Annotated in this window: 57 protein-coding genes and 2 tRNA genes (2 of these 59 running past the window's edge); 28 read left to right on the top strand and 31 right to left on the bottom strand. The window is 63.6% G+C overall.

Annotation, left to right across the window (positions count from 1 at the left end; genetic code table 11):
• The 3 genes from OPC11_RS05690 to OPC11_RS05680 form a co-directional block, all read right to left on the bottom strand.
• Positions 1–508: the 5' portion of a uracil-DNA glycosylase gene (locus OPC11_RS05690; RefSeq protein WP_264781281.1), read on the bottom strand. Its footprint begins 80 nt before the window's first position; only the first 508 of its 588 coding nucleotides appear in the window; the start codon lies at positions 506–508; its stop codon lies off the left edge, out of view.
• Between the two features lie 130 nt (positions 509–638).
• Positions 639–1,202: a DUF99 family protein gene (locus OPC11_RS05685; RefSeq protein ID WP_264781280.1), complete on the bottom strand. Its 564-nt coding sequence runs from the start codon at positions 1,200–1,202 to the stop codon at positions 639–641.
• A gap of 1 nt (position 1,203) precedes the next feature.
• Positions 1,204–1,383, bottom strand: a complete 180-nt coding sequence (locus OPC11_RS05680) for a DUF5786 family protein (RefSeq protein ID WP_007976574.1) — start codon at positions 1,381–1,383, stop codon at positions 1,204–1,206.
• Positions 1,384–1,464: 81 nt separating this feature from the next.
• Here OPC11_RS05680 and OPC11_RS05675 point away from each other — a divergent pair, with 81 nt between their 5' ends.
• Both OPC11_RS05675 and OPC11_RS05670 read left to right on the top strand, forming a co-directional pair.
• Positions 1,465–2,130 (top strand): MBL fold metallo-hydrolase, encoded by a 666-nt coding sequence (locus OPC11_RS05675; RefSeq protein ID WP_264781279.1) that lies wholly within the window; start codon positions 1,465–1,467, stop codon positions 2,128–2,130.
• A 95-nt stretch (positions 2,131–2,225) separates the two neighbouring features.
• A complete protein-coding gene (locus tag OPC11_RS05670) occupies positions 2,226–2,771 on the top strand; it encodes a GNAT family protein (RefSeq protein ID WP_264781278.1) in 546 nt (181 codons plus the stop codon).
• Between the two features lie 60 nt (positions 2,772–2,831).
• Here the strand turns inward: OPC11_RS05670 and OPC11_RS05665 are convergent, their stop codons facing one another.
• Together OPC11_RS05665 and OPC11_RS05660 are read right to left on the bottom strand one after the other, a co-directional pair.
• Positions 2,832–2,981, bottom strand: coding sequence for a 50S ribosomal protein L40e (locus tag OPC11_RS05665; RefSeq protein ID WP_007976579.1), 150 nt, complete (start codon positions 2,979–2,981; stop codon positions 2,832–2,834).
• A gap of 51 nt (positions 2,982–3,032) precedes the next feature.
• Positions 3,033–3,536, bottom strand: coding sequence for a DUF367 family protein (locus OPC11_RS05660; protein ID WP_007976580.1), 504 nt, complete (start codon positions 3,534–3,536; stop codon positions 3,033–3,035).
• A 264-nt stretch (positions 3,537–3,800) separates the two neighbouring features.
• Here OPC11_RS05660 and OPC11_RS05655 point away from each other — a divergent pair, with 264 nt between their 5' ends.
• The 4 genes from OPC11_RS05655 to OPC11_RS05640 all read left to right on the top strand — a co-directional run bounded on the left by OPC11_RS05655 (position 3,801) and on the right by OPC11_RS05640 (position 6,848).
• A complete protein-coding gene (locus OPC11_RS05655; RefSeq protein WP_264781277.1) occupies positions 3,801–4,127 on the top strand; it encodes a nuclear transport factor 2 family protein in 327 nt (108 codons plus the stop codon).
• A gap of 123 nt (positions 4,128–4,250) precedes the next feature.
• Positions 4,251–4,811, top strand: a complete 561-nt coding sequence (locus OPC11_RS05650) for a hypothetical protein (RefSeq protein WP_264781276.1) — start codon at positions 4,251–4,253, stop codon at positions 4,809–4,811.
• The gene (locus OPC11_RS05645; RefSeq protein WP_264781275.1) at positions 4,808–6,379 is read left to right on the top strand and encodes a sodium/proline symporter; all 1,572 of its coding nucleotides are present in this window, start codon (positions 4,808–4,810) and stop codon (positions 6,377–6,379) included. Before OPC11_RS05650 ends, OPC11_RS05645 begins: the two co-directional genes overlap by 4 nt.
• Before the next feature lie 7 nt (positions 6,380–6,386).
• Positions 6,387–6,848 (top strand): hypothetical protein, encoded by a 462-nt coding sequence (locus OPC11_RS05640; protein ID WP_264781274.1) that lies wholly within the window; start codon positions 6,387–6,389, stop codon positions 6,846–6,848.
• 42 nt (positions 6,849–6,890) lie between these two features.
• Here OPC11_RS05640 and OPC11_RS05635 read toward each other — a convergent pair whose 3' ends face one another.
• From OPC11_RS05635 to serS, 3 genes are all read right to left on the bottom strand, one after another.
• Positions 6,891–7,616, bottom strand: coding sequence for a helix-turn-helix domain-containing protein (locus OPC11_RS05635; protein WP_264781273.1), 726 nt, complete (start codon positions 7,614–7,616; stop codon positions 6,891–6,893).
• Positions 7,617–7,768: 152 nt separating this feature from the next.
• Positions 7,769–9,187, bottom strand: coding sequence for an FAD-dependent oxidoreductase (locus tag OPC11_RS05630; RefSeq protein ID WP_264781272.1), 1,419 nt, complete (start codon positions 9,185–9,187; stop codon positions 7,769–7,771).
• Between the two features lie 75 nt (positions 9,188–9,262).
• Positions 9,263–10,618 (bottom strand): serine--tRNA ligase, encoded by a 1,356-nt coding sequence (gene serS / locus OPC11_RS05625; protein ID WP_264781271.1) that lies wholly within the window; start codon positions 10,616–10,618, stop codon positions 9,263–9,265.
• A gap of 381 nt (positions 10,619–10,999) precedes the next feature.
• Between serS and OPC11_RS05620 the strand changes: the two genes are divergently transcribed.
• From OPC11_RS05620 to OPC11_RS05610, 3 genes are all read left to right on the top strand, one after another.
• Positions 11,000–11,917: an MBL fold metallo-hydrolase gene (locus OPC11_RS05620; RefSeq protein WP_264781270.1), complete on the top strand. Its 918-nt coding sequence runs from the start codon at positions 11,000–11,002 to the stop codon at positions 11,915–11,917.
• A gap of 83 nt (positions 11,918–12,000) precedes the next feature.
• A complete protein-coding gene (locus tag OPC11_RS05615) occupies positions 12,001–13,935 on the top strand; it encodes a long-chain fatty acid--CoA ligase (RefSeq protein ID WP_264781269.1) in 1,935 nt (644 codons plus the stop codon).
• Between the two features lie 174 nt (positions 13,936–14,109).
• Positions 14,110–16,002: a cation:proton antiporter gene (locus OPC11_RS05610; RefSeq protein ID WP_264781268.1), complete on the top strand. Its 1,893-nt coding sequence runs from the start codon at positions 14,110–14,112 to the stop codon at positions 16,000–16,002.
• On the opposite strand, the gene OPC11_RS05605 is transcribed toward OPC11_RS05610, so the two are convergent.
• Positions 15,968–16,531 carry a hypothetical protein gene (locus OPC11_RS05605; RefSeq protein WP_264781267.1) on the bottom strand — a complete coding sequence of 188 codons (564 nt, stop codon included), beginning with the start codon at positions 16,529–16,531 and terminating at the stop codon, positions 15,968–15,970. The two genes, OPC11_RS05610 and OPC11_RS05605, sit on opposite strands and share 35 nt — an antisense overlap.
• A gap of 171 nt (positions 16,532–16,702) precedes the next feature.
• On the opposite strand from OPC11_RS05605, the gene OPC11_RS05600 reads away from it, so the two are divergent.
• Entirely contained in the window at positions 16,703–18,373 is a 1,671-nt protein-coding gene (locus OPC11_RS05600; RefSeq protein WP_264781266.1) for an aldehyde ferredoxin oxidoreductase C-terminal domain-containing protein, read from the top strand.
• Here OPC11_RS05600 and OPC11_RS05595 read toward each other — a convergent pair.
• Together OPC11_RS05595 and OPC11_RS05590 are read right to left on the bottom strand one after the other, a co-directional pair.
• A complete protein-coding gene (locus OPC11_RS05595; RefSeq protein ID WP_264781265.1) occupies positions 18,307–20,004 on the bottom strand; it encodes a hypothetical protein in 1,698 nt (565 codons plus the stop codon). The genes OPC11_RS05600 and OPC11_RS05595 overlap by 67 nt on opposite strands.
• A 257-nt stretch (positions 20,005–20,261) precedes the next feature.
• Complete coding sequence (locus OPC11_RS05590; RefSeq protein WP_264781264.1) at positions 20,262–21,404, bottom strand: thiolase family protein; 1,143 nt, start codon at positions 21,402–21,404, stop codon at positions 20,262–20,264.
• Between the two features lie 142 nt (positions 21,405–21,546).
• On the opposite strand from OPC11_RS05590, the gene OPC11_RS05585 reads away from it, so the two are divergent.
• The 3 genes from OPC11_RS05585 (at position 21,547) to OPC11_RS05575 (ending at position 25,683) form a co-directional block, all read left to right on the top strand.
• Complete coding sequence (locus OPC11_RS05585; RefSeq protein ID WP_264781263.1) at positions 21,547–23,373, top strand: flippase activity-associated protein Agl23; 1,827 nt, start codon at positions 21,547–21,549, stop codon at positions 23,371–23,373.
• Between the two features lie 88 nt (positions 23,374–23,461).
• Positions 23,462–24,790: an ATP-binding protein gene (locus OPC11_RS05580; RefSeq protein WP_264781262.1), complete on the top strand. Its 1,329-nt coding sequence runs from the start codon at positions 23,462–23,464 to the stop codon at positions 24,788–24,790.
• 74 nt (positions 24,791–24,864) lie between these two features.
• Positions 24,865–25,683 (top strand): MBL fold metallo-hydrolase, encoded by an 819-nt coding sequence (locus OPC11_RS05575; protein ID WP_264781261.1) that lies wholly within the window; start codon positions 24,865–24,867, stop codon positions 25,681–25,683.
• On the opposite strand, the gene OPC11_RS05570 is transcribed toward OPC11_RS05575, so the two are convergent.
• The 4 genes from OPC11_RS05570 to OPC11_RS05555 form a co-directional block, all read right to left on the bottom strand.
• On the bottom strand, positions 25,680–27,050 hold the full coding sequence (locus tag OPC11_RS05570; protein WP_264781260.1) for an arylsulfotransferase family protein: 1,371 nt from the start codon (positions 27,048–27,050) through the stop codon (positions 25,680–25,682). The two genes, OPC11_RS05575 and OPC11_RS05570, sit on opposite strands and share 4 nt — an antisense overlap.
• 68 nt (positions 27,051–27,118) lie before the next feature.
• Positions 27,119–28,180 carry a DUF5787 family protein gene (locus OPC11_RS05565; RefSeq protein ID WP_264781259.1) on the bottom strand — a complete coding sequence of 354 codons (1,062 nt, stop codon included), beginning with the start codon at positions 28,178–28,180 and terminating at the stop codon, positions 27,119–27,121.
• A 418-nt stretch (positions 28,181–28,598) separates the two neighbouring features.
• Positions 28,599–28,865: a hypothetical protein gene (locus tag OPC11_RS05560; RefSeq protein ID WP_264781258.1), complete on the bottom strand. Its 267-nt coding sequence runs from the start codon at positions 28,863–28,865 to the stop codon at positions 28,599–28,601.
• Positions 28,866–28,969: 104 nt separating this feature from the next.
• A complete protein-coding gene (locus tag OPC11_RS05555) occupies positions 28,970–29,893 on the bottom strand; it encodes a winged helix-turn-helix domain-containing protein (protein WP_007976627.1) in 924 nt (307 codons plus the stop codon).
• 146 nt (positions 29,894–30,039) lie between these two features.
• Between OPC11_RS05555 and OPC11_RS05550 the strand changes: the two genes are divergently transcribed.
• From OPC11_RS05550 to OPC11_RS05500, 11 genes are all read left to right on the top strand, one after another.
• Positions 30,040–31,278: a translation initiation factor IF-2 subunit gamma gene (locus OPC11_RS05550; protein ID WP_007976628.1), complete on the top strand. Its 1,239-nt coding sequence runs from the start codon at positions 30,040–30,042 to the stop codon at positions 31,276–31,278.
• Positions 31,278–31,655: a DUF188 domain-containing protein gene (locus OPC11_RS05545; RefSeq protein WP_007976629.1), complete on the top strand. Its 378-nt coding sequence runs from the start codon at positions 31,278–31,280 to the stop codon at positions 31,653–31,655. The genes OPC11_RS05550 and OPC11_RS05545 overlap by 1 nt, the downstream gene beginning before the upstream one ends.
• A 1-nt stretch (position 31,656) precedes the next feature.
• Positions 31,657–32,229, top strand: a complete 573-nt coding sequence (locus tag OPC11_RS05540; RefSeq protein ID WP_007976630.1) for a DNA-directed RNA polymerase — start codon at positions 31,657–31,659, stop codon at positions 32,227–32,229.
• A 2-nt stretch (positions 32,230–32,231) separates the two neighbouring features.
• Positions 32,232–32,429 carry a transcription elongation factor subunit Spt4 gene (gene spt4 / locus OPC11_RS05535; RefSeq protein ID WP_007976631.1) on the top strand — a complete coding sequence of 66 codons (198 nt, stop codon included), beginning with the start codon at positions 32,232–32,234 and terminating at the stop codon, positions 32,427–32,429.
• A gap of 4 nt (positions 32,430–32,433) precedes the next feature.
• The gene (locus tag OPC11_RS05530; RefSeq protein ID WP_264781257.1) at positions 32,434–32,985 is read left to right on the top strand and encodes a GTP-dependent dephospho-CoA kinase family protein; all 552 of its coding nucleotides are present in this window, start codon (positions 32,434–32,436) and stop codon (positions 32,983–32,985) included.
• A 48-nt stretch (positions 32,986–33,033) separates the two neighbouring features.
• A complete protein-coding gene (locus OPC11_RS05525) occupies positions 33,034–33,690 on the top strand; it encodes a hypothetical protein (protein WP_264781256.1) in 657 nt (218 codons plus the stop codon).
• A 77-nt stretch (positions 33,691–33,767) separates the two neighbouring features.
• Positions 33,768–34,091 carry a 30S ribosomal protein S24e gene (locus OPC11_RS05520; protein ID WP_007976637.1) on the top strand — a complete coding sequence of 108 codons (324 nt, stop codon included), beginning with the start codon at positions 33,768–33,770 and terminating at the stop codon, positions 34,089–34,091.
• Positions 34,091–34,225, top strand: a complete 135-nt coding sequence (locus tag OPC11_RS05515; protein ID WP_007976639.1) for a 30S ribosomal protein S27ae — start codon at positions 34,091–34,093, stop codon at positions 34,223–34,225. The genes OPC11_RS05520 and OPC11_RS05515 overlap by 1 nt, the downstream gene beginning before the upstream one ends.
• A complete protein-coding gene (locus OPC11_RS05510; protein ID WP_264781255.1) occupies positions 34,226–35,842 on the top strand; it encodes a bifunctional N(6)-L-threonylcarbamoyladenine synthase/serine/threonine protein kinase in 1,617 nt (538 codons plus the stop codon). It abuts the gene before it with no gap.
• 181 nt (positions 35,843–36,023) lie between these two features.
• Positions 36,024–36,296, top strand: a complete 273-nt coding sequence (locus tag OPC11_RS05505; protein ID WP_264781254.1) for a DUF5808 domain-containing protein — start codon at positions 36,024–36,026, stop codon at positions 36,294–36,296.
• 39 nt (positions 36,297–36,335) lie between these two features.
• Positions 36,336–36,872: an XTP/dITP diphosphatase gene (locus tag OPC11_RS05500; protein WP_007976645.1), complete on the top strand. Its 537-nt coding sequence runs from the start codon at positions 36,336–36,338 to the stop codon at positions 36,870–36,872.
• Positions 36,873–36,901: 29 nt separating this feature from the next.
• On the opposite strand, the gene OPC11_RS05495 is transcribed toward OPC11_RS05500, so the two are convergent.
• Positions 36,902–37,372, bottom strand: coding sequence for a hypothetical protein (locus OPC11_RS05495; protein ID WP_007976648.1), 471 nt, complete (start codon positions 37,370–37,372; stop codon positions 36,902–36,904).
• 245 nt (positions 37,373–37,617) lie between these two features.
• Between OPC11_RS05495 and OPC11_RS05490 the strand changes: the two genes are divergently transcribed.
• Entirely contained in the window at positions 37,618–39,537 is a 1,920-nt protein-coding gene (locus tag OPC11_RS05490; RefSeq protein WP_264781253.1) for a PGF-CTERM sorting domain-containing protein, read from the top strand.
• Between the two features lie 22 nt (positions 39,538–39,559).
• Here OPC11_RS05490 and OPC11_RS05485 read toward each other — a convergent pair whose 3' ends face one another.
• The 6 genes from OPC11_RS05485 to OPC11_RS05460 form a co-directional block, all read right to left on the bottom strand.
• A complete protein-coding gene (locus OPC11_RS05485; protein WP_264781252.1) occupies positions 39,560–40,060 on the bottom strand; it encodes a hypothetical protein in 501 nt (166 codons plus the stop codon).
• Between the two features lie 93 nt (positions 40,061–40,153).
• Positions 40,154–41,980 carry an LEA type 2 family protein gene (locus tag OPC11_RS05480; RefSeq protein ID WP_264781251.1) on the bottom strand — a complete coding sequence of 609 codons (1,827 nt, stop codon included), beginning with the start codon at positions 41,978–41,980 and terminating at the stop codon, positions 40,154–40,156.
• 213 nt (positions 41,981–42,193) lie between these two features.
• Entirely contained in the window at positions 42,194–43,060 is an 867-nt protein-coding gene (locus OPC11_RS05475) for a dihydrodipicolinate synthase family protein (protein WP_264781250.1), read from the bottom strand.
• Positions 43,061–43,704: 644 nt separating this feature from the next.
• On the bottom strand, positions 43,705–44,364 hold the full coding sequence (locus OPC11_RS05470; protein ID WP_264781249.1) for a TrkA family potassium uptake protein: 660 nt from the start codon (positions 44,362–44,364) through the stop codon (positions 43,705–43,707).
• Between the two features lie 103 nt (positions 44,365–44,467).
• A tRNA-Thr gene (locus tag OPC11_RS05465) sits at positions 44,468–44,539 on the bottom strand.
• A gap of 51 nt (positions 44,540–44,590) precedes the next feature.
• Entirely contained in the window at positions 44,591–45,232 is a 642-nt protein-coding gene (locus OPC11_RS05460; RefSeq protein WP_264781248.1) for a hypothetical protein, read from the bottom strand.
• Between the two features lie 59 nt (positions 45,233–45,291).
• Here OPC11_RS05460 and OPC11_RS05455 point away from each other — a divergent pair, with 59 nt between their 5' ends.
• The gene (locus OPC11_RS05455; protein WP_264781247.1) at positions 45,292–45,990 is read left to right on the top strand and encodes an enoyl-CoA hydratase/isomerase family protein; all 699 of its coding nucleotides are present in this window, start codon (positions 45,292–45,294) and stop codon (positions 45,988–45,990) included.
• 24 nt (positions 45,991–46,014) lie between these two features.
• On the opposite strand, the gene OPC11_RS05450 is transcribed toward OPC11_RS05455, so the two are convergent.
• Positions 46,015–46,809 carry an NAD+ synthase gene (locus OPC11_RS05450; RefSeq protein ID WP_264781246.1) on the bottom strand — a complete coding sequence of 265 codons (795 nt, stop codon included), beginning with the start codon at positions 46,807–46,809 and terminating at the stop codon, positions 46,015–46,017.
• Between the two features lie 206 nt (positions 46,810–47,015).
• Here OPC11_RS05450 and OPC11_RS05445 point away from each other — a divergent pair.
• Positions 47,016–47,086: transfer RNA gene (locus OPC11_RS05445), tRNA-Gly, on the top strand.
• A 58-nt stretch (positions 47,087–47,144) separates the two neighbouring features.
• On the opposite strand, the gene OPC11_RS05440 is transcribed toward OPC11_RS05445, so the two are convergent.
• The 6 genes from OPC11_RS05440 to OPC11_RS05415 all read right to left on the bottom strand — a co-directional run bounded on the left by OPC11_RS05440 (position 47,145) and on the right by OPC11_RS05415 (position 53,474).
• On the bottom strand, positions 47,145–48,302 hold the full coding sequence (locus OPC11_RS05440) for a GAF domain-containing sensor histidine kinase (protein WP_264781245.1): 1,158 nt from the start codon (positions 48,300–48,302) through the stop codon (positions 47,145–47,147).
• Positions 48,303–48,507: 205 nt separating this feature from the next.
• The gene (locus OPC11_RS05435) at positions 48,508–49,227 is read right to left on the bottom strand and encodes a hypothetical protein (RefSeq protein WP_264781244.1); all 720 of its coding nucleotides are present in this window, start codon (positions 49,225–49,227) and stop codon (positions 48,508–48,510) included.
• A gap of 35 nt (positions 49,228–49,262) precedes the next feature.
• Positions 49,263–49,556 carry a zinc ribbon domain-containing protein gene (locus tag OPC11_RS05430; RefSeq protein WP_232423759.1) on the bottom strand — a complete coding sequence of 98 codons (294 nt, stop codon included), beginning with the start codon at positions 49,554–49,556 and terminating at the stop codon, positions 49,263–49,265.
• 73 nt (positions 49,557–49,629) lie between these two features.
• Complete coding sequence (locus OPC11_RS05425; protein ID WP_264781243.1) at positions 49,630–50,709, bottom strand: PQQ-dependent sugar dehydrogenase; 1,080 nt, start codon at positions 50,707–50,709, stop codon at positions 49,630–49,632.
• Between the two features lie 39 nt (positions 50,710–50,748).
• Positions 50,749–51,648 carry an acyltransferase gene (locus OPC11_RS05420; RefSeq protein WP_007976691.1) on the bottom strand — a complete coding sequence of 300 codons (900 nt, stop codon included), beginning with the start codon at positions 51,646–51,648 and terminating at the stop codon, positions 50,749–50,751.
• A 305-nt stretch (positions 51,649–51,953) separates the two neighbouring features.
• A complete protein-coding gene (locus tag OPC11_RS05415) occupies positions 51,954–53,474 on the bottom strand; it encodes a heme-binding protein (protein ID WP_264781242.1) in 1,521 nt (506 codons plus the stop codon).
• A 133-nt stretch (positions 53,475–53,607) separates the two neighbouring features.
• Between OPC11_RS05415 and OPC11_RS05410 the strand changes: the two genes are divergently transcribed.
• Positions 53,608–54,123: a PadR family transcriptional regulator gene (locus OPC11_RS05410; RefSeq protein ID WP_007976695.1), complete on the top strand. Its 516-nt coding sequence runs from the start codon at positions 53,608–53,610 to the stop codon at positions 54,121–54,123.
• Between the two features lie 87 nt (positions 54,124–54,210).
• Here OPC11_RS05410 and OPC11_RS05405 read toward each other — a convergent pair whose 3' ends face one another.
• Together OPC11_RS05405 and OPC11_RS05400 are read right to left on the bottom strand one after the other, a co-directional pair.
• Positions 54,211–54,372 (bottom strand): hypothetical protein, encoded by a 162-nt coding sequence (locus OPC11_RS05405; RefSeq protein WP_264781241.1) that lies wholly within the window; start codon positions 54,370–54,372, stop codon positions 54,211–54,213.
• Positions 54,373–54,523: 151 nt separating this feature from the next.
• Positions 54,524–55,508, bottom strand: partial view of a site-2 protease family protein gene (locus OPC11_RS05400; protein WP_264781240.1) — the 3' portion only. It continues 827 nt past the right edge of the window; 985 of the gene's 1,812 nt are visible here — the last part of the coding sequence; the start codon falls outside the window, past its right edge; its stop codon occupies positions 54,524–54,526.

Genomic DNA, 55,508 nt, shown 5'->3' with positions numbered 1-55,508 from the left:
ACTCCTGACTCCGGTCGTAGAGCGTGGCGGCGGGGTGCAGGCAGACGAGCACGTCGCGTTTCATCCCGCCGAGTTCGACGGCTTCTATCGACCCGGCTTCGTTCGTCACTGCCACGTCTCGGTCGAGGACGTGCTGGCTCGGAACCTTTCCGAGCGTGACGATGACGTCGGGGTCCACGAGTTCGATTTCCCGTTCCAGATACTCCCGGCAGTTGTCGAGTTCCTCCGTCGTCGGGTCGCGGTTCTCCGGCGGGCGACAGCGAACGCAGTTGGTGATTCGAACGTCCGCCCGCGACAGTCCCCTGTCGCGGAGTTTTTCGTCCAGCACCGACCCGCTCCGACCGACGAACGGTTCGCCCTGTTCGTCTTCCCGCGCGCCCGGTGCTTCCCCGATGAATAACACGTCCGCGTCCTCCGGACCGACGCCGTTGACGATTTGACTTCGGCACTCGACTAGTGCCGGACAGCGCGTACAGTCGGTGACGTCCAGTCCCTCCATCGTACCCATGGTCGCCCGAACGGGTGGGACGTATTAAGTATCCTCGGCCTACGCCGCGACAATCGAACGGAGAGAATCGACGACGGCTCCGACCTTGTATGACCGCTCGCCCGAGCGGTCCGTTCCGCCGCACTGCTCTTCAGCGGTCCGTTCCACCGCGCCACTCGTCCGCGGCGCGGGCGGCCAACCGCGCGACGCGGAGCGGTTCGGGTCGGCCGCCCTCGGGCGTAAACGCCCGGACGACATCGCGGGCCTCTCCCTCTGGAAGGCCGACCTGTCGGACGAAGACCGTCTGGTCGTTGACCGAGAGTTCGCGCCGCGGCGGTTGCCCCCGATAGCGTTCGCGCCGCCGGTCGAGCGCATCGCCGGAGAACTCGGCTTCGAGCGATTCGAGCAGGCCGTCGCTCTTCTCGAAGGTGACGGCGATGACCGGTCGGTCGGTCGCTTCGTGAAGGCGGTGCATGTCCACCACGTTGTACCACGCGAGGGCGATGCCGCCGACGAGGACGTAGCGTACGTCTTCGCGGTTCAGTCGCTCCACGAGGTCGATAATCCCGTCGGTCACGTCCGTTCCGCCGACCGTACAGTCTCCAAAAACAAAACCGTCCGTCACCCTGCTCGCGCGGGTGACCACGCCAGCGAGCGTGCTGGTGTCGCGGCGGTAAGATTCCGCGACACCGAGCGCTCGAACACCCGACTTCACGCTACTCTTCGTCTTTGATTTCGCTGAGTCGGTCCAACAGCTCGTCGTTCGATGCCCCAATCTCGAAATCTACGCTGCCTTCGTGGTCGTGCTCCGACGTTTCGACACCGCTGTCGTCGTCCAAGTCCGCGCTATACTCCCGATTTTCTTGTTCTGATTCGTCGTAGCTCCCGAAGCCCATACGATAGTTAGTATGCACTTCGAGCACTAAAAACGCTCGCCGCCCATCAGAATTTTGGTAGATGGGGCAAAACGACCCGATATGCAAGTCGTCACCGTCACCGCCGACGCCGAGACGTTCACCTGCAACGCGTATCTCGTGCTCGGCGAGCGCACCGTCCTCGTCGACGCCGGGGCGATGGATGGCGTCGTGGACGTCATTCGCGAACACACCGACACGCTTGATGCGGTCGTCCTCACTCACCAGCACGGCGACCACGTCGAACAACTCGACGCCGTGTTGGACGAATTCGACGCGGAACTCGCCGCCTACGCCCCGCACCCTCGCCGCGATACGCCCCTCTCCGACGGCGATACGGTTCGTATCGGCGACGAGGAGTTCGAGGCCGTGCACACGCCCGGCCACGCGGACGACCACCTCGCGTTCGTCAGCGATTCGACCATCTTCAGCGGCGACGTCGTGGTCCACGACGACGGCGCGTTCGACGACGGCAGTTTCGGACGAACCGACATGCCGGGGCAGTCCCGCGAGGAACTCATCGAGAGCATCCGCGACCTCCTCGACCGCATGCCGGATTCGGTCGAACACATGTACGCCGGACACGGCGACGAGTTCCACGGGGACGGTCCCGAGAACCACGCTTCCGGGAGCCAGTCGGAACGGCAGCACCGTTCTGGCGACGTGCGCGACGTCATCGAAACCGCACTGGAGCGGGCGGAGAAACGCGAACCGAAGTATCCCGAGTGAGCGAGACGCTCCGTGTCGCCGGATAGGAGACGCAACGTGTCGTATGATGGCACGTATCGAACACGCTTTTCTCCCCGGTCGTGCCTCTCCCTTTCATGCCCGGACCCGTCTTTCTGTACGGCGACCGAATCGAACTCAGGACGGTCGAAGCGGAGGATTTGGACTTCCTGCAGGAGACCATCAACGACCCGAACGTCCGCCGGTTCCTCGGCAGTCGCTCGCCCATCAACGGCGAACAGGAACGAGAGTGGTACGAGGAGCGCGCCTCGGACACCGACACCGACCACGTGCACCTGCTCATCTGCCGCGACGGCGAAGCGATGGGGACCATCGGGCTTCACCCGCACGACTCGACGGGCGTGAACGCCGAAATCGGTATCTCGCTCGCCGAGGAGTTCTGGGGCGAGGGCTACGGCACGGAGGCCAGTCGGCTCATCACCGACTTCGGGTTCCGCGAGCGCCGCCACCACCGAATCTTCGCCCGCGTATTCGAAGGCAACGTCGGCTCCGCCCGCATCTGGGAAAAGCTCGGTTTCCGCCACGAGGCGACACACGTCGAAGCCGAGTTCCTCGACGGCGAATACGTAAACGTCGAGCGCTACGCCGTCCTCGAAGACGAATGGTTCGGGGAAGACGAATAGCGGGACGCGGAGAAACGCGCGGCTCTCGGTTGCGATTCGAACGAAAAATCGGCGACCCGATTATGCGCTGCGCGGTTCCTTGCTCTTCGGACGAAGCTTGCTGTAGCCGCACTTGCGGCACTTCTCCGCTCGCTGCGGGTTGCGCGCGTTACAGCGCATGCAAATCATCTTTTCGAGCGTTCGTTTCTCTGCTGCGTCGAAACTGGCCATACCGTGCGTTTTCTTCCGCGCGCGTTTAAACGTTTTTGAGTCGCCCCGCCGTTACTCCTCGCCAGCGTCCAGATACTCCTGTTGTACCGCCACGACGTCGGTCGAATCGGCACAGTCGGCGTAGCGGCGGAGCGGTTCCGCGTTCAGTTCGAGGAACGTCTCCCCCCAGCGGAACTTCGAGAGTATCTCTTCCGCTTGGTCGCGCTCCCCGAGGATACAGAGTCCCGCCGCGAACGCCTCCACGGTGTTCAACCGAAACGGCTTGCCGTAGTTGACGGGGTTCGCGGCGACGAGGAACGGCAACGCTCGGTGGACGCCGGGCATCTCGAACAGCGCCCGTTCCGCGCTCTCCCACGAACAATCGAGGGCGACGAGGGTGTCGGTTTCGGCGCGGTCGGCGGGCGACAGCGCCTGCTCCGCGTGCGGATTGAGGACGATGCCGTACGGCGTCGCTCGGGTCGTGCGGTGGAGTTCGGCGAGGTCGAACCGCGCGAGCTTCCGCGCCGTACACTTCTTCGGGTCGTCGTCACCCTCGTACCGGACGTGGAGGTTCACTGCCGAACGCTTGGCGTGGCTCGGTAAAAAGTGGCGCGAAGAAGGCCCCGCCGGGGGTGCGGTGCTGTGCGGAGCGGAGCCGTATGGAAACAGTTCCTCTGTCGTACTGGCGTACCGGATTCCACCGGCGAATGTACGAGTTCGCGGGGACAACATAGCCGTTTATATGACCGCTATTGTGGCCTCAAATTCATCCCGCGGACTATCGAGAACTCAATAGCTCCTGCCGAGGGGATAAAGAGGGTCGTCCGCGTTGTCCCGCGTATGGACTCCGAAGCGGTCGTTCGGGCGTACTACGATTCCATCGACGCACACGACTACGAGACGTTCGCCGGGTTGTTCACCCCGGACGTGGTACACGAGCGACCCGACCGGACCATCGAGGGACGCGACACCCTCGTCTCGTTCATGCGCGACGACCGCCCGAACAAGGAGACGAGTCACGAACTCTCGCGGGTCGAGGAGAACGAGGAATCGACCGTCGCCGAGGGTCACCTGCTCGACGCCGACGGCGAGGAGATGTTCGCCTTCGAGGACGACTTCACCGTCGTGGACGGCCGAATCGCACGGATTCGGACGCGGACGCGGTAGCCGTCCCCGCCGTTTCGAGATCCGAAGAAATCATCTTCCGCGACCGGCGAAAAATCAGCGCTCGAACATTCTTTACATATCAACCCGCCGTTTTTCGACATTTGGTACCTTGGTGCACAGTTGATGGCATCTTCACGAACGTCGGCGAACCGAGGCACGCGGAACAAAGTCATGGGCACGATAGCCGTACTGGCCGTCGCACTGTTGCTCGCCGCGGCGACCGGGGCGTATCGGCTGTTTTCGTACTGCGCCGCGCTGTTCATCGTGGCGAACTTCGCGGCCGCGGCCGTCGAACGGAACGACGGCGAACTGAATCTCGCCCCCTACACGTGGTTGTTGGTCGAACTGGCCGCGGTTTTCGTGGCCGGGTTCAGCATAATCTGGCTGCAGTGGCATCCCGGCGTGACCGACTACACGTACGTCCTCGGCCTGCCGGTTTCCACGTTGGCGTACTTCGTCTTCCTCTGGTTGCTCCCGATACTCGGCGCGGTCTACTACGCCCTCGTCTTCCCGGACATCGGCAGCGACGACGTTGTTGACGACCTCATGGACGACGTGCGGCGGGTACAGGGACGCAAACAGCTTCCGCTGTCCGTCGCCAGAACGGAACCCGACGGCGGCGAATCCGGTGGTGCTGACCCCGGCGGCAAGTCGCCGCAAACGGACGGAGGTGACCGACCATGAGTCCCGTTCCGTTCGCCCCCCTACAGGAAATTCCGGTGACGGATAGCCCGTACGTCCTGCTGTTCGGTGGTGCCTATCTGCTGATCGTGTTGGCAATCGGCGTCTGGGGCTACATGCAGACCGAGAGCACCGCGGACTTCCTCATCACCGGCAAGAGCATCGGCACATGGGTGCTCGCGCTGACGGCGTTCTCGGTCATCCAGTCCGGGTTCGGCTTCGTCGGCGGTCCCGAACTCGTCTACTCGTTCGGAACGACGGCGCTGTGGATTTTCTTCACCGCGCCGCTCGGGTTCGTCATCACGTGGGTGCTGTTGGCGAAGCGGATGCGCCTGCTCGCCGACATCCGCGACGTGATGACGCTCGCCGACGGAATGTACGTCAGATACGAGAGCGCGTGGGTTCGCGGCCTCACCGCCGTCGCCGTCATCGTCGGCGTGATGGCCTATCTGGCGACGAACCTCGCCGCGCTCCAGTACGTCATGCGGGCGATCTTCGGCCTGCCGGTGATGTGGGGCCTGCTCATCGGCGCGCTCATCCTCCTGCTCTACAGCATGCTCGGCGGTATGATAGCGGGCGTCTGGACGGACTTCGTGCAGGCGATTACGATGATAGTCGGTTCCCTGTTCGTCTTCGCCTTCGCGCTGTCGTTCGGCGGCGGCATGGGGTCGATTTCGCGCAACCTCGCCACCGCCGACCCGGCGTTCGTCTCGCCGTTCGGCGCGATGGGTGCGCCCGCGGCGACCATCTTCACGGCGCTCGGCTGGTGGATTCTGTTCTCCGTCGGCGCGGCGGGACAGCCACACCTCATCACCAAGTTCTACATGAGCCGCAACCTCAAAATCCTGCGCTGGGGCGCGCCAATCGCGGCGGCGACGTACGCGATTTCCAGCCTCCTCGCCTTCTCGACCGGACTGTCGATGCGCGCCATGGTCGAGGCGGGCCAGACCGCGGCCCCGAAGAGCGCGTCCGTCGTCGGTCCCGTCTTCGTCCTCGAACACACGCCCGGCGTCGTGGCCGGACTCATCCTCGCGGCCCTGCTCGCGGCCATCATGAGCACGAGCGACTCGTTCCTGAACATCGGCGCGGCGGCGGTGTCCCGCGATATCCCCCGCGCGCTCGGCCGACCCATCGAGGACGACAAGACCGAACTTCGCGTGACGCAGGCCGCGCTGGCGGGCCTGACCATCGCCTCGACGCTCATCGTCTTCTACTCGCAGACGCTCGTCGGCATCCTCGGAACCATCGGCTGGGGATTCTTCGCGGCGGCGTTCTTCGCCATCGCGGCTCTCGGCCTGAACTGGAAGGGTGCGACGAAGGAGGGCGCTATCGCCGCGCTCCTCGGCGGGTTGGGCGTCAACCTGTTCTACAGCGCGGTGCCGCGAATCGCGGAGACCGCGGGATTCGCCGGACTCAGCGAGGCCGTCTCGGGCCTGTACCCGTTCCCCGGTTCGTTCCCGGTCGGGACGGTGGCGCTCCTCGTCGCAATCGCACTCTTCATCGGCGTCTCGCTGGTGACGCAGGAGCGACAGACGGTTCCGGAGGACATCGCCATCCTCTTGGAGGGATAGAATGAGCATGACCGAGACACGAGACGGCGAGGACGAAACGCGAATCGCCCACCTCTCCGGGTGGTTCCGCCAGCGCCCCACGTCGATGGAGTACTGGGACCTCCTCGTCACGGACGAGCGACTCGTCTGGTGTTTCGTCGGCGAGTCGTTCAAATCCATGCTGCTGCGCGCGGACACGGGCGAACGCGGCCGGAAGGAGGTTTCGGACGCCACGGCCGACCGTGCCCTGTCGTTCAGCGACCGCAACTTCGCGGTTCCGCTCGATTCGGTTCGGTCGATTCGACTCCGGGAGGGCACCCTGTTCCGGCGGGCGAAACTGACGGTTTCGTGGACCGACGGCGACGCCGACGAATTCGAGCTTTCGGCGACAAAATCGCGGGACCCGCAGGTCGCAGATGTGGAGGCGCTCGAAAACGATTCCCGACTCTCGCACGTCGATATCGACGTCGAATCCGCCGGGTTGTTCTGATTTCGGTTTCTGTTTTCGCTCCCGATTCGACTCTCCGCCCGCCTATTCGTGTGTCAGCACGTCCTCGGATTCGATTTCGGGGAACGACGAGACGACGCGTTCGAGCACCTTCGCCTCCGCCCGTCGGAGGTTGTTCGACGCCGCCGTCTTCGAAACGTCGAACTCCTCGGCCAACGTTCCGAGGTCCGCGTCCCGCGGCGTTCGGAAGTACCCTCCATCGACGGCTTTGCGGAGCGTTTCGCGCTCCGTCTCCGACAGTTCCCGACAGCCGTCGAGGACGTTTTTCGCCGCGCCGAGGTGCTGGATGACGTCGAGGTACTCCTCGAACGACGTGGCGTTTCGGCTCTCGACGCGGAAGTCGTTGTTCCTCTCCAAATCCGAGAGGGCGTTGTCGGTGTTGTCGGCGGAGTCGAATCCGACGTTCCAGCGTTCGCTCCCGTCGCTGATCTGAAACGGCCCCGTGATGTAGCCGTCGTGCTTTCGAATCGTCCGCATCGCATCCGTCTGCCCGATGAACGACTTGATGACCGCGGTGTCGCCGCGGCGCGAGAGGAGTTCGAACTCCAACATCCGGTCGTGGTCCTGCAACGCGCCGAGACCGTTGGTCAGCGCGCCCCGGTCGTCCCCGCGAACGAGAATCCGCGTCTCCAACTTCCGCTGGGCGGTGTTGAAGTCCCAATGCATGGTGTGAAACGAGACGTCCGTTTCGTCCGTCACGTCGATGTATGGACAGTCATACTGCACCATGTCCATTGTTACCGAAATCATATCCCATTTCATCGTTCATTATGGAAATAAATATCGGAACCTGAACCCTCTATTGTAAATCTGTTCCGTCAGGTACCGCCCGGAAACGGAGGTAAGAACGATTGATCCTCGTTCGACCGAGGGACGACCCTCGGTCGAATCCCAACCGGACTTCAGTCGAGTTTTCCGTGGAGGACCTTCGCGGCCGTGAGCACCGGGTCCCAGACGGGACCGAACGGCGGCGCGTACGCCAAGTCGAGGTACTCGACCTCATCGACGGTCATCTCGGCGTGGAGGGCGGTCGCCACCGTGTTGATGCGCTGTGCGACTCCCTCGCGTCCGACCATGCTCGCGCCGAGCAGGCGGCCGGACTCCCGGTCGGCGGTCAACCGGACAGTGATGGGCGACCCGCCGGGGTAGTAGTGCGCCCGCGACCCCTGCTCGATGACTTGCGATACGGGGTCGTATCCGGCGGCTTCGGCTATCTCGTGGTCGATGACTCCCGTCCGTGCGGCTTCGAGGTCGAACACCTTCACCACCGCCGTGCCGACGATATCGCCGACGGGCGTCGGGGTGCCCGTGACCGTTTGTCCGATGGCGCGTCCCGCCCGGTTCGCGGTCAGCGCCAGCGGCACGTAGTCCGGTTCGCCCGTCACGGCGTTGCGCGCTTCGGCGCAGTCGCCCCCGGCGAAGACGTTCTCGTCGTTCGTTCGCCCGTACTCGTCGGTGGCGATGGCCCCCGTCTCGCCCAGTTCGACGCCGTTCTCCCCCGCGAGTTCGGCGTTCGGCGCGACGCCGGTTGCGACCAGCACCACGTCGACTGGGACCGTCTCGCCGTCGGCCTCGATGCCGGTCACGCGGCCGTCCTCGCCGACGATGCGCTCGACCATCGTGTCCAGCGAGACCCCGACGCCGTTCGATTCGAGGTGGCCCTCGACCTTCTCGGCGACGTCTTCCCCGAACGGGGCGAGCACGTGCGGCAGCATCTCGAAGACGTGGACGTCCATATCGCGGGCGTCGAACGCCTCCGCCATCTCCAGGCCGATGTAGCCGCCGCCGATGATGCCCACGGAATCCGGATTCGCCGCGGCGAGGTATTCGTGAACCTGTGCGCCGTACCCCTCTTGGAACTCGTCGTCCGGCACCGCCGCCGGTGGGGAGAGCGCGCGCTTGACGGCCGCCGCCGAGTTCATGCTGTGGAGCGTGAACACTCCGTCGAGGTCCGCGCCCTCGATGGGCGGGACGATGGCGCGCGCGCCGGTGGCGACGAGCAGGTCGTCGTAGGACTGTTCGACTCGTTCTCCGTCGTGGACGGCCGTGACCGTCTGTTCCTCCCGTTCGATGGAGACGACTTCGTGGTGCTGTCGGAGGTCGATGCCGCGTTCGGCGAACTCCTCCGGCGTGAGCGTCACGAGGTCGTCCAGCGACTCGATTTCTCCCTTCACGTAGTACGGAAGCCCACAGGCTCCGTAGGACACCCACTCGCCCTTCTCGAAGACGACGACTTCGAGGTCGGGGTCGTCCCGTTTCGCCTTGCTCGCTGCACTCATTCCCGCGGCATCACCGCCGACGACGACGAACGTTCGTCCCATACGTTACACTTGGTCGTCACCGATTAAAACAGTATTGCACAAATTGAACAAGACGGTTCGCGGAGCGAAACTCCCTCAGTCCCGTTCGCCCGACCCGAGCGCGCTCTCGCCGACGGGTTCGTGACCGTCGATGACTTCCTGTCCGCCCATGTACGGCCGGAGGGCTTCGGGAATCGTCACCGTGCCGTCGTCGTTCTGGTAGTACTCCAGAATGGCGACCATGACGCGGGGGAGCGCCAGCCCCGAGGCGTTCAGCGTGTGCAGGTACTCCGTCGATTCGTGGCGTTCGGGGCGGTAGCGAAGTCCCGCTCGACGGGCCTGAAAGTCCTCGAAGTTCGAAGCGGTCGAGACTTCGAGCCAGCGGCCTCCTTCCTCCGGGCCGTCGTCCAAGTCGTCGCCGGGTGCCCACACTTCGAGGTCTATCTGCTTGGTCGCCTTGAACCCGAGGTCGCCCGTGCAGAGTTCGAGGACTCGGTACGGAAGTTCGAGGCGGCGCAGGACTTCCTCGGCCTCGTCCAACAGGATGTCGAGGCGGTCGTAGCTCTCCTCGGGTTCCACGAAGTTGACCATCTCGACCTTGTTGAACTGGTGGACGCGCACGATACCGCGGGTTTCGGTGCCGTGTTCACCGGCCTCGCGCCGGAAGTTCGGCGTGTACGCCTGATGTTTCAGCGGCAGGTCGTCGCGCAGGAGGATGTCGTCCGCGTACATGTTCGTCACCGGCACCTCCGCGGTCGGGCAGAGCCAGAGGTCTTCGCCCTCGATTTTGTAGGCGTCCTCCGCGAACTTCGGCAGTTGGCCCGTTCCCGTCATCGAGTCGCTGTTGATGGGTATCGGCGGGAAGATGTCCACGTAGTCCTGCTCGCGGTGGACGTCCAGCATGAACTGCATGATGGCGTGCTCCAGTCGCGCGCCGTCGCCCTTCAGGAAGTAAAAGCCGCTGCCGGTGGTTTTCGCCGCCCGCTCCTCGTCGATGATGTCCAGTTCCTCGCCGAGGTCGTAGTGCGGAATCACGTCCGCCGGGAGGTCTCGGAGGTCGTCGAAGCCCTCGCGCCGCTGTTCCACGTTGTCGCCCTCGTCCGCGCCGACCGGGACGCTCTCGTGTGGCACGTTCGGGATTTCGAGCATCCGCTCTTCGAGTTCCTCCTCCAGTTCGCTCGCCTTCGTCTCGACTTCTTCGAGCTCTTCTTTGAGCGCGCTCGACCGTTCGATGGCCGCCTGTGCTTCCTCCTCTTTTCCTTCTTGTTTCAGCTCGCCGATGCTCCGGCTGACCTCGTTTCGTTCGTGCCGAAGGTCGTCGCCGCGCGCCTTCAGTTCGCGCCATTCGGCGTCCAAATCGAGAAAGCCGTCCAAATCTACGTCGTCGCCTCGGTTTTCGAGCCCCTCTCGAACTTCGTCCGGGTGGTCCCGGATAAACTTCCTGTCGAGCATTCCTGACTCGGGTTTCAGCACGCCTGCAAAAAACCGTGTCGCTATATCGAGACGATGTGACACTGTTCGTAATCGGACCTGAGGACGGTGTCGGTGGGCGTCTCTGAATCGTACCGACCGGGTAGGGGATGTCGAGGAGAATCCGTGGCTAGCGCTCTCAACACTGATACGAAGTCTCGGAAAGCCCCCACCCGCTCGCGGTCGCTCGCCAACATCTCGACTCGGCACAAACCGCGTGTCTCGTCGAGAGGGGTCGGCGAGTCGACCATGCAAGCACGCGAGCGGAACCGAGCCGAGATGAAACGAGGAACTCCTCGCAGGTGAATCACGAAACACGTGGGACGCGAATCGTTTTTCCCGTCTCCCCACGCGAGGTACGGTATGGCAATCGGCGACCTACGGGAAGTCACGATGGGGGACTGTTCGGACCTGTACTACCTCGACACCGGAATGTACGACACGGAGGCCTACGGCGCGGTGTACATCCTCGACACCGACCGACCGGCCATCGTGGAAACCGGCATCGGGACCCACTACGAGCGAGTCCTCGACGCGCTCTCCGAGTTGGATATCGCGCGGGAGGACGTGGCGGTCATCGCGCCGACGCACGTCCACCTCGACCACGCGGGCGGCGCGGGCTTTCTGGCTGCGGAGTGCCCGAACGCGGACGTGTACGTCCACGAAATCGGCGCGCGCCACCTCGTGAACCCCGAGTATCTGGTGAAGGGGACGAAGGCGGCCGTGGGCGACCAGTGGCAGTTCTACGTCGAACCGAAACCCGTCCCCGAGGAGCGCGTCGTGGAAGTGACGGACGGTGACACCATCGACTGCGGCAGTCACGAACTGGAGGTCATCCACGCGCCGGGGCACGCACCGCATCAAACGATATTCTACGACCCGGCGAACGACGCGGTGTTCACCGCCGACGCCGCGGGGATTTGGGTGCCGAGCATCGGCGAAATCCGCGAGACGTCGCCGCCGTCGGACTTCGATTTGGACCAGTGTCTGGACGACGTGGAGACCATCCGCGACCTCGCGCCGGGGACGCTCCTCTACACCCATTTCGGGCCGCGCGAGTACTCCGAGGACGCGATGGACGAGTACGGCGAAGTCCTCTCGAAGTGGGTCGCGGCCGTCGACGCCCAGCGCGCGGCCGCGGACGACGACGAGGAGATAATCGAGCACTTCGTCGAGGAGGGTGAAATGGACGAAATCTGGGGCGAGACGAAGGCGCACGCCGAAACGGCGATGAACACCCGCGGCGTTCTTCACTATCTCGACACCCACGAAGGCATGTGAAGCGCTCGAAACCCGAACAACTGGAGTAAACTTTCGCATCGTTCTACACTACCTTAATGGGTGAGAACTTGCAAGTGACTGGTATGGAGTGGCGTGACGCCGAGAAGGAGTTTACCGACCCAGCCATCGAGCGGACGACGCTGGCCCGTATGTTCGAGGACAGCGCCGAACGACACCAAAATCGTCCCGCACAGCAGTACAAGGGCGGCGTCTACGGTCGCTCGCTGACCGAAACCGCGCTTCCGGCGGCACCGGACGGCGAGTTTCGGTCCATCTCGTACGCGACGATGCGCGACATCGTTCGCAACCTCGCCGCCGGGTTCCGCGACCTCGGCGTCGAAGCGGACGACAGAATCGGCATCTTCGCCGACACGCGGATGGAGTGGGCACAGACCGACTTCGCGTTGCTCGCGGCGGGCGCGGTCGTGACGACCGTCTATCGGAGTTCGTCCGTCTCTCAAGTCGAGTACCTCCTCGGCGACCCCGAGGCGACGGGCGTCGTCGTCGAGAACGAGAACTTGCTGGAACGCGTGTTCGAGGCGGAAGACGCACTCGACCTCGAATTCATCGTCGTGATGGATACCCTCTCGCGGGAGTACGACCGCGACGACCTCTACACGCTCGGCGAGGTACACGACCGCGGCGAGGCAGTCTTCGACGCCGACGAGTACGAGTCGTGGATCGACGCCCGCGAGTTGGACGACCTCGCCACGCTCATCTACACCAGCGGAACGACTGGCAAACCGAAGGGCGTGAGACTTACCCACTGGAACTTCCGGTCGAACGTCAACCAGTGTTATCGGCGGTTCGGCCCCCGACCCGACAAGGAGGTTCCGGTCGTCGACCAGCACTCGAAGACCGTCTCGTTCCTCCCGCTCGCGCACGTCTTCGAGCGAACCGCCGGTCACTTCATGATGTTCGCGGCCGGTGCGACGGTCGCCTACGCTGAAAGCCCCGACACGTTACAGGACGATTTCCGTGCAGTCAGGCCGACGACCGGCACCAGCGTCCCGCGCGTCTACGAGCGAATTTACGACGCGATTCGGTCACAGGCCGACGAGAGCGACCTGAAACGCCGCATCTTCGAGTGGGCGACGGACGTCGGCAAGGCGTATCACGAGGTGGACTCGCCGGGCGTCGGCCTCCGTGCGCAGAAACTGCTCGCCGACAAACTCGTCTTCGACCAGGTGAAGGACGGACTCGGCGGCAACATCGAGTTCTTCATCAGCGGCGGCGGCAGTCTCTCTGCGGATTTGTGCGCGCTCTATCACGGGATGGGACTGCCCATCCTCGAAGGCTACGGACTCACCGAAACGTCGCCCGTCATCTCGGTCAACCCGCCCGAAGCGCCGGAGATCGGGACCATCGGCTACCCCGTCGTGGACGAGGAAGTGAAAGTTGACGATTCCGTCGTCGGCAAGCAGTTCTCGGACGCGGCGGGCGAGGTCGGCGAACTCCTCGTCAAGGGTCCGAACGTCACCGACGGCTACTGGAACAAACCGGAGGAGACCGAACAGGCCTTCACCGAGGACGGCTGGTTCCGAACCGGCGATATCGTCGAAATCCGACCCGACGGGTACATCGCGTTCCGCGAGCGCGCCAAGGAACTGCTCGTCCTCTCGACCGGCAAGAACGTCGCGCCCGGTCCCATCGAGGACGCCTTCGCCGCCAGCGACATCGTGGAACAGTGTATGGTCATGGGCGACGGCCGGAAGTTCGTCAGCGCGCTCATCGTCCCCAACGTCGAGGAGGTCCGCGAGCGCGCCGCCCGCGAGGGGCTCTCGCTCCCCGACGACGACCGCGAACTGTGCCGAGACGACACGGTGTACGAGTGGGTCGAAGCCGAAGTCGAACGCATCAATCAGCGCTTCGAATCCTACGAGCAGATAAAGCAGTTCAGGCTCGTCCCCATCGAGTTCACCGAGGACAACGACCTGCTCACGCCGACGATGAAGAAGAAACGCCGCAACATCCTCGACCGCTTCGCCGACGACATCGACTCCATCTACGCCGACTGATTCTCACCTCGGACCGGTCTTTTCAAATATAATCTTGACAAACGACCACGTTTCGACCGGGAATCGAAACGATTGACTATCCAGTTCGGTTCCTTTCCCGCTGCAGTGTCCCATTCAGACCATGCTATTTTATACCCGTCCAGCTTTTCCTTCCCGATACATGGAGGGCCAGCAGTGAGTGCCGAGGCAGCGAGTGCGCAGTTGCTGTACATAGTCACCGCCATCATCGGACTTGGCGTCGTCTCACAGGTGCTCGCGGATCGGTTCCAAGTGCCGAGCGTCCTGTTTCTCATCTCGGCGGGTGTTCTCTTCGGCCCGGTCGGACTCGGGCTGCTCGACCCGTCGGCGTTCGGTGACGCGCTCTCGTCCATCGTCGGCTTGAGCGTCGCCATCATCGTCTTCGAGGGGGCGTTCCACCTCAAAGTGAACAAACTCCGGGAAGCACCGTCGGCACAGATTCGCCTCATCACCGTCGGTGCCCTCATCTCGTTGCTCGGGACGGCCACCGTCGTGCGCTACGCGCTCGGGCAACCGTGGGACCTCTCCCTACTCATCGGGTCGCTGCTCGTGGCGACCGGTCCGACGGTCATCACCCCGATACTCTCGGTCGTGGCGGTGCGGGACCGAGTCGGTGCCGCGCTCGAAACGGAAGGTATCGCGAACGACGTGTCCGCCGCCATCCTCGCCGTGGTGATGTTCGAAGTTCTCGTCCTCACCGGGTCGAACGGGTTCGACTTCGGCGAGTTTCTGGCGTCCTTCGTACGCCGACTCGGGACCGGCGTCCTCGTCGGTCTCGTCGTCGCCGGTATTCTCTGGTACGTACTCCACCGGCTCAACCTCTCACGAGGGAACGCACCGCAGAACTCCCGCCTGCTGATTCTCGTCGGGGCGCTGACCGCGTACGCCGCCGCCGACTTCGTTGCCAAGGAAGCGGGCATCGCGGCCGTCGCAACGGCGGGCATCCTGCTCGGCAACGCGAACCTTCCGTACGAGGAGAAGATAGAGGAGTTCAAGGGCGACATCACGCTCGTCGTCCTCTCGTTCGTGTTCATCACGCTCGCGGCGCAGCTGAAACCGACGTACTTGTTCGACCTCGGTATCGGCGGTATCGTCGTCGTCCTCGCCGTGATGTTCGTCATCCGACCGCTGGTCATCTTCGTCTCGGCCTCCGGCGGTCGATTCACGCGGGGCGAAAAGACGTTCATGAGTCTCGTCGGACCGCGCGGCATCATTCCGGCGTCGGTCGCCACGCTGTTCGCGATTCGCATCCGGAACGAAGCCGACGTGATTCCGAACGCCGAGACGGCGGCGGCGGTGCTCATCGGTACCGTCTTCCTCGTCATCGTCGTGACCGTCGTGTTCGAGGGCGGATTCGCTCGACACATCGCAGAATATCTGAACGTGATTCCAATGCGCGTACTCATCATCGGAGGCGGAAAGGTGGGCCGGTCGCTCGCCGCACGCCTCGAAGACCGCGGAGAGAACGTCGTGATCATCGAGAACGACGAAACGATACTGCAGACCGCACGTGAGGAGGGCTACACCGTCCACGAAGGTGACGGGACCGATACGGAAGTCCTTCGGGCGGCGGGAGCCGACAACGCGAAAATCGTCGTCGCCGCGACCGGTGACGACGACGTGAATCTCCTCGTCGCACAACTCGCCGAATCGAAGTTCGACGTGGAGACCATCATCGCTCGGGCGAACAACCCGGACAACGTGGACGCCTTCGAGGACCTCGGGGTTCGGACGATTTCGTCGTCGCTCGCCACCGCGTGGGCCATCGACAACGTTATCGAACGCCCCGCGCTCTCGAACTGGATGACGGAACTCGGTCGGAGCGGCGACGTACAGGAGATAGAAGTAACCGAACCGAGCATGGTCGGCAAGACCATCGAGGAACTCGACTCCGAACTCCCGAACGGCGTCCTCATCGCGCTCGTCGGCCGCGACGGCGAGACGCAAGTTCCGAGCGAGGACTTCACGCTTCAGAACGGCGACCACGTGACCTTCCTCGGTCGCAAGTCGGCTGTCAGAAGCGCCATCTCGCTGTGTCATCCGCGATAGACGAGTCTCGTTTTCGTCGCACGAATTCCAAATTCGCCGCCGAGAGAAGGGTGAATCCCGCGAGAAGCAGCGCGACGTACACGAGGACGTGTACGAGCGAAAACGGATACATCCCGAGGAGGTTACAGACGATGGCGATCCCGCCGACGAGCGCCAGCGCGAGGTAGTATCGACTCCAGTTTTGCGTCTTCGACGACGGATTGACGAATTTGTCGAGTTCGGTCGCCGTATCGCTGAGTCGTACCTGTCCGCGCTGTCTGTCGTAGACGATGATGCCCGCGTCGGCCATCTTCGGGAGATGGGTCTGGTACAGCGAGGTGTACACCGACTTTCGCTCCTTCGAGGAGACGAGTTCGACGCTGGTGTCCTGCTCCCACGCGGCGACGGCCTCGGCGAGTTCGCCGATGGAAACCCGCCCCGACTTCGACCCGAGGTAAGAGAGGGCGTACCGACGCCGCGGGTTGGTGAGGATTTCGAACGCGGTATCCGGCGAAATCCGCCCTTCCCCAGTCGGTGGCTCGGTGGTCATTGTCGAAGACTGTGTGATGTCCCGGCCGTACGATACACTACCCGCCATTTGGATAGCTGACCGCAAAAAGATATTCGTCTGTTTACACCTTTGAAGTAGAGAAACAAGGCCGTTTCGGGTTCCCGGAACGCGACCTGTGTCTTTATCACTCTCAATCTCTCATCGTCGTTCATGTTGCACTCGACAGGTTCGCTCCTGACTATCGACGTGGGCGACCGGACGACCGTCGCCGAGGACGTTGACGACGTGCTGTCGTCGTTCATCGGCGGACGCGGCGTCGGCGTGAAACTCGCACACGACCGGATTCCGTTCGACGCGGACCCGTTCGGTCCCGAGAACAGCCTCTTTTTCACCACCGGTCCGCTCCAGTGTTCGACGATGAGTTTCACGGGACGGATGAACTGCACCGGCGTCTCGCCGCTGACGGACGGCCTGCTCTCCTCGAACGCGGGCGGATTCCTCTCGCGTCACTTCGCGGCCACAGGGTACGGCGCGGTGCAAGTCACCGGCCGAAGCGACGACCTGGTGGCGGTTCACGTCACGGACGAAGGAATCGAGTTCGAAGAAGTCCCCCAGCTCGCCGGAGCGACCGTTACCGAGGTCGGCGAGTACATGGCCGACGAACACGATTTGGGCGACGAGCAGTTGGTCGTCGCCGGACCCGCGGGCGAGAATCGCGTCCGCTTCGCGTCCATCATGACGACCGAACACCGGGCGTTCGGTCGCGGCGGCCTCGGCGCGGTGCTGGGCGCGAAGGGCGTGAAGTGCATCAGTTTCGCGGGCGATTCGGCGCCGGATATCGACATCGACCCGATACAGATGGACGTCCACCGGGAGGCCGCCACCGCGAACGACCACCCGATGAAATCGGCCGGGACGACCAGCGTCACCGAGTACGCGAATCACGTGAGCGCACTGCCGACGCGCTACTTCTCCGAACTGGAGTTCGAGGGTGCGAGCGACATCGGCGGCGAGGCCGTCGCCGAGAAGAAGTACAAGAAAGGCACCTGCTCGCAGTGTGCCTTCGCCTGCAAACTCCCGACGAAGGACGAGGAGACGGGACTCGAAACCGAAGGCCCGGAGTACGAGACGGTGATGGCGTTCGGGAGCAACGCTGGCGTGGACGATATCGTCTCGGTGATGAAGTCGAACGACCTCTGTGACGAACTCGGCATGGACACCATCTCCTGCGGCGACGTGATTTCGGCCTACCTCGCCGCCAACGACGAGTTCGGCAACGACGAACTCGTCCACGACCTCGTGGAGAAGATCGCCTACCGCGAGGACGAGGGCGACCTCCTCGCGGAGGGCGTCCACCGCGCCGCGGACGACCTCGGCGTCGAGGACTGGACGGTCAAGGGACTCGAATTCTCCGCCCACGACGGGCGCACCCTGAACGGGCAGGGCCTCGCCTTCGCCGTCTCGAATCGCGGCGCCGACCACATGTACGCCGAGTTCTACTCGAAGGAGTACCCCCTCGTCGGCAAGGACGAGGCGGTGGACCCGACCGGACTCGACGGCAAACCGCCGCTCATCGTGGCGAAAGAAAACCACAACGCCGTTCTCGACAGCGGCGTCGTCTGCAAATTCTCGCGCGACTTCATGACCGAGGAGCGCCTCGAAACCCTGCTCGATACGGAGTACGAGAAGTTACAGGATACCGGCGCGGAAATCGTCGAACTCGAACGGCACTTCAACAACGAACGCGGGTTCGACCGCGAGGACGACACGCTCCCCTACGACCTGCCCGACTTCGAGGCCGCCCTCTCGGAGTACTACGCCGAACGCGGGTGGAACGACGACGGCACGGTGAAGTCCGCTTCCGCCAGCGCGGACGACTGACGATTCGTCTTTTCTCGGTCGTTGACCTGTACGACCGCCACGTCCCGATTTCGGAAGACGACCCTCGTCCCGTTCGACGTTCCGAGGCGGTCCAGCATCTCCGTCCACTGTGCCCGATTCAGCGTCTCGCGGGCGGTCCAACTCCGGGAGCCTTCGCGGGTGAGATAGACGTACTCGGGTGATACGTCGTCCCGGTCGAGAGTTTGCCGGATGCAGGTCGCCGACGCGCAGGCCGACGCGTTCCGGTAGAGCGAGATTTGCCGTTCGCGCTCCTCGGGCGGCAGCCACTCGGCACCCCACGGGGAGGCGACGACCGTTCGATGGGTGAACACCGGGAACCACTCCGCGGCGTCACCGGCGACGAGGACCGTCGCGTCCGCCGCCGTCCGCTCTCGAACCCACCGCATCGCCGTCATATCGTCGCCGTCGATGTACGACGGGAGCGGTTCCTTTTGAAGCCGGTGGAGCGGCCGCTCCGGGACCGGCCCGTAGTTCGCGGCGTAGAGGCCGCCGGTCGCCACGCCGTAGGTCCAAAGCAACAGGAGCAAAACGAGCGAAACGCGCGGCAGGCGTCCGCCGTCGGTCGAGATGCCGTCCCGCTCCGGCGCCGCCTCCGCGATGCTCGGTAACCAGTCGAACACTGCGGCGGCGACCACGAACGCGCCGACGAGCATGAGAAAGCGCGGCTTGGGGAACATCACGACCGTCGCGGCGAACCAGAGCGGCAGGAAGTAGCGCTTCCGCACCGCGAGCGCGACCACGCCGACGAGCGTGAGGACGTGCCAGACGGGGAGGAACCGCGTGCGGCGGGCGTAGAGGAACTTCGAGGGGAACCAGAAGATTCCCCGACCGATTCCGAGGCGCGACCCGGCGGTCCGGGTGAGGAGGCCGATGCCGTGGACGGACGCGATGTGGCCCCACCACGGAACCGCGAGGAGCAGGCCGCCAGCGGCGACGAACGCGCCGCGCTTCAGTCCGGCGACCGAGCGGTCGAAGACGGCGAAGAAGACCAGATAGCTCGTCCCGAAAAAGACGGGATACGACGGATGGGTGAGTATCGTCAGGCCGAACAGGACCGCCCCCGCCACCGCCCAGCGAACGGGGTTCTCCGGGGTCCGAAACAGCCGCAATCCGACGTACAACCCCGTCACCGTGAACAGGAAGGCCGGAGCGCGGACGATACCGCCCGCCGAGAGGTGCCATTTGAACACGGCGGGACTGACCGCGACGACGAGCGCCGCGAGGCCCGCTCGTCGGTTTCTGTCGGGTGCGTCGGCGAACACCTCGCGTCCGAGGAGATAGGCCGGAACCACGGTCAGGACGGTGACGATGCCGGGCAGGAAGCGCGTCAGGGCCAGCGGGCCGACGCCGAGGATGTCGCGGGCGAGCGCGGCGACGTAGAACGCGAGCGGCGGATAGCCGAACGGAATCCCGTTCGGCGTGTACCGCGGAACCCGCGCCGGAAGGCGATAGCCGTTGTCGCGTATCGCGTCGGCCATCGCCAGATACAGGCCGCCGCCCGTCGCGGGATACGGGTGCGTGAGCAGGTAGGCCGCGAAAACGACGAGACTGGCGAGGACGGCGGGAACCATCCACGCGAGCGTGGTCGTAGAGGGACGACTTCGGGGCACGTTCCGCAACTCGACCTGCTCCGTAATTATTCTGTCCCAGAACCGTGAAAGAAGAGTGAAAAATTCAGCGGACGGTGAGTTCACTCGCGCTCCAGCGTGATTGTCGCACCCTGCCACGACGACCTTTTACGACGGTCACGAGGTCACTCCGCTCCCTCGTTCCCTGTGAAAGCTCGAACAAAAGGACTTCCTCGTTCCTTTCGAGGTGTCCCACCTCGACAGTCACTCGTCGCCCGCGAATCGGGGATTCGCGTCGATTACTCGCGCTTCAACGTAATCGCCGCACCTTGGCCGAAGCCGACACAGAGGGTTGCGAGGCCCTTCTTCGCGTCGCGCTTTTGCATCTCGTGAGTGAGTGTCACGGGTAGGCGTGCACCGGAGGCACCCAGCGGGTGACCGATGGCGATGGCACCGCCGTTGACGTTGAACTTCTCGTCCGGGACGCCGAGTTGGCGCTGGCTGTAGAGCGTCTGGCTGGCGAAGGCCTCGTTCAGTTCCACGAGGTCGAACTCGTCGATGCTCTCGCCCGTGCGCTCCAGCAGGCCCTTCGTGGCCGGAACCGGTCCGATTCCCATCACGGTCGGGTCCACGCCAGCGACGTTGTTGTCGCCGACGGTCGCCAGCACGTCGAGGCCGTGGTCCTCCGCGAACGCCTTGCTGGTGACGAGGAGCGCCGCCGCGCCGTCGGAAATCTGGGAGGCGTTGCCCGGCGTCACGGTGCCTTCGGCTTTGAACACGCTCGGGAGGCCCTGCAGGGCTTCCATGCTGGTGTCCGGGCGGATGCCCTCGTCTTCTTCGACCAGTCCGTCCTCGGTTTCGACGGGGACGATTTCGTCGTCGAAACGCCCGGTTTCGGTCGCCTCGGCGGCGCGCTGTTGACTCCGGAGCGCGTACTCGTCTTGCTCTTCGCGGGAGACGTCGTACTTCTCGGCCACCTTTTCGGCGGTCATTCCCATCTGGAGTTCCGGGATGTTGTACTGTTCCGCCAGTCCCGGATGGACGGATTCGTACCCGCCGGACATCGGCACGCGCGACATGTTCTCGACGCCGCCCGCGATGATGGCCGTGCGCTGGCCCGCCCGAATCGCGTCGCTCGCGCTGATGAGCGCCTGCATCGAGGAGGCACACCAGCGGTTGATGCTCGTCGCGGGGACCTCCTCACCGAGGTCCGAGAGGAGTGCGATAACGCGCGCGACGTTGTTGTCCTGCTCGCCGCGCTGTTGGGCGACGCCCCACATGAGGTCGTCCACGTGGTCGCTCGTCAGTCCCGTCTCGTCGAGGATGGTGTCCACGAGCGGAATCGAGAGGTCCTCGCTCCGCACGTCGGCGTACACGCCGCCTTCTTTCCCCTGCGGGGTCCGAACCGCCTTTGCGATGACTGGTGTGGTATCGCTGTCCATGGTTCACGATTCTCGCTCATGGCCCTTAAGTGGCCGTAGAACTCGGAGTAAATGGAAAACAGTTTGTAAGTTTATTGACCATCTATGCGGCTTCAGAAACTATTTGGTCGGACCCACACCATATCGTCGGTAACTCCCGACGATGCAAGGTTCCGACACCGCCCAGAAGCGTGCTCGCCCGCTCACATCGAGCGACGAATCAAGCCTCCTCCAGCGACTCACCGAACCGGTCCCCCTCGTCGTCCTCATCACCGCGTTCGGGCTCGCCCTCCGCCTCGTAAACCTCGGCGCGCGCGTCGCTCATCAGGACGAAGCCCGCGTCGCCTACTGGGCGTCCAGATTCGCCAAGAACGGTGTCTGGTACTATCGGCGCATCATCCACGGTCCGTTTTTGTTACAGATGGATTCCGTCGTGTTCTCGCTGTTCGGCGCGAACGACTTCACCATGCGCCTCATCGTCGCCCTCATCGGTGGCCTCTTCCCGCTCGCGGCGCTCCTGTTCCGGAAGCGACTCAGAGCGTCCGAGACGGTCGCTCTGGCCTTCTTCTTCGCCGCGAATCCCGTTCTCCTCTACTACTCGCGGTTCATGCGCAACGACGTGATGCTCGCCGCCGTAATGGTGTTCGCGCTCGGGTTCGTCGTCCGCTACTTCGACACCCGTCGCCTTCGGTACGTCTTCGCGGCCGTCGCGTGTTTCACGCTGGGATTCACGATGAAGGAAAACGCCCTCCTGTATGCGGCGTGCTGGGCGGGCGGGGCCGTACTGCTTTACGACCACCGTCTCTTTCTTCGACGCGTCGGCAACGAAGGCATCGGCGCGGCGATTCCGCCGCGAATCCGAAACGGTGCGCTCCGACTGTACGAGCGGGACAGGTCGGTCGTCAACTCGCTTCTCAAAGGGGTCGGTATCGCACTCGTCGCCGCGCTGGAAGCCCTCGCCATCATCGTGTTCTTCTACGCGCCGCGCTCCCAGGGCCAACCCGGACCGGGACTCTGGAAATCCTTCTCGAATCCGTCGATGATTCCGAAGGTGTTCACCGCCGCGACGACGGACGTGGCGAACGAGTTCATCGGATGGCAGGGACACACGGACCACGCCTACCTTCCCTACCTCGACCACTTCCTCACGTCCCTGAAAGTCGGCGCGCTCGCGCTCTGCATCCTCGCCGTCGTGGGCTTCATCGTCGACCGCTACTCCGGCGACCGCCCGCGCGACCTCGTTTCGCTCGGCTTCTACTGGGGCGTCGTCAGCATCCTCGGGTACCCGCTCGTGATGGACATCAAGGCGGGCTGGGCGACCGTCCACGCCATCGTCCCGCTTGCGTTCCCCGCGGCAGTGGGCCTCGCGCTGATATTCCGCTGGGGCTGGGAAGCGTACGAGGACCACGACGACGTGAGCCTCGCCGCCGCCGCGGTGCTCCTCCTGCTCGTCGTCGGTTCCGTCGGGGCGACCGCCTACAGCACGTCCTATCAACATCCGCAGGACCCGGACAACCAGTTCGTCCAGTACGCCCAATCGTCCTCGACCGATGCGAAACCGCTCCTCCACGACCTTCAGCGCATCTCACGCGAGAACGAGGGAACCGACGTGCTGTTCTACGGGAGTAAGTTCTACTCGTCGAACGAGGCCGCCGACGACGTGTATCCGGTAGAAGCGGGTGAAGGCGGCGGTGGATGGTTCGCCCGTCTCCCGCTCGCGTGGTACTTCGACACCGCCGACGCGAACATTGCGAGCACGACGAACGCCTCGGACCTCGGCGGCGACAAACCGCCGATAGTCGTCGCTCCCGCGGACGTCTCTACCTGCACCAGCCAGGACAGCACCGCGCAGGACATCGAGGGTTACATGTCCGGCTACACGCGCTACGAGTTCCAGCGCTTCGGCTTCAACAGCGGGTGTCACATCAGCACGACCGTCATCTACGTCCAGAACAGCTCTCTGCACTCGAATACCACCCCGACCGCGTAGGTCGGTCCTTCTTTTCGGCTCTCGAAACGCGTAGCGAGCGGAACGTCTCCGACGGCCTTAAGATTCTCCCGTGATTACCCACGGGAGAATGAACAGCGGGGCGCTGGACGTAATCGAGTTCTTGCTCACTGCACGGGTCTACAGTGAGAACCGAAATCTGGACGAAAACGACCTGCCGCCGAAGATTCGGCAGGTGTTCTGGCACGACGGAACGATAGAGCGACCGCTTCGGACGACCGTCGAGACGGCGCGCGAGGCGACCGGTCTCGACCAACCGTGGGACGCGATCTCCGAACTGATGTTCACCGACCGGGATACGTTCTCGGGAAGCATCGAACTCACCCAACAGGAGATGGCGGAAGAGTGGTTCGTGGACCGCGACGAGGAGCGAATCGCCGCGAACCCGACGCTCGCGTACGCGCTCTCCGACCGCGACGGCGTGGACGCGTCCTACGAGGCGGTGCGAGAAGCAAACCGGCCAGTCCAGTCCGACCGGGCGTGGATAGACAGCCTGCTCGAAGAGCACTTCGACGAGGACGAAGACGAGGACGGGGAGAGCATGCTCGACCTCGTGGACATCCACGCGCCCGAGGAGGTCGAACTGACGCTGGACGACCTCGTGCTCACGGAGGACCAAGAGGCCGAAATCCACAAAATCGTCAAGGCCATCGAGCACCGCGAGTATCTGGCCGAAATCGGGCTGCGCGAAATCGGGAAACTCCTCTTCGTCGGCCCGCCGGGAACCGCGAAAACCTCGACGGCGCGCGCGCTGGGGTACGACTTGGACCTTCCGTTCGTCGAAGTCAAACTGTCGATGATAACCAGTCAGTACCTCGGCGAGACGGCCAAAAACGTCGAGAAGGTGTTCGAGGTGGCGAAGCGACTCTCGCCGTGTATCCTCTTCATGGACGAGTTCGACTTCGTGGCGAAAACCCGTCGGAGCGACGAGCACGCGGCCATCAAACGCGCCGTCAACACCCTCCTCAAGAGCATCGACAACATCTCGCTCATCGAGGACGACGTGTTGCTCATCGGCGCGACCAACCACCCCGACCAACTCGACGCGGCGGCGTGGCGGCGCTTCGACGACATCCTGAACTTCCCGAAACCGGACGAGCAGATGCGCTCGGACATCCTTCGGGTCATCACCCGGCGGATGCGCATCGCCGACTTCGACCCCGACGAAATCGCGGAGATGACCGAGGGACTCACCGGGAGCGACCTTCGACTGGTCCTCCGCGAGGCCGTGCTCGAAGCCCTGACCGAGGAACGGACGGAACTCACGCAAGAGGACCTCCACTACGCGATTCAGGACTTCGAGGAGCGCGACCACCTGAAGGATATGGACATGATAGACGGCGACCACGACGCGCTGGTCGCCGGTGGGGACATCAGCGGTCACTCCCACGACCACTGACGGCGCGACGATTTTTCCTGCAACACCATCGCGGACCGCGACATTTAGCATCCGTCGCCGTGCATCTTGTACCGATGGAAGTCACCCTCCTCGGAACCGGCGATACGACGGGCACCCCGACGGTCGGATGCGACTGTGACACCTGCCGCGAGGCTCGGGACAGCGGTGTGGAGCGCTCGCGGTTCTCGGTCCACGTCCGCAACGAGGAGACGGACGAATCGCTCCTCATCGACGCCAGCCCGGATTTTCGCTCCCAGTTTCTCGACAACGACGTTTCGCTCCCCGACGAGGTGCTCATCACGCACATCCATTTCGACCACCTCGACGGGTTGGGGAACGCCTATCGACTGTTCGATTCCCTCCCCGTCCACGCGACGGACGAAACCGACCCGAAGACGGGAGAGAGCGTCGCCGACGCGATTCGAAACAAGTTCGACTACCTCGACCGCATCACGGTTCACGGCCACGCGCCGCTCGCGTCGTTTTCGGCGTGCGGGTTCGACGTGACCTTCGTTCCGGTCGAACACCCCCCGCTCGTCTGTTACGGCGTCGTCGTGGAGAAAGACGGTTCGAAACTCGCGCTGACGGGTGACACGGGCTATTCGATTCCGGACGCGTCTCGGGAGGCCCTGTCGGACGCCGACCTCTTTCTGGCCGACGCCATCGTCCCCGCGTCGCTCTGCGAGTACCACCCGGCGGGCGGCCGCCACCACACCGACGACGGCGTTCCGCGCACCTTCGGGCACAAGCACATGACGCGCGAAGGAGCGCTCTCGCTGGCCGACGAACTGGATGCGGCGGAGACGCGACTGGTGCACGTGTCGCACTTTTATCCCGAAGAAGAGGCGTTCGAGGAGCCGTTGGCGGTTGACGGCGAGCGGTATCTGATTTAGTCTCGATTCTCTCGGACCAACAGCGCCGCCGCGGCGAGGAGGCTGACGAGTGCGACGACGACGTTGAAGCCGGGGAGCGACGTGGCGGAGTTGCCGGAGTCGTCGTCCTGCACGCCCGTTCCGTCCGAGGTGGTCGTGTTCGCCGGTTTCTGCCCGTCGGCCCAGCCGTCGATGGAGTTGAGGTAGGCGTTACACTGCTTCATCGACTCCGCGTCGTACTTCTGTGTTGCTCCCTTGAACGCGTAGCTTCCCGTGGCGTTCTGGTCGGCGATGGTCGGGCTTTCGGCCCGCTCGTCGGGGAGGCGCGCCACGTCGTAGACCAACCACGGCGTGTAGAACTCCCAGACGACCTTGCCCTTCGGGGTGACTTCCATCACCCGTTCGTGTTTCGAGTCGCCGACGAGGGTGTTGCCGTTCGACAGGCGGTCCGCGTCGCGCGGCCACGAGAGGTCGTCGCCCTTCCCGAGCGACCACGTTCGGTTCCACCCGTCGCCCTCCTTTTCGTACTCGACGATGCGGTTGTTCTCGGAGTCGGCGACGAGGAGCGTCGGGGTGCCGTTCTCGCTCTCCAAGTAGTCCGGGTTGTGTTGCTTGTCGAGGATGTCCTTCTCCCCGTAGGAACCGAGTTGCATGTCGATGTTCCCCGTCGAGCGGTTGATGACGATGGCTTGGTCCAGATTGCGCGGCGAGGCGAGATACTCGCCGGGGCCGATTTTGTCCACGTCGTTGACGTGCGTCCAGTCTTTCGTGTAGTTCCCGCCCACGTTAGAGTCGTAGTGGTCCCGGAAGTACCAGCGCCAGACCACCTCGTCCTTCTGGAGGTCGTAGACGAAGATGCTGTCGTCGTTCCTGTTCTCTTCCTCGTTGTAGTTGCGCAGGTTGGCGACGAGTAGTTGCGTCCCGTTGTTGATGAGGTCGATGTCGTGGGTGTCCTCGATGGGCAACGTCTCCCTCCAGACGTGCTCTTGCGTTCGGGGGTTGAACTCGTAGACGACCGTCTTCCCCTGCGTCGTTCCCGTCACGAACAGGTTGCCGTTCGGCATCGGGTCCACGTCGTAGCCCCAGACCATGCCGTGGTCGCCGGTGTGGTGGACCCACTTCACGGTGCCGTCCGGTCCGATGCCGACGAGTTTCGCCTCTCGCTTTTGTCCCTCGTCCAGCCACGAGTAACCCTGCACCGCGACGACGGTCGTTCCGTTCGCGGGGCGCTCGATGGTTCCGACGCAGGGATTCGAGGCGATGCTTCCTTGGTCGTTCGACTGGGCAGTGCGGTTCGACTGCGCGGCGAGCGTCGGTGCAAACAAGGAGAGACAGCACAGGAGTATCGCGCCGACGGCCAACGACTGCCGTCGGGAGGGCGTATGCATACACCCCCCTTCTTGACCGCGGTTCTTGTATGTTTACACTTCACGCGCCCGGCAAAACGGATTGTATTTTACACGTCTCGGCCGAATCTGTCGAGTCCCGACTGCCGACGTTGCCGCCCTGTCGGGTCAGCGACCCACGGCGTCCGAACGTCTCGCTCGGCATCGGTATCGACCGCCGGCGGGTCGGCGGGGTCGTGTCCCGGACAGTCTTCTCCACAGCGCGCGGGATCGACGACGCGGCCCTTCCAGCGACAGTACGGCACCGCGCCGCCCCGCGGTTCGATTTCGCCGCAGGCCGGAAAGTCGTACGTCCGCCAGCCCTTTCCGTAGGCGCGCTCGGCCATCCGCCGTCGCCGTTTCGCTTTCCCCTCCGCACTCGCCACGCGAACGTCCGTTCGCCCGACGCGCTCCTCGATGAGTTCCGTCCCCGCTTCGTCCGTGTCGAGTGGCGTCGGCTCTCGAATCACTTCGATTCTGCCGCTCCCCTTTCCCGCTTCGCCTTTTTTCTCTTCATTTCCTCTTTCTTCCACTTCATCTCCTCTTTCTCCCACTTCGTCTCCATTTCCACTTCCCTCCTCTCCGCCGTGGAACCGCCAGACGCCGACCTCCTCGGGGATGCGGTTCAGGTGCGCGCCGGTGACGTAGCTCTCGGTCGCCAGAATCACCTCGTCCACGAGGCCGAGGCTCACGTCCTTGCGGAGTTGCGTTTCGAGGTCGCCGGGGTCCGCGAGGTCGGGTTTGTTCTCGATTCCCACCAGTCGCCCGAACCAGTCGGGATAGCGGGCGACCTGCCGGACGTACTCCCGGCCGCCCCGCCGCTCGCGCTCGAAGAAGCCGATTTCGACCGCTCGGTCCACCACTCCCCGGGCGTACTCCGGCGACGTGTCGAAGGCGTCGCGCCAGTAGCGCGCTTCCCCGACGCCCACGTCGCTCTCGATTGCCGCGTCGGGAATCCGTTCCGCCGAAATATCCGTCCGGGAGCCGAAATCCGGGCCGGGTTCGACGCACAGCACGTCGATGATGCGGTTCGAGGGTGCGTGGACGCCAGCGCCGACCTGCCGGGCGATAACGTCGTCGGTCGTCGCTTCCAGATGGGCGCACAACGCCAACTCGAACGGAAACTCTCGCACGACCCTCCAGAGGGATTCAGTCGGCAAAAAAGTCGCGGGAACAGGGATGTCGAGACGTGTTCTTCTTCGTTCGACTTCTCGATTGCCGAACCTACCACCGCGGCGCGTGCTGGCGGGACGACGCGGCCAGCGAGGTTTCTCCGAAACCTCCGGGTGGAGCGGTGGAACCGCGAGCACGCGGTGCTGTGCGGTTGCGGGCGGGCTTTCGAGGGCTGTCTCGTAGCGATTGCCATCACACCAAAATCATCGTTTGTTCGTAGCGAGCGTGGCGGGACGTTCGAAGTCTGTGCGGCCGAATCGCAACTACTGGGACTCTCAACTACGACATGTGGTGAACGTATTAGAGGGTGTTCGAAAACCCCGTCCATCGAACCGAACGAGAAAGAGGAACGTCAGCGGGAAGATGGCGGCGAGCTATCTAGAGTCGAAACGCGGAGAGGGCCGCGGTCACGAGGCGAACGGCGAGGAACGGAAGCGCGAATACGACGCCGATACTGGCCGCCCAGCCGAGAAGCAGTATCGGGACGCCCGCCCCGAGCAACGCCGCGCCGTAGACGAACACGGTGCCGACCGCGAGGGCGCTTGCGACGCCGAGCGCGAGAATCGACAGGGTGGCGAGTGCTCGGCGAACGATGTCGTAGCCGGGAGTCGGTTCGGCGAGTCCGGGGGTGGTCTCGTACTTCATGGGTGCTCTCCTCGTTTGAACGGTGGGGAGGCACCGACAAAACTGTTATCTGAAAAACACTTCTGTAGAATGCGCTACTGAAACGCGTTCCTGTATGCGAACTGTCAGACGGCGCTTTTCGCGTCGGTTGAGGACGAGCGGGTGCGCTCGATTTCGACGACGGCCATGTCGCCGTCGAGGGTCACGTCGAGCGTCTCGTCGTCAAGCGGAATCGTGACGTGGACTCGCCACGGGTCCTCCGAGCGAATCGTGGTGTTCTCGTCCTCCACGCACCACGGGAGCGCCCAGAACGGCTTCGTGCAGAGGTCGATGCCGTGGTCGCTGTAGAACGTGACGACCCGCGATTGGTCGAGGAGCGACAGTCCGGCCGTCGAGTGGAGTTGGTGGTGACACTGCGCACACTCGTGGTCCACCCGGACCTTCGTGCCGAGGAGGTTCTCGGTGTCGCGGGTCACCGTCGTCTCCATCCGTCCGTTGCACTCCGGGCAGACGCCGTCGGCGGCGAGGCAGTGGAGGTGGCGCACGCGCTGGTTGAACGCGTCCATTATTTCGTCGTCCGTCCGGTCGTTCAGGCCGCCGGGCGGGAACGGGTAGTTGCCGTGGGCTTTGCCGCAGTCGGGGCAGGCGACGGTCAGGGTCTCCTCCTCGTAGGCCGCCCGGAGATGGGCGTCGCAGTCCACGCACGTCTCGTCGAGTTCGATGGGGTCGAGGTGGGGGTGTTCGTTGAACGACCCGGCCAGCACCGCGCTCACGACCTTCTTTCCGGCCTGTCGGAAGTCGTAGCCCGCGTCGGTTCGAACGACGAAGTGGTCGGTCAACTGCTTCAGGTGATAGTTGAACTGGGCGCTGTCGCGCATTCCAACCTCCTTGCGGAGTTCCGAGAAGCCGACCGGCCGCTCCGGGGCCTGCCAGAGCGCCTCCAGAATCGAGAGGCGCGTCTCGTTGGCGATGACCGAGAACGCCTCCGCCGGTGCGAGACAGTCCTCACACTCCTGTAATCCGGTGTCGCTGCCGGTATCGCTGCTCATGCTTGTACTATCGTCCGGAGGCGAATAAAACGTTACCTGAATTACAGTTTTGTAACGTCCTTGTCAAGAACGCGGGCCATACGAGAACAGTAGGTTTATCAGTCGTTCGGGCCGAATCTACGACAAATTACTTCAGGAGGTCAACGTTGACAGGAACACACAACCAACCGGAGGTGAATATCGGACTCGTCGGCCACGTAGACCACGGAAAGACGACGCTCGTGCAGGCTCTTTCCGGAGAATGGACCGACCAGCACTCCGAGGAGATGAAACGGGGGATTTCCATTCGACTCGGATATGCGGACGCGACGTTCCGGCAGTGCCCGGACGTCGATGCGCCGGAGTGCTACACGGTAGACGAGACGTGCGCCGACGGTTCGGAAAGCGACCCGATTCGAACAGTATCGTTCGTGGACGCGCCCGGCCACGAAACGCTCATGGCGACCATGCTCTCGGGAGCGTCGCTGATGGACGGCGCGGTGCTCGTCGTCTCGGCCACGGAGAACGTCCCGCAGGCCCAGACGGAAGAACACCTGATGGCGCTCGACATCATCGGCATCGAGAACATCGTCATTGCACAGAACAAGATCGACCTGGTTAGTCCAGACCGCGCGCGACGTAACTACGAACAGATTCAGGAGTTCGTGGAGGGAACGGTCGCCGAAGACGCGCCGGTCGTCCCGATCAGCGCCCAACAGGAGGTCAACATCGACCTGCTGATTCAGGCCATCGAGGAGGAGATTCCGACGCCGGACCGCGACCCGAACGACGAGCCGCAGATGTACGTCGCTCGCAGTTTCGACATCAACCGTCCCGGAACGACGTGGGACGACCTCACCGGCGGCGTTCTCGGCGGCAGTCTCGTCCAGGGGAAACTCACCGAGGGCGACGAACTCGAACTTCGACCCGGCCGCGAAATCGACGAGGGCGGCCAGACGCAGTGGGAACCCATCCAGACCGACGTCCGCTCCCTCCAAGCGGGTGGCGAGATGGTGGACGAGGTGACGCCCGGCGGACTTCTCGGCGTCGGAACCGGTCTCGACCCGAGCCTCACCAAGGGCGACGCGCTCGCCGGACAGGTCGCGGGGACGCCCGGCAGCCTCCCGCCGACGTGGGAGCAGTTCACGATGAAAATCGACCTGCTCGACCGTCTCGTCGGCATGGACGAGCAGAACGTGGACGAAATCAGCACGGGCGAACCGCTCATGCTGACGGTCGGGACGGCGACGACGGTCGGTGCCGTCACCAGCGCGCGCGACGACGAGTGTGAAGTCTCGCTCAAGCGTCCCGTTTGCGCACCCGAAGGTGCCAAAATCGCCATCAACCGCCGTATCGGCGCTCGCTGGCGGCTCATCGGCATCGGGACGCTTACGACCGAGAACTGATGGTTCCCACCGTCGTCATGGATACCAGTGCCCTCATGATGCCCGTCGAATCCGGCGTCAGGGTGTTCGACGAACTCGACCGGCTATTGGGTCGGTTCGAGTGCGTCGCGCCCCGCGCCGTTCTCGACGAACTCGACGGCCTATCACAGGGCAACGGAAAGGAGGCAACCGCGGCGAGTGTGGGTGCCGACTTGGCGACGCGCTGTCGAACCATCGACCACGAGGAATCGTACGCGGACGACGCGTTGGTCGAACTCGGTCCCGAGTTCGACTTCGTTGTCACGAACGACGCACCCCTTCGGACGCGCCTGCTCGACGCTGGCGTACCGGTAATTCATATAAGGGGGAAGAACAAACTCGCAATCACTCAACCATAGCATGTACAAACGGGCCAGATTGAAGGACACGGTCGAAGTACCTCCCCAGTTCCTCGCGGACGTTACGCCGGAACTGGTGAAGCGGCTACTACAGGACAAACTCGAAGGACGGATGGACGAGGACGTTGGCAGCGTCGTCAGCGTCACCGAAGTGCACGACATCGGCGAGGGCGCAGTGTTGCCCAACCGCCCCGGCGTCTACTACGAAGCGGAGTTCGACGCGTTGACGTTCGACCCGCAGATGCAGGAAGTCGTCGACGGCGAAGTCGTCGAAGTCGTCAACTTCGGGGCGTTCGTCGGTATCGGACCGGTGGACGGCCTGCTCCACGTCTCCCAGATTTCGGACGAGTACCTCGCGTTCGACGAGGAGGGCCAAGCGCTCGCCTCCCGCGAGTCCAACCGCGCCCTCGGCGTCGGCGACTCGGTTCGAACGCGTATCGTCACGAAGAGCATCGACGAGCGCAACCCGCGCGAGAGCAAAATCGGTCTCACGGCAAAGCAGGTCGGCCTCGGAAAGCACGGCTGGCTGAAAGAAGACCGACAGAAACGCCACGCGACGACGGAGAGTGAATAACCATGGCAAGCAACCGACTCGCCTGCCGCGATTGTCACGCCGTCGTCGAAGCGGACGAGGAAATTTGTCCCATCTGCAACTCCACCAGCCTCACCGAGGACTGGAGCGGCTACGTCTCCATCGCCCACCCCGAGAAGAGCGAAATCGGGCAGGAGATGGAAGTCACGAAGCCGGGGAGCTACGCACTGAAAGTCAGATAGACTCGTGACCGAAACCGTCGTCTCGCTCCCGCGCGCGTTGCGCGGCGAGTTAAAGGAGCCACTCGGACCGATTTTCACCGACGCGGAGCGACTGCTCGAAACAGCCGAGACGCCCATCGTCGCGGTCGGCGACGTCGTTACCTATCACCTCGAATCGGCGGGCGTCACGCCGGACGTCGCGCTCGTCGATGGCATCACGAAACGCGAGCGCGTCGCCCCCGAAGTGCGCGAGGCGGTCAGCGACGACGCCCGACGCGTGACGGTCGAGAACCCGGCGGGCGTCCTCACGGACGACCTCCTCACGGCCCTTGTCGCGGCCATCGAGGCGGCCGACCCGACGGTCCTCGTCGTGGAGGGCGAGGAGGACCTCGCGGCGCTTCCCGCTGTTCTCGCGGTCCCGACGGGTGCGAGCGTCGTCTACGGGCAACCCGATGAAGGAATGGTGCTGGCGCGGGTTTCACCCGAGTTGCAGGCCGAGGTCGCCGACTTGTTGGCTCGAATGGACGGCGAGACGGAGCGACTGTTTTCGCTCGTCGGCTACGCGGACTGTCGCTAGCTAGCAAGCCGAAACGGTTTATGGGATGACTCTCACTATTGTATCACGATGGATGGGCGTGAAACTGACGAGGTGGTTGCGACCGAGTTCGCTCGGACGCTCCAGCAGTTAAAGCTGCAGGGGTGTAACCTCCTCCTGGTCGGTTCCGTCCCGGACGCCGTGCTGTCGGCGGCGAGCCGGAAACTGTTCGGCGACCCGGACGAGCGGCGGTTCCGGGTCGCGGTCCTGTCCGGGACGCCCAGAACGACGGTGTACGAACGGCTCCCGGAGGCGACGCTCGACGAAACTGCGACCGTTATTGCACACGACACGGACGCGATGCCGCCGCACGTTCGATCCCCGGTCGTTCACGTCGAGTCGGGTGTCCGCGAACTCACCTGCTCTATCTCGGAGGCGATAACGTCGTTCGACGTTCCGGGCGGTTTCCGACCGGGGGAACTTCGTTTCGGCCTCGACTCGCTGGCGTCGATGTTGACGCGTTACGACCCGACGCTCGTTCGGCAGTTCCTCGGCATCGTCGGCGGGCAAGTCCGCGGCGCGAACGGGATGGGACACTACGTCCTTCCGCGGCCGTACGACCACGAACTCGTGGATACCCTCGCGCCGCTGTTCGACGGAATCGTCGAGTACCGGGTTGATGCGGGGCGAGAGGAGCGGTGGCACTTTCCCAATCGGGACCTTCGCTCGCCGTGGCTCCCGCTGTGATTCCGTCGGTGGAATCGCCCACTTCGAAATCCTTTTACACGCTTCGGGGAGAAGAACACTATAACTGAGTGTTACACATGGAAGTCGAAATCCTCTCACAGGAGCAAAACCCAATGCTCCACCGGACTGAAGTGCGGTTCCAGATCGTTCACGACGAGGCAACGCCGTCGCGTCTCTCCGTCCGCGACAGCCTCGCGGCGAAACTCGACAAGAACGCCGACGAAGTGGTCGTTCACGAGATGAACACCAAGTTCGGCATGCGCAAGACCGTCGGCTACGCGAAGGTCTACGACAGCTCCGAACACGCCCGAGACATCGAGCAGGACTACATGCTCGAACGCAACAAGATCACGGCCGACTCCGAAGGCGAGGCGGAACCGGAAGCCGAGGAGGCTGAATAATGCCGCGACACGAACTCTACAACGACGACGGTACGACCGAGCGCGAGCAGTGCCCGCGCTGTGGCGACTCGTTCCTCGCGGACCACGGCGACCGGCTTCACTGCGGCAAGTGCAGCTACACCGAGTGGAAGTAAATGCGAATTCTCGGCGTCGAAGGGACCGCGTGGGCGGCCAGCGCGGCTCTCTTCGATTCTGAGACGGATGCAGTTTTTATCGAAACTGACGCCTATCAACCCGAGAGCGGTGGCATTCATCCGCGCGAAGCCGCGGAACACATGAGCGATGCGATTCCGCGCGTCATCGAGACGACGTTGAACGAGGCGGCCGGGGACATCGACGCCGATGACCGAAGCTCATCGAGCAAACGGGTGTCGCCCGTTGACGCCGTTGCCTTCTCGCGGGGACCGGGACTCGGCCCCTGTCTGCGCATCGTCGGGACGGCAGCGCGAGCCCTGTCGCAATCGTTGGACGTGCCGCTCGTCGGCGTGAATCACATGGTCGCCCACCTCGAAATCGGGCGGCAACGCTCGGGCTTCGACTCCCCGGTCTGTCTGAACGCGAGCGGTGCCAACGCCCACGTCTTGGGCTACCGAAACGGTCGGTACCGCGTCCTCGGCGAGACGATGGACACGGGCGTCGGCAACGCCATCGACAAGTTCACCCGCCACGTCGGGTGGTCCCATCCCGGCGGGCCGAAGGTCGAGCAAGCCGCGAAGGACGGCGAGTACATCGACCTGCCCTACGTCGTGAAGGGGATGGACTTCTCGTTTTCGGGCATCATGAGCGCGGCGAAGCAGGCCGTGGACGACGGCCACGCCGTCGAAGACGTCTGCTTCTCGCTGCAGGAGAACATCTTCGCCATGCTGACGGAGGTGGCCGAACGCGCCCTCTCGCTGACCGATCGGGACGAACTCGTCCTCGGCGGCGGCGTGGGGAACAACGCGCGCCTCCGCGAGATGCTCGCCGAGATGTGCGAGCAACGCGGCGCGGAATTCTACGCCCCGGAACCGCGCTTTTTGAGCGACAACGCCGGGATGATAGCCGTCCTCGGCGCGGAGATGCTGGCGGCGGGCGATACGATTCCGGTCGCGGACTCGGCCGTGGACTCGAACTTCCGCCCCGACCAGGTGTCCGTCACGTGGCGCGGGAGGGAAGCCGACGCCTTCCGTTCCGACGAGGCCGACGAGGTTCGCGGCGCGGAAGCGACGGTGGACATCGGCCCGGAGCGCGTGGCAAAGCGCCGGACGCCGAAATCTTACCGCCACCCGACGCTCGACGCGACGCTTCGAAAGGAGCGGACGACGCTCGAAGCGCGTCTCACCAGCGACGCGCGGCGTGCGGGCGTCCCGACGCCGGTCGTCTACGACGTCGACCTCGCGGAGTCGGCCATCGAGTTCGAGCACGTCGGCGACGCCGACCTCCGGAACGAACTCACCGCCGACCGGGTGCGCGACGTGGGTCGGCACCTCGGAACCCTTCACCGAAACGGCATCGTCCACGGCGACCCGACGACGCGGAACCTCCGCTGTTCCGCCGACCGCACCTACGTCATCGACTTCGGCTTGGGCTACTACTCGGACGACGTGGAGGACTACGCGATGGACCTGCACGTCTTCAGCCAGAGCCTCGCCGGAACCGCCGACGACGCCGCGGAACTCCAGCGCGCCTTCGAATCGGCCTACGAGGAGGCGGGCGACGATGCGGTGCTCGACCAACTGCGCGAAATCGAAGGCCGCGGTCGGTATCAGTAGCGCCGGTTTTCGCGCCGAAACTTCCCGCGTCTGATTTCCCTTCGCAATTACCGTCCCGTTGTGTCCGTCTTCATCGCTGTCTGCCTCGATTCTCTCCGTTGGCGAACGCACCGTAGCGTCCGCGCAACCCTTCCAATCCAATGCCCCAAATGCTATAATAGGTGCGGCCCATGTTTATCACATGTCCGACAAGGAAACCTCCGGCACGCTCTTCGGTGTCCCGTACAACTTCGAACGACCCAGCATGGGCCGAATGCTCTCGGCCTACTGGAAGCCCGGCGAGGGAATGTTGGTCGAAAAGCCGTTCGGCATCGGTTACACGCTCAACCTCGCCAACTGGCGCTCGTGGGTCATCCTCGCCGTCGCCGGACTCATGTTCTGGATGGAGAGCAACAAGGGCTCCGAGACGGAATCCGAAAACGAGCCCGTCGAAGTCATCGTCGACGACGACTGATTCGACGCTTCTTTTTCCCCGCGCGACTCTCTCTCGCGTATGATTCGGTTCGTCACCGGAAACGAGGGTAAGGTCCGCGAGGCGCGCGAGTATCTGAATGACGACGTTCGCCAAATCGACTACGACTACACGGAGGTGCAGAGCGACGACCTCGCCGAAATCGCGCTCCACGGCGCGCGCGAGGCGTTCGAGGAGACGGGCGGCGAGGAACCCATCGTCGTGGACGACGCGGGCCTGTTCATCGATGCCGTCGGCGGTTTCCCGGGACCCTACTCGGCCTACGTCGAGGACACGCTCGGCGTCGAGCGCGTCTGGCAACTCGCCGAGCGCGAGGAGAACCGCCGCGCGCACTTCCGCTGCGTCGTCGCCTACTACGACGGCGAGAACGCGGAGACCTTCTCCGGCGCGGTTCCGGGGACGCTCGTCGCGCCGCGCGGCGACGGCGGGTTCGGCTACGACCCCATCTTCGAACACGAGGGCAAGACGCTCGCCGAGATGAGCACGGAAGAGAAGAACGCCATCTCACACCGCGGGCGCGCGCTGGCGAAGTTCGCGGACTGGTTGGCAGAGCAGTAACGAACCCGTTCTCTTCCGGCCGACGTGAGCTATTCCCGAGCGTCTTCGTCCGGGCCGGGGTACTCTCCGCCCACTACCACGTCGTACAGGCTTTCGGGGTCGAACAGGGTCACGAACCCGTCGGGGCGCTTCACGCTGACCGGAATCCGGCCTTGGAGCGCGCTCCCGGTCTTCGCGCTCCGCAACGAATCGTCGTAGGAGAGGATGTGCGCCGCGTTTCCGGCGTGAGCGCTGGCGAGCGCGGGGTGGTCGCCGGGCGTCTGTTCGACGCGGATTCGGAGGTCCTCGATCCGTTCGCGCCAGTCGCTTGCGAGGTCGTCGTTCGCCAGTTCGCGGATGACGGCTTCGGCGTCGGAAAGGAGGTCGTCGCTGGCGACGAGTTCGACCCACGAGTGGCCGCGCACGATGTCCATCGCGTCGCGGGCGTCGCCGCCGACTAACACGTCCGCCGCCAACACGTCCGCATCGACCGCGAGGCGGGCGGGATGCGGGTCACTCATCGCGTCGCTCCGCGAGCGTTTCCCGAATCGTTTCGACGTCGGTTTCGGCCCCTGCCGCCCGCTCGAACAGTTCTCGCCACGTCATGATTCGACGTGAGGTCCCGAACGGGAAAACTGGTGTGGGTCCCTCCGTGATACTTCTCCGTCGAATCATATCGGATATCCTAATTCACGAGAAGCGGTGCCATACCGCAACGATTCGGCATAGCAGAAGTATTTTAACACTTCCACAGAATGATACCTTCATGGTACGGAACATATCGAAGTACACCGTCCTCGCCCTCGTGCAGGTACTGGTGTTACTCATTGCCCCCGTTGCGGCGACCGGACCGACTACCGGGCCGCAGTCCCCCCAGCAACGAACGCTCTCCAACAGTGCCGACCCCGCCGATTCCATCTACGTGATGGAGAACGGCGACGCGGTTCTCGCCTACAACAATTCGAATTCGGGGAACGGCACCATGGAGTTCGGAGCGAACGTGACGAGCGGTCTCGTTCACATCCTCGCCACCGACGAAACCGAGTCGGACATGGACGCCGCGGCGTCGCTCGTGATGACGCCGGACGGCTACAGCGGAAACGGGTCGCTCACCGCCAACCGCCCCGACTCGATTTCCGACCTCACGCTCGACGTCAACAGCAAGCAAAACGAGCAGACATCGACGGGCGACCTCTCGCTCGACGCGACGTTCGACAGCGGTTCCTCGCTGTCCATGCTCAACTCCGTGAACACCGAGGGTCACGTGACGGTCACCGCCGACTCGTTCAGCACGAAGGGGTCGGGAACGGTGTCCTCGGCCATGGCGGCGGGTGCCGACAAAAAACTGAAATACGACCTCCGCGAGACGGAGAACGGCTTCGTCCTGAAGGGCACCCAAAGCGGTGCGATTTCGCCGTACATGTCCAGTTCGTGGGACAGCCGTGAGAATGCGAAGGAACACTTGAAATCCCAGTACGCCTCCGTTGCGACGCAAAACGGCGGCTCCGCGACGGTGACCATCGACAGCTACGAGTACGACGAATCGGGCGTCAAGCCGACGCTCGACATCCAGTACCACGTCGAGTTCACCGGCCTCAAGGACGCCATCGCACAGTCCATCGCACAGAGCCTGAAGTCCTCACAGCAGGTTTCGCTCTCCGACGAGGAGATAGACTCCCTCTCCGAGGACATCAAGAAGATGCGGATCGACCACGTGACGTTCGGACTGAACCAGCACGACGGTACGATGAAGCTCAGCTGGGACGTCGAGGTAGATAACTACGATTCCGCCGCCCTCGCCGCGCTCGAAGTGGCGGGGAACACGAACGCGTCGTCGATGAACGGCCAGAACATCGACCGAATGAAAAAGACGCTCGAAGCACAGCAGGCGGCGAACCTCGAACAGACGGTCGAGTGGTCCGCCGAAGCGACCCACCCCTCCTCGGAAACGACCACCGTGACGGCCGAGGTCCACTACGACAGCAAGAACTGGAAGGCGTACGTTCAGGAGCTGAAGGACCGTGACATCGAACTGGGACGCTCGTCGGTGACGCTCCACGCCGAGTCGAACGGCGACGAGGTGACCGCGCGCGGCTCCGTCGAGATGAAACAGAAGGAGATGCTCTCGAAGGTGACCGACTCGATGCTCTCCTCGTTCGGGTCCTCGAAAGCGACCTCTGGCGGGTCCTCGAAAGCGACCTCCGGCGGGTCGGAACTGGTGAAGGCGTTCCGAAGTAGCGACTTCCAGTCCGCTCGCATGGACGTGGACGTCGAGTCCGGGACCGTCACCCTCGAAGGTGGCGCGAAGTTCGACAACATGACCGCCTTCGCGGACGTGCTCGGCGACTCCTACGGCGACACGGAGGTCGCCAGCATCGTCGGTCGGACGAACAACGACACGACGACGACCTACGTCCGCGTGACGGGTCTCGTCGGTGAGAACGCCACGAAGGAAGACGTTCGCGCGCTCGCCGTCGCCAACGCCGACACCGAGATTCACATGGCTGGCGAGTGGGACCGCGAGTTCCCCTCGATGGACACCGAAGACGCCGCGACGTATCTCGGCGTGCAGCAGGCGAACGGAAAGGAAACGAAGTCCGCGAGCGAATCCGGTCAGCCCGGTTTCGGCGTCGGAATTGCAGTCGTCGCCCTCGCCGGTGCGGCGCTGCTCGCGCGCCGCGACTGATTCGACTCCCGACTGAACGAAACTACGTCCGCTTTTTCCGGCCGCTTGCGACCCACGTTCCCTCGTTGCTACGGATTCGTATCTTCGAGTTCGAGTAGCTGGCTCGCACGCGGTCACCGACTTGCGCCCGATTGAAATCGTCGCGTCCCGTCGGCGCGGTGTAGCACCCGACCGAATCCGAACCGCTCGACCAGTCCGGGCTACACACGCCCACGACGTAGCCGAGGCTCTCGTACTCGTCGCGCAAGCGGTCGTCGAACGTCTCCGAAATCCGCAATCGCTTCGGGTCGGGGAACCGCTGGACCCACCGTTCGGCGACGCTGACGACGGGGTCGTCGGCCAACTCGCTCAACTCCACGCTGACGACCGTCTCGTCGCGTAATCCCCCGTTCTGCCGCCGCGTTCCCGTTATTTGCTTCTTCTCGACGTAGCCGCCGACGGCGGCGAGCGCGGAACAGCCAGCGAGAGCCCCACCGGCGGCGCACGCCGAGATGGTTGTTAACACGTCTCGCCTCGAAGGCATACGAATACCTCGACCGTCGACAACTAATAAATTATGTCAGCTTGTACCATGGGTTCGGGCACAACCGAACGCACGAAATAAAATCGGGTATCCTCAGGCCGACGCGTTGCCGAGGACGTTCGTTCGCACCGTCTTCCGGTAGTTGAGCGAGTCGAGAGCGATTCGCTGCGTGTGGCCGCGATATTCGACGACGACGTAGTAGCTGACTTCGAGCGTACTCTCCTCGCCGCGGCGGAGGTGGGTTTTCCACCACGGGCCGAGTTTCGCGTTGTCGAGCGCCACCGTGTCCTGAATCGTCGTCTCGCTGTGCGGACTGATTTCGACGTTCTTCGCCGTCGATTCGTCCGAGAGGACGATGCCGTTCATCGTTATCCGGGAGCCGATTTCGACGACGCGAACGGACTCGCTCCGGTCGTTTTTCACCGTCGCCGACGCCTCGATGGGCGTTTCGTCCATCGTCGCGTGGCCCCAGTCCGCCCGTATGTCCTCGATGCGTCCGATCGGTCGTCCCGCGACCGAGAACGTCTGACTCGACTCCGAGTCAACCGGCCCGAGCATGTCAGTTCGGATGGTTCCGCGGTCGGCCTTCCCGCCGACGGGGAGGCGGGCGAATCCGGCATCGACCGTCACGTCGCGCTCGACCACGCGGTCGGTCTTCTCGCCGTTATTGACGTGGGTGGCCCACCACCGTTGTATCTTCTCGTCTGTGATCTCTCCGGTGAGATTGATATCGGTCTTCCCCGGTCCGATATCCCGGGTCGTCTTACCGTCGACCAGCGGCACGTCGTTCATCAGCACGCGGTATTTCGCATCGACCGAAAGGTGTTCGGCGAACACCGACCCCGGTTCGTTCGGGTTGGTCACGGTCGCGTGGGTTCGAACGCCGGTGTTCCCCTCGTCGGGGACGACCCACTCGCTTTGAACCGACTGGAGTTCCGGCGGGGCGAACGACTGCGCTTCGTTCCGTGGCACGACCTTCGTCGTCGTCTTGCCGCCGCCGAGCACGTCGGTCGTGAACACGATGCGCTTGCTCATGAACGGGAGTCCGACCTTCCGAGTCGTCCCGTTCTCGTGGACGACCGCGTAGAACTGCACGTCCATCGTCGTCTTCTCGCCGTGCTCGATGTGGCTCTGCCACCACTCCGGTAGCTTGCCGTTGTCGAACGTCGAATCGATGCCGAACGAGGTCGTCCGGCCGGGTTCGACGTGCACTTCGCCGTCGGTCGTTCCGTCGGCGACGGTCACGTTGTTCATCGTGATGGTGTAGCCGAGTTCCGAGAAGACGACCTCGCCGCTGGTCGGATTCTCGACGGTCGCGTTGACGTTCAGGGGCGTCGTCTCCGTCGTCGCGTGCCCCCACGACGCTTCCGTCTTCGTGACCCGAAGGATTTCCCGATTTCCGGCGGTCATCGTCCGCGCTTTGCTACTGTCGAACGCGCTCAGCAGGTCGGTTTCGAAGGCTCGCTTCTCCGCGGGCAGGTCCTTCGAGAACATGGGGACGCTGATGGACGGTCGGATGCTGACCGTCGTCTTCTCGCCGTTGTTGATGTGGCTCGCCCACCACGCCGGTATCTTTCGATTGTCCATGCGGGTCGTCATCGAAACCGTCGATTTTCCGGATGGCAGGCCGAGGTTCTCGACCGTTCCCGTGGCGACCGTCACCTCGTTCATCCCGACTTCGTAATCGAGGTCCGCCACCTTCGGTACGCCGACCGAACTGGGGTTGTTCACCGCGATGTCCGTTCGGATTTCCGTCGTTTTGGCGGTGACGGCGCCCCAGTCGGTCTGGACGTTCTCGACGGTCGGTTGGCCGACCGTCACGATTCCGGACGTGAGCGCGACGCCGACCCCGCCCGCCGTCACGACGAAGAGGGTCAACACGGCCACGACCAGTTTTCCGATGAGGCTACGAACCGCCATCGTCGTTCACTTTCCGTGATGTATCTTTTGATATACAGTTCATTATGGGGTCAATTCGAACCCACCACCAAGTAAGTTTACCTGTAACTATCCACAGGAGGCGAAACTGTTGTCCTTATCCACTCATTTATCTGTCTGTTTGTTCTCTGACTCTCCCTCCGGAAACTGTCGTCACACGTACCGAATCGCCCGGCGTGAAACCTCGCTTCGCGGTCAGCGCTCGGCGGCGCGGACGAGTTCGACGACTTCCGCCCGAACCTCCTCGGAGGCGGGGCGATGCGGACGTCGCGGCTCCCCGGCGGGTGCTCCGCGTTCGCGCATCGCCGCCTTGGCTCCGGGGACGCCGTGTTCGCTCGTGACCGCCCGATTCAACTCGACGAGACTGGCGTTCAACCGCCGCGCCTGTCCGTCGTGACCGCCTCGGTGAAGCCGGTAGATTTCGCTGGCACGCTCGGGTGCGACGTTCGCCAATGCGAGGACGCCGCCGTCGGCACCGGCGTCGAGTCCGGCGGCGTAGACGCTCCCGCTCCCGACGAGGAGGTCGAAATCGTCGTCCTCCGTGCGAGCGCGTTCCCGCTGGAGTCGAGTCAGGTTCCCGCTCGAATCCTTCATCCCGGCGACGTTCTCGTGTCCGGCGAGTTCGCCGACTGATTCGGGCGACAGGAAGACGTTGGTGTACGCCGGAACGCTGTAGAGGTATACGGGGAGCGGACTCTCGTTGGCCATCGAGCGATAGTACTCGACCATCGTGTCCTCGTCGTGGCCGTAGTAAAACGGCGTGACGACGAGCGCGGCGTCGGCACCCGCTTCCGCCGCGAGGGTCGTCTGGCGGAGCGTTTCGCGGAATCCGGGGTGGCCGGTTCCGGCGAGAACCGGCACGTCGGCCTCTTCCGCGACGATTTCGACCACGCGAGCGCGTTCCTCGACGCTCATCAGTTCGGCCTCGCTGTTCGACCCGCAGGGGACGATGAAATCGACGCCCCGTTCTTCGACCCACGCGACGAGTTCCCGGAGGTCGTCCTCTTGCAGGGCACCCTCCCCGTCGAACGGCGTCAACAGTGGCACACCAGTTCCGTGCATGGCTATCACCTCTCGCGGCGACCGTATGAATTCGAGGGTCGCGGTAGAGGCATACGGCCGTCTGACGCGGTTTTAAGTTATCACCGAACCCATCCGCGAACGGGCGCGCACAACACCCTCTCTCCCATCCTCCCACTCCGCGCGCCCGGCACACACCACCCACACCCACCCTGCACCCCGCTCTCCCACACCCTCCGCTCGGCACTCCCCCCTTTCGTCCGACGCGATGTTTCCCGTCGTAGGCAGTACCTTCGCCGTCGTAGCCGCGTCCTGATTGGGGCAAATGGTTCCTGTCCCCCGGACAAACGGCACATAACAAAGAGGTGTCCGGCCATTCGTACAGTTGCGCCCGACGGCTCGGGCGCGAAGCGTGTCGCAGTCTCGCGGTGGGTCTCCCGGCGGGGCCGGGGGCTCTGGCGACGGGTTGGCTTCCCGTTACAGTGTCACCAACCCCCCCACGAAAGTTCTCGTCCCGGACGACCCTAGAACCCCGCGCTGCCCAATCGTTTTTCGCTTCGTTGATAATTTCCCGCCGAGCGGTGTCGCCGTGGATGGCGGGTCACCGATGGTCGCGTCTCTTCCGCTCGGATAGGTCCGCTCCTCGGACAGTCACGCTGCTCGAAAACGGATACGTCGAACGTCCCTCAAGCGGTCGCCTGCAGCCGTTCGCGCACGTCCGGGAGCGCGTCCCGGGCGGCGATGAGCGCCACGCGGTCACCGCCTTCGATTTTGGTTCCCGGTAGCGGAATCGTCATCCGCTCTCGGTCACGGCCATGGGCGTAAATCCGTGCGTCGGTCGGCAACTCCACGGCGTGCACCCGCGTTCCGACGAGCGGCGATTCGCTCGGAATCGTCATCGTCGTCAACTGTAGGTTCTCGGTCAGGTCGGCGATGACGTCGAAGTCGCCGCCGAGCAGCGCCGTTTTCGCACCCGCCGCTCCGAGGCGCTCGGGGTATATCACTTCGTCCACGTCGTCCGCGTACTTGTGATAGATGTCCTCCCGGTAGTCCTCGTCGATGCGCATGACGGTCCGACAGCCGTGGTGTTTGCCGACCATACAGGCCGCGAAGTTGACGTTCAGGTCCCCCGTCAACCCCGCGATGGCGTCCGCGGTATCGAGACCCGCGTCCACCAGAGCGTCTTCTTTCACCCCGTCTCCCTCCGTGACGGTGAATCCCTTGTCACGCGCCCGTTCCACCCTGTCCGGGTCGTCGTCGACGATAACGACTTCGTGCCCTTCTTCGGTCAGAACCCGGGCGGTTCGGAGTCCCACGCGACCGGACCCGACGATAATAAATTGCATGGGAATGAATGGCACGGCAGGGGCAAAAACGTTGGTGTCAGAGATGTGAATAGAGGGGTTCTCTAGGAGTGAAAGCAACTGCTAACGAACTGAATTCGAAGAAAGCCTAGGCCGGGATTTGAACCCGGGCTCTCGTCCTTACCAAGGACGCGCTTTACCGCTAAGCTACCCAGGCGCGGGTATTAATTTCTACACGCCGAACCGGGTTTAGGCGTTTCGATTCGCGTCAGGGGTCGGTGGCCGACGAGGTGGTTTCGTCGCGCCAGTTCGGCCGTCGTCCCGACAGTTTCGTCAGTATGTCCACTGCCTCGTCGAAGAGCATCTCCGTCGAGTCGCGGTTGGCGACCGAGGTGGCGAGTCGCTCCGCGTACCGGCGGATACCCGTCGGGACTTCGCCGCCGGTCGCCGTCGTTCCGGCGACGATTGCGAGTTCGAACACGTCGGTTTCGAGTGCGTGGTCGTCACGGCGTTCGGTCTGGTCCCGGCCGAACGATTTGACGGTTCGAACCGCCGTGTCGGCCGCCTCCGTCCGGGCCAGCAGCGAAAATCCGCGCGAAACCATCACGTCCGCGGCCAAGATGGCGACGTTGCTCTCCGTGTATGGCTGTTCGCCGTCCCACGGCTCGTCGCGTGCGAGCGTCCGCGTGAGTCCCAATCCTTCGTAGATGAGTTGTACTCCGGCGGCGCGACTTTCGACCTCGCCGGTGCTGGCACCGCTCTCGACTGCTCGCGCGCTCAGTAGCGTCAACACCCCCGGGACGACCGTCGATGACTCCAGTAGTCCGTCGATGTGGTCGCGGAGATGCGCTGGCGTGATGTCTCCGATAGCCTCGCGCGCAGCTCCGCGCGCCCGGACGGCCTCTTCCATTGTCGGGTCTTACGACGGAATCGCCAAAGACCTTTGGAAAGCGTCTCCAACGTGATGGTATGATTCGCGTCACGGACGACCCGAAAATTAGAATCGTTACCATCGACCGCCCGGAACGGCGGAACGCGCTCACCCTCGACGGGTTGGATGCTCTCTCCGAGGCGGTCCGGGAAGCGACGCAACCGGTCGTCTACCTCCGTGGCGCGGGTACGGCCTTCTGCGCGGGCGCCGACCTCGACGTGGTGGCCGGATTGGACGACGAATCGGCGACGGAACTCGCTACCAGTGGACAACGCGTGGCGAACGACATCGAAGACGCAGAAAGCGTCGTCGTCGCCGGTATCGACGGCGCGGCACGCGGCGGCGGCGTCGAACTCGCGTTGGCCTGTGACGTGCGGGTCGCTACCCCCGACGCGACGTTCGCCGAACCGGGCGTTCGCCTCGGCATCTTCGGCGCGTGGGGCGGTACGACCCGCCTCCCGGAAATCGTTGGAATGGGCGACGCGCTCGACCTCGCGCTCACCGGCCGCGTCGTGACCGCCGAGGACGCCCATCGGATGGGCCTCGTCTCCCGCGTCGTAGCGCAACCGCGGAAGGTGGCCGACCGTCTCGCCGCGAACGATCCGGACGCGCTCCGCGTCATCAAAGGTCGCGTCCGCGACCGGTCGTCCACGGACGTTCAACTCGCCCGCGAAGCCGAGTCGTTCGGCGAGCTCGTCGCGGCGAACGCGGACGATATCGCGGCGCGGCGCGAGTAGCGGAAGAGCGGGTCTACACAGAGTCTACAGCGGGTCCGGCGCTGGCGGGACGCCGCGTTTGTGCTCGCTTCGGTCGTACATCTCGCCGATGCGTCGAACGTCGTCCGCCGTCGCGCCCTCGACCTGTCGCGCGGTCGCCGAAACCGACAGCGGTCCGTCAACGTGCAGCGCCAGAATCGCGTCGAGCGTGTCGTAGTCGATGCCCAGTTCCTCCTCGTCGGTCTGTCCCGCCCACAGCCCCGCTGTCGCTTCCTTTTCGGCGAGTTCGTCCGGCGCGCCGACGTGCTTGGCGAGTTGGCGCACCTGTTGCTTGTAGAGGTTGCCGATGGGGTGACAGTCAACCGCGCCGTCGCCGTACTTCGTGAAGTAGCCCACCAGCGCCTCGGTTCGGTTGCCGGTTCCGAGGACGACCGACCCCTCGTGGTTGGCGACGAGGTAGTTCATCACCGCGCGGGTTCGGGCGCGGGCGTTGCCGACCGCCATGTGGTCGCCCTCGGCTTCCGAGTAGGCGTCGAGGAACGAATCCACGATGGGGTTGATTTCGAACACGTCGTAGGAGATTCCGAGTTCCGACGCGACCCATTCGGCGTCGCTCATGTTGTCCTCCCGACTCACCGCGCCGGGCATGACGAGTCCGTGGAGGTTCTCCGTTCCCAGCGCCTCCGCCGCGAGGTAGGCCGTCAACGTGCTGTCGATACCGCCCGACAGGCCGAGGACCGCCGTCTCGGTTCCCGCGTCCGCCACCGTCTCGCGGATGAACGATACGATGTGGTCGCGGCGTGCGTCGAGTTCCTCGTCCGACAGTTCGAGGTCTATCATGTATGGCCGTAGGAACGCGGGCGACTAAAACCTCTCCTCCGTGTCGTATTTCTGGACGAACGTCCGAAACGCTACGTTGAAGTGAGTGCGGAATGAAGTAGGTGGTACAGAACTTCGCTCTCGTCCGGCTGAACCTATTTTGGGTTCGAGCGCACCGGTGGCGAGCAAATCCTTCGGATTTGCGAGTCACGGTGTGAATGCAATGAGCACCGGTGGTCTAGTGGCAGGACATAAGCTTCCCAAGCTTATAGCCCGGGTTCAACTCCCGGTCGGTGCATTCTGCGAGGAACGAACGTGACGAGCGGATGCGCTCACGGGCGTTCCATCTCACTCTTCTACACGTCGTCGATTTCGAATCGCACGCCGTTGTTCGCTCCGTCCGTCACCGAAATCGACCAGCCGTGGGCGTCGATGACCTCCCGGACGGTGCCGAGTCTCGTGTCGTCGTCGGTGCCGTCGGGGTGAAACACCTGTCCCTGTTCGTCGGTGGAGAACTCGTGGCCGTCGTCCTCGAAGTAGAACCCGGGGCGGTCGGGGAGCGCGCCGACGCGAATCGTCGCACCGGTGTCGGCGTGTTCGACCGTGTTTCGAATCAGGTTTTCGAAGGCCCGTTGGAGGTGGCTGTGGCTCCCCACGACGGGTTCGAGTCCGTCCTCGACCTCCAACGTTATAGTGTCGTTCGCGGTGGTCACCCACGCGTCCACGACGACGTGTTCGAGGTCCACCGCGGTGGCGTCGATGTCGTTCGCTTCGGCGTCGGTGAGCGAACGCGCGTCGTCGATGAGTGCCTCGATTCGGTCGAGCGCGTCCTCGATGCCGTCGAGGTGCTCGGTGTCGTGTTCCTTGCGGGCGAACTCGACGTACGCTTGCGCGACGTGTATCGGGGTCCGGAGGTCGTGGGTGACGGTGGTTTCGAACTCCGCAAGGCGGTTTCTCCGTCGGGTGAGTTCCGCCTCGCGGCGGTCGCGTTCCACTTCGTCGCCGATCCACTTCCCGATGAGCTCGACGAGCGTGATTTCCCACTGGGTGAACTCCTCGATGCGGTTCTGATTGTCGTAAAAGCAGACGGTGCCGTACACGTCGTCGTCGATAACGACCGGCGTTCCGATGTAGCAGCGGACGCCCATGTCGGTGAACCCGGCGCGGGACGTCATTTCCGGGGCTTCGGCGGCGATGTCGGCGAGGGCGACCGTTTGCCCGGTGTCGATGGTACGCTGACAGTTCGTCTCCGCCACGGGAACGACGTCTCCCGCTTCCGTCTCGTCCGTCGGGTCGTGGACGAATTCGAAGACGTACTCCTCCCCATCGACGGCGGAGAGGGCACAGAACTCCGTTCCGAGGACGTCGCGGCCGATTTCCAACAGCGCTCCGACCTTCCGTTCGAACGATCGTCCCGTGTCCGTGATGACGCGGTAGATGTCGGTCAGAACGGGGTCGTCCCGCTTCGAATCCGCTTCGAGTCCCGCGTGCTCGGTTCGCTTGTCCTTGTCCATGTTCCGGTGTCTCCGTCTGGTCGGTCGCTTGCGACCATCGTGCGGACCGACGGACTCGGTGCCGGTCGATGAATCGGTCCGGTCTCCGTTATGACCTCGTTCCCAGTATCACAATTTAAATATGATTGTTGAATTCTCTGTTCGGTCGTTTACATTCAACCGTCATAAAAGCACTCGCTTCGACCCGTACCGCTCTTCTGAGCCGTCAAAAACAGCGTTCGAAGGCGTCGTCGTGTCGAACGGCGAGCAGTTCCTCCGTCTCGTCGTCCCCGAATTTCATGGGTCGTCGCCACCACGGACCCTTTCCCGAATCGCTCGACAGTTGGGTTACGATTCGGTTCGCCGTCACTCCCGCTTCGGGGCTGCTCAACGGAACCGCCGTCTCGTAGAGTTCCGACCCGTCTTCGCGCCCCGCCACCAACACCTTCGCGTCGAACTCCTCGCGCTTCAGGTGGGCGTTGTTCTCGAACGTCGCCCGCGTCTCCGCCGGAAGTTCCGCGAACTCCGCGCCGGAAATCGGGTCGCGCGCCAGTCGAAACTGGCCGATGATGTACGTCCCCCACTCCGGTGCGATCCACTCGCGCTTTGGTTCCCCGGCCGTCGAGAGCGTCGCGTAGAAGAAGACGTAATCGCCCGCGGTCAGCGACAGCAGCGGTCGGGCCTTCACGCCGAAGGGGTCCCCGTAGGTGTAGCGTTCACAGCAGGGGTACTCCGCGAACTCCGGGTCGAGGTGAACGGGGAGTTCCCCCGCTCCGCTCGGCAGTTCGACGGTGGTGTCGAGGTCGGCGTACGTCGGAACGGAGCGAGCGGTCGGCTCCGATTCCGGTATCGGGAGGTACTCGAACCGCCCGTCCGGGAATATCGGGCCGCGGACGCCGGGTTGGTTCGTGTTAGCGGCGACGTTGATGGCGACGGCGCGAGGCATAGCTCACGGTGGGTGCGCGGCCGGGAAAAGCGTGACTACCACACGCCGAGCGGGCCGATACACTCCCGGCAGAACGTGTACTCGGTACCGTTTTCCGTACCGCAGTGTGGACAGACGCGTCTGTCCGAGTCACTTTCGTTGAACTCCTCGAGGATGCTCTCCCGATGGATGTCGTCGGGAACCCGCCCGTCCGGTCCGGATGGTGTGGACGCGAACAGCGGTGAATCGTCCTCACTCCGGAGATACCGGTAGATGAGGAGCTGTAGGCCTACGAACAGGACGACGTACAGGATTATCCACCCCCAGACGTTCATGGGATACCATGACATACGTCGCCATGCTACTTGGTAGCTTCGCACGACAGGATTCAGAAGTGTTTTCGAACTGAACGAACTGCGGCGGTTACGCCGGCTGAAGTTTGAGAATGCGGTCGTCCTGCGGTGCCGGGTTCGACGCGCGCCCGTCTTGGTTGCTCGTCATGACGTACAAGTCCCCGTTCGGTCCGGTGAAGGTGGTCCGGAGGCGGCCGTACTCCCCGTCGAGGAGTCGCTCCTGTTCGACCACGTTCCGCCCGTCGATTCGTACCCGGTGAAGGTGCGTATCGACGAGCGACCCGAAGAAGAAGTCGCCCTTCCACTGTGATATCGGACCGTCGTAAAACGTCGCTCCGCCGGGCGCGATGGTCGGCGTGTAGGTCGCAATCGGATTCGCGTACTCGTCTCTCTTCCCGGTCACGTCGGGCCACCCGTAGTTGTTCCCCGCTTCGAGGACGTTGATTTCGTCGTTCACGTCGGGACCGTGTTCCGTGCTATATAGGGTTCCCTCGTCGAACGCCAACCCTTGCGGATTTCGATGGCCGTAGGTGAACACCTCGTTGTCGAACGGATTCTCCGGGTGCGGTCGTCCGTCCAACGTCAGCCTGAGGACCTTCCCGGCCAACGAGTCCGCGTCCTGTGCCAGCTGTCTGTCCGACGCGTCTCCGGTGGTGACGAACAGTGCGTCGTCGTGAATCAACAGTCGTCCACCGTCGTGGTTGGACGCCGCCGGAATTCCATCGAGCACGACCGTCTCCCGTTCGAATCCGTCGCTGACGCGGTGGCGGACGACCCGGTTTTGGAGCGTTCCTCCGGACTCGTAGGTCTGGTAGGTGTACGCCAGATTCTCGTTTTTCGGGTGGAACGCGAGGCCGAGTAATCCACCTTCGCCGACGTGTGCGATTCGGTTCGTCATGTCGGCGATTATCTCGTGGTTGTTGTCCCGAATCCGACGAATCCGTCCCGGCCGCTCGGTGAAATAGAGGTCGCCGTTCGTCGAGAACGCGGCACCCCACGGCACTTCGAGGTTCATGGCGACCGTCTTCACACGCACCCCCCGTTCCCCGTTCGTGGTCGTCGCTCCCGTGGACCGGCCAGGGGAGTCAATACACCCGGCGAGTCCCGTGATACCGAGTGCCATCGATTGGAGGTACGTGCGGCGTCGCATACCTCACATGACGGATTGACAGGAGAAAAGCGATACGGGTTACTCCGACGAATCGAGGGGTCGCTGGAACTCGTCGAACGGTTCGAAGTCCTCCGGGAGTTCGTAGTCGATACGCCGCGACTCCTTTTCCGTCGGCGGAACGTCGTCCAACGGAGCGGCCTCGTCCTCCCATCCCGGCTTGATTTTGATGCTCTTTGCGGGGGTGCCGACGGCGATGTGATGGGCGGGAATATCGCTCTGGACGACGGACCGCGCCCCGACGACGGCATCTTCGCCGACCTTCATCCCGGCGCGCACCATCGCGTCGTAGGTCACACGCGCGTCGTCTTCGATTATCGTGTGGAAGTTCGTCACGTCCGTCTGGTCCACGATGTCGTGGTCGTGGCTGTAGATGTGCACGTTGTCGCTGATAGAACAGCGGTTCCCGATGGTCAACTTCCCGCGGTCGTCGAGGTGCACGTCGTCGTGGATGACCGTGTTGTCGCCGACGGAGATGTTGTGGCCGTAGGTCATCGTGACGCCCTTGAAGATTCGGAGGTTGTCGCCCGCCTCCTCGAAGAGGTGGTTGGCGAGCATCTCGCGGAATCGGAGGGCGAACTCGACGTTATCGGCCATCGGCGTCGCGTCGAACTGCCGCCAGAGCCACTGGAGGTGTTTGGACGTGCGGAACTTCTCCTCGTCCTTCTCGGCGTAGTATTCGCTCTCCAGCGTCGAGTTACAGGGGTCGTAGCTCTGGAGGCGCACGCGTTCGGCGTTCGACACCGGTTCGCCGTTCTGCCACGATTCGTAGGCGTCCCGGTCGCCGTGCAGGTCGATGAGCACCTCCTTTACCACCCTGCACGTGTCCTCGTCACTTGCGAGTCGTTCGTCCACTTCGTCGATGAACCCGCGTACGCCCGCCTCAGCGGACTCCGGGAGCGTGACGTGTCGCTTTGTCATAGGCTTATTTCACTCTCGATTTTCTTATCGCTTAATAACCCACCCGTGGGGAAGGGGGTTTTGGTTGCGGCGGCGAGTGCCCGCTCTTCGAATTTTCGATACGAACCGTGATTCGAAGGACGGTATCGAGTTCTTTGTGGCCCATCTCCGTCGCTCGGAACGTGGACCCATTCGTTCTCGCCCAACCTTCACACCTCGACCGACGAACCGTTGACCGCCACCTTTCGGCTGAACTGGCGGGACGAACGTCAGTCGCCGGGCATCGACGTCGAGTCGGTGTAAAACGAAACCGGCGGTTCGCCCGCTTACGCCAGGAAGACGTGTCGCGGTCGGTCGGCCAGAACGTCACGACCCCAGCTAACCGTGTTCCTGAAGTCGTCGCTTCGGAAGAAGTCCATCGCGTCGTCCTTCGAGCGCCACTGGCTGGCGATGAACATGTCGTTTTCGTCCTCGTAGTTCGACAGCAGTTCGGAGTCGAAATGGCCGTCCATCTCGGCGAGCACTTCGCCGACGGTTCCGAACTTCTCGACGAAATCCTCGCGGTGTTCGGGCTTGACGGTGTAGAACATGCCCATCGTGCCGAAGCCGCTCTCCTCGCCCGCGCGAGCGACGACTCCGGGGAGGTCGGCCAGGAAGCCGCCCGCCGTCTCGGCCGCGCTCTGGGTGTCCCAGATGCTCACGACCGCGGCGCGCTCGTCGCCCTCGTACACCGCCGTTTTGACGTGCGTGTCGTAGTGGTCGAAGTTCTTCCGGAGGCCGTCGACCTCCTCGAACAGTTCGTCCGCGTCGGCTTCGGAGTACAGCACGATGGAGTACACGTCCTCGCCGTGCGGCTGTCCGGCGTAGATGTCGAGGTCTTGGAGTTCGCCGCGGATGCCTTCGGCCTCCTCCTCATCCGTTCCGTGTGGGCTGTCCGCCCCGTCGTCACCGTGTCCGTGGCTTTCGCCGTCTTCGGCGTGTCCGTGTTCATGTTCGGTGTCCCCGTGACCGTGCTCGTGTCCGGCGCCCCCGTGTGCGCCACCGTGGGGGTGTGCGTCCTCGGGCGTCGGGATTTCTTCGCCCGCCATGAACGCGGGGAGGTCCTCCGGCGGGAAGCGCCGTCCGAAGGAGAACGACCCGAACTCCGCGAAGCGGGAACTCGCCTCGTCGAAGCGCATCTCGTACAGGATGTCCTTGATGTGCGTCGGGTCGTTGCTGAACAGGTCCACGCCCCACTCGTACTCCTCCATCCCGATGCTTCCGGTGATGATCTGGGTGACCTTTCCGGCGTAGGTTTTCCCGATTTCGCCGTGACTCGCCATCATCTCCGCGCGCTCGTCGTACGGCGTGTCGTACCAGTTCGCCTCCGGCAGGCGGCGCTTGCTCATCGGGTAGAAACAGACGAACTCCGCGTCCGGGATATCGGGATAGAGTTTGCTCGCCACGTAGCGGGCCATGCCGGTGTCTTCGATGTCCTCGGGCGCTTTCACCATCTCGTCGGAAGTGTAGCTCCCGACCTCGGTGACGGAGGTGTAGGAGTCGGTCCGCTCGGTGAAGTCCGCGAACTCGGTCCGCTCGAAGGCCCGTTCCGCCGTGTCGAGGGCCGCGACGGTCGGACGGAAGTGGAGTATCAGCAGGTCCGCCTCGTGGCCCATGATGCTGAACACGGCCGAGGAACCGTCCTCCGCGTCGGTGACGCTTTCGCGCGCTTGGAGAAACTCGACGCCATCCGCGAGTGCGGCTTCCCGGGTTCGCTCCGGTGCGTCTCGCCACGCGTCCCAGTCGATGGTTCGGAAGTCGTGAAGCGCATACCATCCTTCGCGGGTCGGTGGTACCTGTTTCGGCATACGTGGAGGTTGGGAGCCACCGGACAAGGAACTTTTGAGTTTGGGCCGTCCACAGTTCCGACCGTTGATAGTACTCCGGTAGCGGTCGCCCCGACCGAAAGCCTTTCAAAATCACGACTTAAATCCCCACCCGATGCGGAAAAGTGGCCCGCCGAAAGGCCTGATATCGTACCTCGTGCTCGAACTTCTAGACGAAAAACCACGGTACGGGTACGAGATACTGAAAGAAATACGCGAGATAAGCGGCGGCCACTGGGAACCGTCCTACGGGTCGGTGTATCCCATTCTCTACAAGTTCGAAGACAAGGGATGGACCGAACGAATCGAGCGTGAGGACGAATCGGACCGGAAATATTTCAAGCTGACCGACGAGGGACGCGACGAACTCGACGAGAAGCGCAAGGAAAGCGGAACGAAAGCCCGCGAGTTCGCCGACGTCATTCTCGGCTTCTATCACGTCTACGTCTCCTTTGCGACCGACGACCGGTTCGAAGTCGAAAGTCCCGAGGGGGAATGGCAGTTCGACGAGACCTTCAGTTCGTGGATTGTCGAGCAGATAATCCGCCACCACGAGCGCGACTTCGGCGACTTCGAGCGCATCCCCGACACGCCCGAGGACTTCTACGAGCGGATGGGCCTCGAAGACTGACCGGTCGGCGATTCGACGCTCGCCGCTCTCGTTTCTTTTCGTTCGTGTTTTTCGCCGCTCTCGTCGCTTCTTGTCACCGACCGCCCTTCAGTCCGCGTGACTGCTGTCCGTCGATTTTTCGCCGCCGTCGATTGTCGGCGGCGTCTCCCCGAAGTACGACTGCAGTGCACCTTTCACGCCGAAGTAGACGGACGTGACGAGGATGAACCAGCCCCCGAACACGAATCCGAGCAGTTCCAGTAGCGACATGTCATCCTCAAGCGCGACGGGAACGGTAAATCCGACGATTGTCGCGCGGGTGAGAACGATCGAACGACGGAAAATTGACCCGACGGAAACAGGGACGAGAACAGACGGAAAACGGCGGACAAAAGAACCTGACTCGTCGGCGAATGTGCGATTAGCCCGACAGCAGGCGCGGCCCGAACACCATGAGGATGAGGCTGGCGAGCATGACCAGTCCGACCGTCGTCGTTATCATCGTGGTCACCTGCCGTCCCTGTTTCGTCGGGAGGCGCGAGACGATGGCTTCGGCACCCATGCGGAGGATGTGTCCGCCGTCGAGCGGGAACGCCGGGATGCAGTTGAAGAAGCCGAGGTTGAGATTTATCCACCCCGTCCAGAACAGCACGTTCGCCAGCAGGAAGGTGCCGCCGCCGAGGGCCGACAGCGGTCCCTGCACGACGTAGAAGTTGCTGTTCCAACCGACGAAGCCAGCGAAGTTGTAGCCGACCGGCATCGAGAGGCTCGCGAACGGGAGCAACAGCGTGCCCGCGATACCGAGCAGGAACGAGGTCAACGGGCCGCTGCCGCCGTTACCGCCGAACACCGAGGTGAACCCACCCGAAACGAGGTCGTGGAACGTCCCCGCCGGGTAGAGTTGGGTTCCGAAGCTGCTCACCGAGATTCCCGAGACGCCGGGCGAGACGAGGATGCCGACGATGGCCTTCCCGTTGCCGTTGTCCTTGAGCGTCACGTCGTAATCGTGTCGAACGTAGGTCCCGCTCTGGTTGACGTAGGCTTCGACGCTCACGGTCTGGCCCGCCTCGTACCCGTCGAGGGTGTCGCTCAACTCGCTGCTGTTGCCGATTCGCTTGTCGTTTATCGACGTGATGACGATGGCGTCCCCGGACTGCAAGTCCGTCTGCTTGTCGATGGGGCCGTCTTTCTGTACAGTCGAGAGCGCACCGACCGGGCCGCTCACCTGCTGTCCGTTCACGGTCAGGGTGGCGATGTTTTCGCCCGCGAGTTGCCGACGCAGCGTGCGTTCGGTGTACACGGACTGTCCGTTGGCCGCCGTGATGTTTTCTCCCTTCTCCGCACCCGCCGCGAACGGAGAGCCCTGTGCGACGCCGGTGATGAGCAGGCTGCGCTGAATCGTGGTC

This window comes from Haladaptatus sp. T7 (assembly GCF_026008575.1).
Taxonomy (GTDB): domain Archaea; phylum Halobacteriota; class Halobacteria; order Halobacteriales; family Haladaptataceae; genus Haladaptatus; species Haladaptatus paucihalophilus.
Note: the sequence above shows the minus strand (reverse complement) of the source record. Positions and strands in the feature narration are given on the sequence as shown.

Bases quoted from the DNA above. Each gene is read 5' to 3' on its own strand.
- OPC11_RS05425 (WP_264781243.1), bottom strand. From the start codon at position 50,709: ATGCGACGCCGCACGTACCTCCAATCGATGGCACTCGGTATCACGGGA.
- OPC11_RS05620 (WP_264781270.1), top strand. From the start codon at position 11,000: ATGGCAATCGGCGACCTACGGGAAGTCACGATGGGGGACTGTTCGGAC.
- OPC11_RS05570 (WP_264781260.1), bottom strand. From the start codon at position 27,050: ATGCATACGCCCTCCCGACGGCAGTCGTTGGCCGTCGGCGCGATACTC.
- OPC11_RS05505 (WP_264781254.1), top strand. From the start codon at position 36,024: ATGTCCGACAAGGAAACCTCCGGCACGCTCTTCGGTGTCCCGTACAAC.
- OPC11_RS05560 (WP_264781258.1), bottom strand. From the start codon at position 28,865: ATGAAGTACGAGACCACCCCCGGACTCGCCGAACCGACTCCCGGCTAC.
- OPC11_RS05455 (WP_264781247.1), top strand. From the start codon at position 45,292: ATGATTCGCGTCACGGACGACCCGAAAATTAGAATCGTTACCATCGAC.
- OPC11_RS05605 (WP_264781267.1), bottom strand. From the start codon at position 16,531: ATGACCACCGAGCCACCGACTGGGGAAGGGCGGATTTCGCCGGATACC.
- OPC11_RS05430 (WP_232423759.1), bottom strand. From the start codon at position 49,556: ATGTCATGGTATCCCATGAACGTCTGGGGGTGGATAATCCTGTACGTC.
- OPC11_RS05510 (WP_264781255.1), top strand. From the start codon at position 34,226: ATGCGAATTCTCGGCGTCGAAGGGACCGCGTGGGCGGCCAGCGCGGCT.
- OPC11_RS05600 (WP_264781266.1), top strand. From the start codon at position 16,703: ATGTTGCACTCGACAGGTTCGCTCCTGACTATCGACGTGGGCGACCGG.
- OPC11_RS05635 (WP_264781273.1), bottom strand. From the start codon at position 7,616: ATGATTTCGGTAACAATGGACATGGTGCAGTATGACTGTCCATACATC.
- OPC11_RS05520 (WP_007976637.1), top strand. From the start codon at position 33,768: ATGGAAGTCGAAATCCTCTCACAGGAGCAAAACCCAATGCTCCACCGG.
- OPC11_RS05420 (WP_007976691.1), bottom strand. From the start codon at position 51,648: ATGACAAAGCGACACGTCACGCTCCCGGAGTCCGCTGAGGCGGGCGTA.
- OPC11_RS05500 (WP_007976645.1), top strand. From the start codon at position 36,336: ATGATTCGGTTCGTCACCGGAAACGAGGGTAAGGTCCGCGAGGCGCGC.
- OPC11_RS05480 (WP_264781251.1), bottom strand. From the start codon at position 41,980: ATGGCGGTTCGTAGCCTCATCGGAAAACTGGTCGTGGCCGTGTTGACC.
- OPC11_RS05555 (WP_007976627.1), bottom strand. From the start codon at position 29,893: ATGAGCAGCGATACCGGCAGCGACACCGGATTACAGGAGTGTGAGGAC.
- OPC11_RS05460 (WP_264781248.1), bottom strand. From the start codon at position 45,232: ATGGAAGAGGCCGTCCGGGCGCGCGGAGCTGCGCGCGAGGCTATCGGA.
- OPC11_RS05540 (WP_007976630.1), top strand. From the start codon at position 31,657: ATGTACAAACGGGCCAGATTGAAGGACACGGTCGAAGTACCTCCCCAG.
- OPC11_RS05545 (WP_007976629.1), top strand. From the start codon at position 31,278: ATGGTTCCCACCGTCGTCATGGATACCAGTGCCCTCATGATGCCCGTC.
- serS (WP_264781271.1), bottom strand. From the start codon at position 10,618: ATGCTCGACAGGAAGTTTATCCGGGACCACCCGGACGAAGTTCGAGAG.
- OPC11_RS05515 (WP_007976639.1), top strand. From the start codon at position 34,091: ATGCCGCGACACGAACTCTACAACGACGACGGTACGACCGAGCGCGAG.
- OPC11_RS05475 (WP_264781250.1), bottom strand. From the start codon at position 43,060: ATGCACGGAACTGGTGTGCCACTGTTGACGCCGTTCGACGGGGAGGGT.
- OPC11_RS05680 (WP_007976574.1), bottom strand. From the start codon at position 1,383: ATGGGCTTCGGGAGCTACGACGAATCAGAACAAGAAAATCGGGAGTAT.
- OPC11_RS05615 (WP_264781269.1), top strand. From the start codon at position 12,001: ATGGAGTGGCGTGACGCCGAGAAGGAGTTTACCGACCCAGCCATCGAG.
- OPC11_RS05630 (WP_264781272.1), bottom strand. From the start codon at position 9,187: ATGGGACGAACGTTCGTCGTCGTCGGCGGTGATGCCGCGGGAATGAGT.
- OPC11_RS05440 (WP_264781245.1), bottom strand. From the start codon at position 48,302: ATGGACAAGGACAAGCGAACCGAGCACGCGGGACTCGAAGCGGATTCG.
- OPC11_RS05415 (WP_264781242.1), bottom strand. From the start codon at position 53,474: ATGCCGAAACAGGTACCACCGACCCGCGAAGGATGGTATGCGCTTCAC.
- OPC11_RS05650 (WP_264781276.1), top strand. From the start codon at position 4,251: ATGGCATCTTCACGAACGTCGGCGAACCGAGGCACGCGGAACAAAGTC.
- OPC11_RS05490 (WP_264781253.1), top strand. From the start codon at position 37,618: ATGGTACGGAACATATCGAAGTACACCGTCCTCGCCCTCGTGCAGGTA.
- OPC11_RS05450 (WP_264781246.1), bottom strand. From the start codon at position 46,809: ATGATAGACCTCGAACTGTCGGACGAGGAACTCGACGCACGCCGCGAC.
- OPC11_RS05665 (WP_007976579.1), bottom strand. From the start codon at position 2,981: ATGGCCAGTTTCGACGCAGCAGAGAAACGAACGCTCGAAAAGATGATT.
- OPC11_RS05585 (WP_264781263.1), top strand. From the start codon at position 21,547: ATGCAAGGTTCCGACACCGCCCAGAAGCGTGCTCGCCCGCTCACATCG.
- OPC11_RS05410 (WP_007976695.1), top strand. From the start codon at position 53,608: ATGCGGAAAAGTGGCCCGCCGAAAGGCCTGATATCGTACCTCGTGCTC.
- OPC11_RS05645 (WP_264781275.1), top strand. From the start codon at position 4,808: ATGAGTCCCGTTCCGTTCGCCCCCCTACAGGAAATTCCGGTGACGGAT.
- OPC11_RS05485 (WP_264781252.1), bottom strand. From the start codon at position 40,060: ATGCCTTCGAGGCGAGACGTGTTAACAACCATCTCGGCGTGCGCCGCC.
- OPC11_RS05580 (WP_264781262.1), top strand. From the start codon at position 23,462: ATGAACAGCGGGGCGCTGGACGTAATCGAGTTCTTGCTCACTGCACGG.
- OPC11_RS05495 (WP_007976648.1), bottom strand. From the start codon at position 37,372: ATGAGTGACCCGCATCCCGCCCGCCTCGCGGTCGATGCGGACGTGTTG.
- OPC11_RS05590 (WP_264781264.1), bottom strand. From the start codon at position 21,404: ATGGACAGCGATACCACACCAGTCATCGCAAAGGCGGTTCGGACCCCG.
- OPC11_RS05670 (WP_264781278.1), top strand. From the start codon at position 2,226: ATGCCCGGACCCGTCTTTCTGTACGGCGACCGAATCGAACTCAGGACG.
- OPC11_RS05640 (WP_264781274.1), top strand. From the start codon at position 6,387: ATGACCGAGACACGAGACGGCGAGGACGAAACGCGAATCGCCCACCTC.
- OPC11_RS05435 (WP_264781244.1), bottom strand. From the start codon at position 49,227: ATGCCTCGCGCCGTCGCCATCAACGTCGCCGCTAACACGAACCAACCC.
- spt4 (WP_007976631.1), top strand. From the start codon at position 32,232: ATGGCAAGCAACCGACTCGCCTGCCGCGATTGTCACGCCGTCGTCGAA.
- OPC11_RS05655 (WP_264781277.1), top strand. From the start codon at position 3,801: ATGGACTCCGAAGCGGTCGTTCGGGCGTACTACGATTCCATCGACGCA.
- OPC11_RS05405 (WP_264781241.1), bottom strand. From the start codon at position 54,372: ATGTCGCTACTGGAACTGCTCGGATTCGTGTTCGGGGGCTGGTTCATC.
- OPC11_RS05470 (WP_264781249.1), bottom strand. From the start codon at position 44,364: ATGCAATTTATTATCGTCGGGTCCGGTCGCGTGGGACTCCGAACCGCC.
- OPC11_RS05525 (WP_264781256.1), top strand. From the start codon at position 33,034: ATGGATGGGCGTGAAACTGACGAGGTGGTTGCGACCGAGTTCGCTCGG.
- OPC11_RS05575 (WP_264781261.1), top strand. From the start codon at position 24,865: ATGGAAGTCACCCTCCTCGGAACCGGCGATACGACGGGCACCCCGACG.
- OPC11_RS05675 (WP_264781279.1), top strand. From the start codon at position 1,465: ATGCAAGTCGTCACCGTCACCGCCGACGCCGAGACGTTCACCTGCAAC.